The sequence below is a fragment of the Bradyrhizobium sp. RDM12 genome, assembly GCF_051917485.1.
Taxonomy (GTDB): Bacteria; Pseudomonadota; Alphaproteobacteria; order Rhizobiales; family Xanthobacteraceae; genus Bradyrhizobium.
The window spans coordinates 5553753-5609711 of the sequence record NZ_CM133064.1; the positions used below are offsets into that span (position 1 = coordinate 5553753).

Sequence of the window (55959 nt, forward strand, 5' to 3'; positions counted from 1 at the left end):
GCGCTGGCGCGCATCCACATCATCCAGAGCGGGTACCCGCTCCAGGTGATGCACGGCTATTCGATTTCGGCAGCCGAAGCGCTCGACTTTTCGCGTCGTCTGCGTCGTCTTGCAGCCGCCAACATGCTCGCCGACATCGAGGTCGTCGCAGACGCGCGGCGTCCTCTCCTCACCTATGCCGCGCTGGTGCTCGAGCATATCATCCGGGTGGCGAAGCCCAAGACAATCGTGTTTTCGACCTTCGGCGTGCGCGAAGGTCTGCTGCACGAGAAGCTCTCGGAGAGCGAGCGCAACAAGGACGGGCTGATCTGCGCGGCGGAAGAGTTGAACCAGCTGCTGTCACGCTCGGCCAAGCATGCGCGCGAGCTGATCGCCTGGACCGACCGCCTCGCGCGCGTTGTCAAGCTGCGCGAGACCGAGGAGGACCGCCGGCTTCGCCACGCCGCCTGCCTGCTCTCCGACATCGGCTGGCGCGTGCATCCCGACCATCGCGGCGAGCAAACGCTGAGCCTCGTCGTCAACGGCAATTTCGGAGCAATCACGCACATTGAGCGCGCCTTTGTCGGCCTGTCGGTGTTCTATCGCTATGCGGGTCTCAGCGAGGAAAACCAGCCGCCGCTAATGATGCAGGAACTGCTGACACCGGCGCAGCTCGAGCGCGCCCGCCTCCTTGGCGCCGCGTTCCGCGTTGCGCATCTGATCTCGGCGGCGCGTCCTGGCGTGCTGCCCGCCACGCATTTCCGCAGCCAGGGGCGCAATCTGATGCTGGTGTTCGAGCACAGGCTCGGCGATCTCGTCGCCGACCGCGTCGGCAGCCGCTTCAAGCAGCTCGCCCGCCTGATCGGACGGTCCGGCTCGATCGTACGGCGGTAGCGCTTATTCAGCTGACGCTTTTGCGTGCTCGAGCGCGGCTTGACTGAGGCTCCGCCGGCGCCAGATCGAGCCGACGACCAGCACGACCACGACACCGAGCGCGGCGCAGAGATATTCGGCGCCACCGCCGCCATGGGCAAATTGCGGCGGGATGTGCAGGCTGCCGAGCATCTTGTCCAGCGAAGCGCCGAACGGACCTTCGGACAGCGTGTGCAGATTCGGCGCGATACCGGGATCGGTTGCGATCACCTCACCCGCGATCCAGCCGAGCAGCGCCGCACCGGCCCAGACCAGGATCGGCAGCTTCGATAGCAGCGCCATGATCAGCGCCGCACCGGCGACGATCAGGGGCACGCTGATGGCAAGGCCGAGCACCAGCAGCGGCACGCTGCCGTTGGCGGCCGCGGCAACCGCGATGACATTGTCGAGGCTCATGACGATGTCGGCGATAACGACGATCTGCACCGCCTGCCACAGATGCGAGGCCGACTCGACGCCCTCCTCGTCCTCGTTTTCGGGCACGAGCAGCTTTGCCGCGATCACGATCAGCGCGAGGCCGCCGACCAGCTTGAGGTACGGCAACCCCATCAGGCTCGCGACGATCCCGGTGAAGATGATCCGCAGCAGAACCGCGGCGCCCGCGCCGAGCACCATGCCCCACAGCCGATGCCGCGGCTTCAGGCCGCGGCAGGCAAGCGCAATCACAAGCGCGTTGTCGCCGGACAAAAGGATGTTGATCCAGATGATCTTGCCGACCGCAATCCAGAAGGTCGGCTCAGCCATCTCATTGCGGAACTGGGTGAAGAATGCCCCGATCGTGGCGGGATCGAAGATCTGCCAGAGCCAGTTCACAATCAGTCCTTTCGCCCCGTCGACTTAACTTGTCGGCTGAAAGCTCAGCCGACGATCTCGTTGCCCGAGAAGAACTGCGCGATCTCGATCGCGGCGGTCTCCGGGGCGTCCGAGCCGTGGGCGGAGTTCTCGCCGATCGACTTTGCGTAGAGCTTGCGGATGGTGCCGTCGGCCGCCTTGGACGGATCGGTCGCGCCCATCACGTCACGGTACTTGGCGACCGCGCCCTCGCCTTCCAGCACCTGGACGACAACCGGGCCCGAGGTCATGAACTCGACGAGTTCGCCGAAGAACGGACGGGCCTTGTGGACGGCGTAGAAGGTCTCGGCCTGTTCCTTGGTCATGCGGATGCGCTTCTGCGCGACGATGCGCAAGCCCGCCTTCTCGATCACGGCGTTCACGGCACCGGTCAGATTACGCGCCGTCGCGTCGGGCTTGATGATCGAGAAAGTGCGTTCGATGGCCATGATCTTGTCCTTGAAGAGAAAAAGGGTGGTTGGGAGTTGCGGGGCTTATATCGGCGCCTTCGCGATCCGGCAAGCGACCGCCGGAACGAGCGTGCGGTGGATTTGCCGGACCGGATTCCAACATGGATTACAACGATTTCACCCAGATGAACCCAGTCTGAAGGCTCTGTCAGGGTTTGGTTCAGCCTCGCCGATGTAGCGTCAGGTCCATCGAAACCAAAGCCTCCTCGCGAGGCGGACCGTTTCGGCGGCCTTTCCATCGACGCGATAGCCCCGCGCCGGCAGTTTTGAGGAGATCACCATGTTGAGGAAACTTTCGCTCGCAGCAGTTGCCGCGGTCGCGCTGGGTGCCGCGCTGGCTCCCACCTCCGCCTCCGCTCACTGGCATGGCGGCGGCTGGGGCTGGCACGGTGGTGGCGGCTGGCATCACGGCGGCTGGGGCTGGGGCGGACCGCGCTTTTACGCGGCCCCGGTCTCCTACGGCTACGGCGGCTGCTATGTGCGCCGGCTGGTCCCGACCCCCTGGGGACCCCGCTGGCGGCTGATCAACCGCTGCTACTGAGCCCGCAAGCACCTTCCTGAAGCACATTCCTGGAAGACCTTCCCAAGGTACTGTTCCCCCCTGCGGTACCTTCCAAGAGAGGCCCCGGCGTCCCCCGCCGGGGCCTTTTGTTTGGGCAGATACGACGAGGGTTCATACAATTTTTACTAGAATGCCACGCCTGCCCGACACCCGGCGAAACCATTTTGGGGGCAATGACTTGGTACCGTGTCGTTACTTTGCAAACACGGAATCGTGCGATGGCTGGCCTTTCTGCCAATGACAGCGAACAGATCGACCGGCGCACCAGCCGATCGATTTGCGATGCCGTGGGCGAACGGCTGCAGCAGAGCATTCGCCCCGAACCCCGGCTCCCGACCCATCTGGAGCATCTGATGGACGAGTTGAGGAAGCGCGAGCGCGACCCGCACTGACGAACTATTGGCTTGCGAAAAATCGGGTTGCGTTTGATCCCGCCTGCGGTGACAAGGCCGCATGCTCTCCATCACCGACCTCTCGGTCCGCCTCGCCGGACGCCTTTTGATCGATGACAGTTCCGTGCAGATCACGCCCGGCTCGCGGGTCGGCATGGTCGGACGCAACGGCACCGGCAAATCGACGCTGTTCAAGGTGATCCGCGGCGAGCTTGCGGCCGAGCACGGCTTGGTGACGCTGCCGCCCCGCTGGCGAGTGGGCAGCCTGGCGCAGGAAGCGCCGAACGGCCCCGAAAGCCTGATCTCGGTCGTGCTCAAGGCCGACCTGGAGCGCGATGCGTTGCTTCACGAAGCCGAAAGCGCCACCGATCCGCACCGGATCGCCGAGATCCAGACCCGGCTCGTCGATATCGACGCGCATTCGGCGCCTGCACGTGCAGCTGCCATCCTCTCGGGCCTCGGCTTCTCCGCCGCCGACCAGTTGCGGCCGTGCGCCGAATTTTCCGGCGGCTGGCGCATGCGCGTCGCGCTGGCGGCGACGCTGTTTGCGGCCCCCGACCTCCTGCTGCTCGACGAGCCCACCAACTATCTCGACCTCGAGGGCACGCTGTGGCTCGAGGATCACCTGGCGCATTATCCGCGCACGGTGATCGTGATCAGCCATGACCGCGACCTGCTGGAGAGCTCGGTCGACCAGATCCTGCATCTGGAGCGCGGCAAGCTCACGCTCTACAAGGGCACCTACTCGTCCTTCGAGGAGCAGCGCGCCGCGCGCGAGCTGCTCGACGCCAAGGCGGTCAAGCGGCAGGAGGCGGAGCGCGCCCGCCTGCAGGCCTTCGTCGACCGCTTCAAGGCCAAGGCGTCCAAGGCGCGCCAGGCGCAGTCGCGCGTCAAAATGCTGGAGCGGCTGAAGCCGGTCACGGCGCTGGTGACGGAGGACGTGCGCGAGATCACCTTCCCGGCGCCGGACAAAATCCTGTCGCCGCCGATCATCGCCGTCGACAATGCGTCCGTCGGCTACGATCCGGCGGCGCCGGTGCTGAGCCGCGTGACGCTGCGCATCGACAATGACGACCGCATCGCCCTGTTAGGCGCTAACGGCAACGGCAAGTCGACGCTGGTCAAGCTGCTCGCCGCGCGTCTGGCGCCCTTCTCCGGCAAGGTGACGCGCGCCGACAAGCTGTCGATCGCCTATTTCGCCCAGCATCAGCTCGACGAGCTGAACGAGGACGCCTCCGCCTACGACCACGTCCGCAAGCTGATGGGCGATGCGCCCGAAGCCAAGGTGCGGGCCCGCGCCGGCGCGATCGGCTTCTCCGGCAAGGCGGCCGACACCAAGGCCGGCAAACTCTCGGGCGGCGAGAAGGCGCGGCTCCTGCTAGGCCTTGCCACCTTCTTCGGCCCCAACATGATCATCCTCGACGAGCCGACCAACCATCTCGACATCGACAGCCGCGCTGCCCTTGCCGAAGCGATCAACGAGTTTCCCGGCGCGATCATCATGGTCTCGCACGACCGCTATTTGATCGAGGCCTGCGCCGACCAGCTCTGGATCGTCGCCGACCGCACCGTGACCAACTACGACGGCGACCTCGACGAGTACCGCCGCCTGGTGCTGTCGTCGCGCAACAGCGAGCCCGCCCCGCGCGAGCGCAGCACGGCAAGCGAGAAGCCGCAGCGCCCGAAGTCGGACAATCGCGGCCCACTGAAGAAGCGCATTGCGGAAGCCGAAAGCGAGATTGCGCGCGTCAGCGACATTATCGCCAAGATCGACACCGCGCTCGCCCTGCCCGACATTTACACGCGATCCCAAGCAGGCTGCGCAGCTGTCGAAGGCCCGTGCCAACGCCGCCGACGCGCTGGCGCGCGCCGAAGAACAGTGGCTCGAGGCGAGCGCGCAGTTCGACGAGGCTTCGACTTAACGCTCCCGCATGATCTCGTGCCGGTAGCGCTGCAGCGGCGACAGCAGATAGCTCAGAATGGTGCGCGAGCCGGTCCTGATCTCCAGGGTCACGGCCATTCCCGGCGACAGGTTCACGAGTCGATCATCGACCTCCATTTGCGCGCGACCGAGCGAGATGCGGGCGCTGTAGCTGAGCTCCTGCCCGCTGGGCTCGCTGCTGTCGTGCTGCGCGCCCGGCGCGCGGTCGCCGTTACGCTCCGGCGGACGGTCGCGAATGATGGCATCCTGCGAAACGCTCAGCACCCGGCCTTCCAAAAGGCCGTAGCGGGTAAAGTTGAAGGTGTCGATCTTGATCGCGGCACCCTGCCCGGCCTCGACAAAGCCGACGTCGCGGTTGGAGATCATCGCCTCGATCTCGAGCCGAGTGTCTGACGGCACGATCACGAGCAGCGATTGCGCCGGGGTGACCACGCCGCCGACAGTGTGGACTGCAAGCTGCTGCACGACGCCGTCGACCGGTGACGTCAGCAGCTGAAGCCTTGTCCGCTGCTGCGCCTTGATCAGATCGCGCGCGAGGCCATTGGCTTTCTGCTCGCTCTTGGCGAGATCGTCGGACAGGCTTTTGCGATACTCGGCCACCGCCTGGATGCGGGTTTCGCGGATTGCGGCGACGGCTGCCTCGGCTTCATTCAGATGGCTGCGTTGAACACCGAGTTCCTCCTGCTGCTCGATCTGGAGCTGAAGCGTCTCGTAATATGTCAGTTTGGAGCCGATCTCCTTCTCCATCAGTGTCTTCCGGATATCGACGCGCTGCTCGGTCACGGGGAGCAATGCACCCAGCTTGTGGATCGTGGCCGCGATGGTTTGATGCTCGGCGTCCTTCTGCGCCTCCTGGCGTTCAAGGGCCGCGAGCTTGGCGCGGTGCTCGCTGATCTGGTTAGTGAGAAGCTGCTGCTGCGTCGCGACCAGCGATGGATCGGCGTCCGCGGGAGCAACGAGATCGGCGTAGCCGTCTTCGCCGGCACTCAGCACCGCGCGAAGGCGCGCGCTATTGAGCCGTTCGGCCACGAGGTCGTCGTGCAGGTGGTCGCGCTCCGCGGCATTCACGGTCGGATCGAGCTCGATCAACACGTCGCCCGACTTGACCGCCTGCCCGTCCTGCACATGGATGGCGCGCACCACGCCGGTCTCGAACGGCTGCACCACCTTGCTGCGACCGCTCGACACCACCTTGCCGGTCGCGGACGCCACGATGTCGACCGTGCCCCACGCGGACCATGCCAGCGCCGTGCAGACGAGGGCCATCAGCGCAAACGCGATGGCGCGGCCGATCGGCGACGGCGGGTTTTCGGTGATCTCCAGCGCTGCCGGGAGAAAGGCGATTTCCTCGGCGCGCCGGCTCTTCGTGTTGCGGAAGGGAACGACGCTCTGCTCCGGCTTGCGGGCCGGCGCGGTGCTAGCCGACCTCATAAATCCCTCCCTGAAGCCGGTGCAAGGTGGCATAGCGGCCGCCGTTCCTGATCAAGGCGTCATGCGTGCCGTCTTCGACCAGACGGCCGCGCTCCAGCGTGAAGATGCGGTCGGCGCCGCGGACGGCGGAGAGACGATGCGCGATGATCAGGACGGTGCGGCCCTTCGCGATGTCCTTCATGTTGTCATGGACGATCCGCTCGCTTTCATAATCGAGCGCGCTGGTGGCTTCGTCGAAGATCAGGATGCGCGGATTGGTCACGAGTGCGCGGGCGATCGCGATGCGCTGCCGCTGCCCGCCCGAGAGCGTCGAGCCGCGCTCGCCGACGACGGTGTCGTAGCCCTCAGGCAGTTCCAGAATGAAATCATGCGCACCGGCAAGCTTCGCCGCCTCCATGATACGATCCATCGGCAGCGCCGGATCGGCGAGCGCAATGTTGTCGCGCACCGAACGGTTGAACAGCATGTTCTCCTGAAGCACGACGCCGATCTGCCGCCGCAGCCAGGCCGGGTCGGTCATCAAAAGATCCATGCCGTCGATCAGCACGCGGCCGCCCTGCGGCACGTAGAGCCGCTGCACCAGTTTTGCGAAGGTGCTCTTGCCCGAGCCCGACGATCCGACAATGCCGACGGTTTGGCCGGCCGGAATATCGAACGAGACGTCGTGCAGGATTTCCGGCCCGTCGAGCCGGTAGCGAAACGCGACGTGCTCGAAGCGGATATTGCCCCGGAGCGGCGGCAGCCCGGCGCGGCCCGCCGAATAAGCCGGCTCCGCAGCGCTGTTGAGGATGTCGCCGAGCCGGGCGATTGAGAGCCGCGCCTGATGAAAATCCTGCCAGACCTGCGCCAGCCGCAGGACGGGTGCCGAGACACGGCCCGCAAAGATGTTGAACGCCACGAGCTCGCCGACGGTCAGGGCATCGCCGATCACGAGCCGCGCGCCGACATAGAGGATCGCGGCGGTCACGATCTTGCTGACGAATTGCACGAGCTGGCTCGCGATGTTGCCGAGGCTGGTGACGCCAAAACTCGCCGAGACATAGCCGGCGAGTTGCTCTTCCCACCGGCGCTGCATCTGCGGCTCGACCGCCATCGCCTTCAGCGTCTCGATGCCGCTGACGCTCTCGACCAGAAAAGCCTGGTTCTCGGCGCCGCGGCGGAATTTCTCCTCCAGCCTACGGCGGAACAGCGGCGTCGCCACCGCCGAGATCGCAATGTAGAACGGGAACGACCCAAGCACGATGCAGCTCATCAGCGGCGAATAGGCGAACATCACCGCCAAAAACACCGAGGTGAAGACCAGGTCGATGACAAGCGTCAGCGACGAGCTGGTGATGAAATTACGGATGTTCTCGAGCTCGCGGACCCGCGCCACGGAATCGCCGACGCGTCGGGCCTGAAACCAGGCCATCGGCAGCGCCAGCAGATGATGGAACAGGCGTGCCCCCAGCTCGACGTCGATACGGTTGGTCGTGTGCGAGAACAGATAATTGCGCAGGATGCCGAGCACGGTGTCGAATAGCGAGACGACGACGAGGCCGATCACGAGCACGTCGAGCGTGGACAGCGAGCGGTGCACCAGCACCTTGTCGATCACGACCTGGAAGAACAGCGGCGAGACCAGCGCAAATAGCTGGAGGAAGAACGAGGCCGCCAGCACCTCACCGAACAAGCGCCGGTATTTGCCGATCGCGCCGACGAACCAGGTGATATCGAACGGACGTCCTAGGTCGGATAGCCCGGCGCGCCGGGCCATCAGGATCAATCCGCCGTCCCAGATCGCGCACAGCTCGTCGCGCTCCATGAACACCGGCCGCTGCGCCAGCGGCGACTGCACCAGCACCTTGTCGGCGGAGGCTTTTGCGATGACCATGAAACTGCCATCACGCAGCATCGCAATCGCCGGCAGCGGACTGCTGGACAGCCGGCTCCATTGCGTTCGATAGGTTCGTGCCTTCAGTCCGAGAGACCTGGCGCAGCGGATGATGTCCGCTGCGCCAAACTGCCGTGCCCAGCCGATGGCTGAGCTGGTCACGGTCGGCCGCCACGCCTTGCAGGTGAAGCACGGTCAGCAGCGCGTGGAGCCCCGTATCGGTCGAGACCGCGTGCGTCGTCATGGGCGTTCTCCGGGCCGAGCCTGTTCAAGCTCTCCCGCTTGCGGAAGAGGTCGCCGCGTAGCGGCGGGTGAGGGCTTTCTCCTCGTGGGGGTTCTCGATTGCGGAGACACCCCCACCCCAGCCCTCCCCGCAGGCGGGAGAGGGAGCGCACCTCCGTCCTCCCAACAGCAGCTTTCATCAAGCTCAGGCGTGCTGCGGCGGAGCGAGCGTCTGGGCCTGCGCCGTGTGCGGATCGGCCAGCGGCATCGCGCCATGGCCGTCGCCTGCGGGAACGAAGCTCGCCGCCATGGTCTGGTTGAGCAGCATCGCGGCTGCCATCGCCGCCCCGTCCTGGATGAGGACGTTGTTGCCGCTGCCGCCATCGAGGGTGTCTTGGCCCAGGCCGCCGATGAGCACATCGTCACCCGCGCCGCCCGTCAACGTGTCGTTTCCGGAGCCGCCGATCAGCACGTCGTCGCCGTTGCCGCCATTGGCGACGAGCTGGATGCCACCGTGCAGGCCGGAGGCCGTGATGACGTCGTCCCCGTCGAGGCCATTGATGACGACCCTGTCGCCCGCGCCGGCATCGGTGATGTTGATGTCCTGGCCTAGCCCGGACACCGTGATGATGCCGTCGTGCTCGGTCACGGTGATGACGTCACTGCCAGCGGTTCCGTTGATGGTGACGGTATCTGCGGCGCCATCGTTGGCGCCGAGGTCGAGATTGACCTGGTTCACCCCGGTGCCGGAGAGATCATTGACGGTGACGTTGTCGGCGCCGCCGAGCGCGTTGAAGTCGATGTGCTCGACGCCATTGAGGTCCATCGCGATGGCGGCAACGTCGCGGGAAAACAGCACGCTTCCGCCGTTGGCCGAGATGTTGATATTCTCGTTGATGTTGGCGCCGTTGAACAGCAGCGTATCGGTGCCCTTGCCGCCTTCGAAGGTGTCGCTGCCGTCGCCGGGGTTCCAGACGAAGGTGTCGTCGCCGGCGCCGAGATTGGCGACGTCGTTGCCGCGGCCGCCATTCACGATATCGTTCCCGGCGCTACCGGTGATGGCATCGTTACCGTCGCCGCCGTTGATGTTGAGACTGACGAGCTGGCCGGCCTTGACCGCGGATGCATCGATCACATCGTTGCCGGCGCCGCCGTTGACGGCGAGTACGTCGCCCGCATCGGCGTGCGCGATCGTGACCTGCGCCGCCAAGCCGTTGACGATGAGCGATCCGCCGGAGGTGACGACCTTGATGTTGTCGTCGCCGGCGCTGCCATTTACCGTGACGCGGTTTGCCGCGCCGTCGCCGCTCTGGCTGCCGGGACCGCCGCTGAGGTCGATCGCAACCTGAGTGATACCGGTACCGGTGAGGTCGCCGACATTGATGTTGTCGGCGCCGCCGGCGGCGGCGATCTGCACACGCTCGATTCCGTTGAGATCCATGGTGATGGCGCCGACGTCGCGGGTCAAGCGCGCGGCTTCCGTTTGCCGAGATCGACATGTTCTCGGCCGCATTGGAGCCGTTGAACACCAGCGTATCCGTTCCGGTGCCGCCTTCGACGCTGTCGCTGCCATCGCCGGGATTCCACGTGAAGGTGTCGTCGCCTGCACCGAGCAGGGCCACGTCGTTACCGCGGCCGCCGGTGACCTTGTCGTTGCCGTCACCGCCGATCAGGGTGTCGGCACCCTGGCTGCCGGTGATGGTGTCGTTGCCCGCGCCGCCGTCGATGGTCAGACCGATCACCGCAGCGAGCGTGGATGCATCGATAACGTCGTTGCCGCCGAGCGCCTGGATGACCAGCCGATCGCTGGCGGCCTCCGCATTTGCGATTGTCACGACTTCCGGCAGGCCCGTCACCGTGACCGTGGTGCCGACTGCAGTAACCTGGATCTGCTGATTGCCGTTGGTCCCGTTGACGGTCACCGTATCGGCCGCGCCGTCGCCCTGCGTACCGCCGGGAAAGGCACCGAGATCGACCAGGATCTGCTTGACGCCGGTGCCGGTGAGATCGCCGACGGTGACGTTGTCGGCGCCACCGCGCGCATCGAATTCGATCTGCTCGATGCTGTTGAGGTCCATCGTGATGTTGGCGACATCGCGGGTGAAGCGCACCTGCCGCCATCGGCCGTGATATTGATGTTTTCGTTGATATTGGCCCCGTTGAACAGGAGCTTGTCGTTGCCCGATCCGCCTTCCACGGTGTCGCTGCCGTCGCCGGGATTCCAGATGAAGGTGTCGTCGCCGCTCCCGAGCTGGGCGACGTCGTTGCCGCGCCCGCCGTTGACGATATCGTTGCCGGAGCCGCCGATCAGGAGATCGTTGCCGTCGCCGCCGGTGATTGTGTCGTTACCGGCGCCGCCGTCGAGCGTCAACGAAATCAGGCTGCCGAGCCCGTTCCCTGCGGTGATGACATCATCGCCGCCGCCGGCGTGCAGCACGAGATTCTCCGTCGTGCCGATGTCGAGCGAAAATGACGCAGCGCCCGTCCCGTCGAACCGTACGCGGCTGCCGTTCGCCGTGATCGTGAATGTCTCGGAAGCATTGCTTCCGTTGATTTGCGCGGTGTCGTTGCCGTCGCCGCCCTCGACAACGTTGCTGCCGCCGCCGGGATTCCAGATCATAAGGTCGTTGCCGGCTTCCCCGAACAGCTGGTTGTTGCCGCTGCCGCCGTCCAGCGTGTCGTTGCCCGCACCGCCGAACAGCAGATCGTTGCCGCCGCCGCCCTTGATCACATCGTCACCGGCCTGACCGAACAGCAAATCGTTACCCGATCCTCCCGTGATTTTGTCATTGCCGTCACCGCCGAAGATGTTCACCGCGGGCATCGGACCGTGGCCTTCGTCGACGGTGATCGTGTCGTCGCCGCCTTGCCCGAAGATGTCGATCCCGTTGGTGTTGGCAATTGTGGGATCGCCACCGATCGTTTTCACGTGCCCGTTGTTGATGAGAATGCGGCCGGACTGGTCACGGCCGATCACGAGGCCGTTATTGGCGCTGTCGCCGAAAATCGTCAGCTGTCCCGTAACCGGGGAAAAAACAGAGGTAAAAGACATTCCAATATCCTTCAATCGATCTAGCCCCTCCTCTCGATGCCTAGCAGCCGCCAACACAACAATCTTGAAGCGTTGCTTGAGACGCGCGTGATTATTCTGGAGATTTCCTCCAGATTTGCGGCAGGCCGTTTCGGCGATCAGCGGAAGTGACGGCTCGCACATTGCGCGGCGCGGCGGCGGGGCAGCTTTGGACCAGCATGCCGGGCCCAACGAAATTGCCCGTGTGGTCTCGACGCGTTTGGTATTAAGCTCGGCGGCGGAATTGGCGTCCGCCTATCGCAGACGATCCCGTACCAGCGTCGAGAGCGATCCGCATTTCCGGCTCCATGGATATCCACACAAGGAAGATTTGAGGAAGGTCCCACATGTCGTTACCCGAACCGATCAAGTTCACCGACGGCGCGGCTTACGAGCGCTTCATGGCGCCCTGGAGCCGATCGGCCGGGACGCTGTTCCTCGACTGGCTGGCGCCACGCCCGGGACTGGCCTGGGTGGATGTCGGTGCCGGCAATGGCGCGTTCACCGAGCTGCTGCTTGCGAAGTCCGCCCCTCATCCGTTTGCGCGATCGATCCGTCCGACGCGCAGATTGCGACTGCACGCCAGAAGATATCGGCAAAGCAGGTCGAGCTTTCGATTGGCGATGCGATGGCGCTTCCCTACGACGCCGACCGTTTCGACGCCGCAGTGATGGCGCTGGTGCTGTTCTTCGTCCCCGAGCCGCGCAAAGGCGCCTCGGAAATGGTCCGGGTCACCAAGTCCGGCGGCATGGTCGCATCCTACACCCGGGACATCTTGCGGGGCGGCACGCCCACCGAGCCTTTGTGGGAAGAGATGGACGCCGTGGGCAAACCGGCTGCGCGCCCGCCGAGTGCGGACATATCTCGCTTCGAAGCGCTGAAGGCGCTTTGGGCTGAGCTCGGTCTCCGCGACATCGAAACCCGCGAGCTGGTCGTCGAACGGACATTCGCCGACTTCGACGACTACTGGCTGTCCATGGTCGTCAGCAGCCCGAGCGGCGTGCTGGGAAAGCTTTCGGACGCCGAGAGCGCGGAGCTGAAGCGCCGATTACAGGCGCGACTGCCGGCGAGCGCCACCGGTGAAATCACCGTTCATGCGAGCGCGACTGCGATCAAAGGACGAAAGGCCGCTTGATGGTCGGGGCGAGCATCCGCAGCTGGTCGCGTTGAGAGCCGCAACCGGCAACGGCGCGAAGGCCGAGGACGCGTTACGTCGCCGCCTTCTTCTTCGCCTTCGGCTTCAGCGGCTTCGGAGCGACCGGCGGCTCCGGCGTACCCTCGATCGCGGACAGGCGTCCGGACGTAAACGTGTAAATGCCCGCGCGCGGCCCCGTGGTCCAGGTCACCACCGCCACGCGACGGCCGGCGGCATCACTGGAGAGATTGACGGTCGAGGGCGCGCCGATGCCGCGCACCACGTCGCATTCGGTGTGGCCGAGCGCGACCGTGCCGCCCATCGGGGCGGGCGCCGTGGTCGAGGCATTGGCGTCGGCAGGTCCAGGCGGCGCCATGCCGGGGCAAGCACCGTCGGCGCTGACGAGATCCTCAGCGCCAACCGGCTTGTTGGGCGTCAGCGGCGGCGCTTCGATCGAGATATTCTTGATGAACAGGCGGCTCGGCTTGTTGAACCATTCGGCGTCTTTTGCAGAGGCCAGCAGATCGGTCCCGCCCGAGCAGCCCGCGAGCAGCGGCGCGACAGCAGCCAACGCAACTATGAGCGACTTTGGAAGCTTTTGATGTCGCACGATGAACCAAATTCCCCACGTCAAGGAGCACCCCTAAGCGATTGTCCCAACATCACTTTGCGGCACGAAGGTGGCCGAAACCAGTCTGCCCGGGAAACTCCAAATTATCATTAATTGCGAACGGCCGCTAATTCCGCCGCTGCCATCGGCCCCGTTCGTCCGCCTGCCAATAGGTGACCTCAAATCCGCGCGTCTTGCAATCCGTCCAGGTGCTGCGGGCCGCCGCGAGCGCATCCGGATCGTCGCCATTGAACAGCAACACCATGCGCTCATAGGCCTCCGCGTCCTGCGGCAAGGCGGCGCTGTCGACCAGGAAGCGGACATTGGCGCCGTTGGGATTGCCCTCCTCGATCACCAGCACGATCGGCTGCTCGGCCACATCGTTCACGCGCCATGTCGCGTGCGGCAGGAAGGAATCGTCGCGATAGGTCCATAAATGCGCGTCGAGCGCATCGGCGCGCTCCGGCGAGGTCGACTGCACCACGACGCGCCAGCCGCGCTCGATCGATTTCTCGAGAAGCGGCGGCAAGACGTTCTCAACCGTCATGTTTTGCAGATGGTAAAACAGCACTTCCGTCATTTGTGCTCGTAATGATCTGCCACCAGCCGATCGAGCAGCCGGACACCGTAGCCCGAACCCCAGCTCTGGTTGATGTCGGTCTTCGGCGCGCCCATCGCGGTGCCGGCGATGTCGAGATGAGCCCAAGGCGTGCCGTCGACAAAGCGCTGCAGGAACTGCGCCGCGGTGATCGAGCCGCCGTGTCGGCCGCCGGTGTTCTTCATGTCGGCGAACTGGGAATCGATCAGCTTGTCGTATTCGGGGCCGAGCGGCAGGCGCCAGACCTTCTCGCCGCTCTCGATGCCGGCCGCGAGCAGGCGCTCGGCGAGCTCGTCATTGTTCGAGAACATGCCGGCATGATCAGTGCCGAGCGCGACCACGATCGCGCCGGTGAGCGTTGCCAGATCCACCATGAACTTCGGCTTGGTCTTCTTGGCCACGTACCAGAGCACGTCGGCCAGCACGAGGCGGCCCTCCGCGTCGGTGTTGATGATCTCGATGGTCTGGCCCGACATCGAGGTGACGATGTCGCCCGGCCGCTGCGCATTGCCGTCGGGCATGTTCTCGACGAGGCCGATGGCGCCGACCACATTGAGCTTGGCTTTGCGCGCCGCGAGCGCATGCATCAGGCCGACGACGCAGGCCGCACCGCCCATGTCGCCCTTCATGTCCTCCATGCTGCCAGCCGGCTTGATCGAAATGCCGCCGGTGTCGAAGCAGACGCCCTTGCCGACGAAGGCGACGGGCGCCTCGCCCTTTTTGGCCCCGTCCCAGCGCATGATCACGGTACGGCTCGGCCGCGCCGAGCCCTGACCGACGCCGAGCAGCGCGCCCATGCCGAGCTTCTGCATCGCCTTGACGTCGAGCACCTCGATCTTGACGCCGAGCTTGCGCAGCAGCCCTGCGCGGCGCGCGAACTCCTCGGGGAAGAGCACGTTCGGCGGCTCGTTGACGAGATCGCGTGCGATGATGACGCCGTCGACGACCGCGCTGGCCGAGGCAAAGGCCTTCTTCGCCGCGGCCACATCGCCGACAGCCAGCGAGACGTCGGCGCGGAGTTCGCCTTCCTCGCCGTCCTTCTTTTTGGTCTTGTAGCGATCGAACTTGTAGGCGCGCAGCCGCAGGCCGGAGGCGATCGCAACCGCCTGCTCGCTGCTCATGGCGCCCGTCGCGAGTTCCGCCATGATGGTCATGGCAGCGGTTCCCGTCTTGAGCTTGCTGGCGGCCATGCCGCCGAATTTCAGGAAGTCGTTGCCCTTGAGGCCTGATGCCTTACCGGTCCCGATCACGATCAGGCGCTCGGCCTTCAGACCCTCGGGCGCCAGGATGTCCACGGCGGCGCCGGTTTTACCCTTGAATGAGGCAGCGGCGGCCGCCCGCTTCACGAGTTCGAGTGTCGCGCCGAGCGCCTTGGCCGTTGCCGGACCAACCTTCAGAGCGTCGTCACAGAACACGATCAGGATGCCACGGGCGGCACTGGCCAACGGGACGAAGCCGACCTTGATGGCATCGGACATGGGTAACTCCTCGAAAACATGGGGTATCTTGCCATCAAGGGGGCCGGCCGAGAGCCGGATCTGAACGGCGATTCACTCATCTACCGCCACTATGGGCCAGAGCCACGGTCGATGCCAAGCACCGCCCGTGGCGGCCACGCCACAGCGATGGAAATATTAACCATATATTGAGGGCGCCATGGGTCAGCCATTTTGTTGACGGATCAAAGGGATGGTAGTGAGAAAGTGAGCCTCCGGAAGAGCTGCCTGGCCGACCTTGGGGATCCCCAGTCAGGGGATTGGTTGGACAGACGGAATTCCGGCGCGCGCGTTGGGGCTTTGGTGGGATTCGTGCGGTAGCGCATGGGGTCAATCGACAGGTATATTTTCCGCACGACGCTGGCGTCGTTTGCGCTCGTCCTGGTCAGCCTCACCGGCGTGATCTGGATTACGCAGGCGTTGCGCGGCATCGACCTGATGACGAGCCAGGGTCAGACCATCCTGACCTTCCTCGGCATCACCAGCCTCGTGATCCCGGCGCTGATCCTGATCATCTCGCCGATCGCGCTGATGATCGCGATCTCGCACACGCTGAACAAGCTCGCGACCGATTCCGAAATCATCGTGATGAATGCCGCCGGCTTCTCGCCGTTCCGGCTGTTCTATCCGTTCTTCTACGCGACCTGCGTGGTGGCGCTGCTGGTCGCCTTCATCTCGGCCTATCTGGCGCCTGACGGCATGCGGCGGATCAAGCAATGGGATGCCGAGATCACCGCCGACGTGCTCACCAACATCCTGCAGCCCGGCCGCTTTGCCCAGCTCGACAAGAATCTCACGATCCGGATCCGCGAGCGGCAGCCCGGCGGCATTCTCGCCGGCATCTTCATCGACGACCGCCGCGATCCCAATGAGCGCGTCTCAATCGTCGCCGAGCACGGCGAAGTCGTGAAGAACGACAACGGTTCATTCCTGGTGCTCAAGGACGGCAATCTCCAGCGCTTCGAGGCCGGCAAGCGCGATCCGGCGCTGGTGGCCTTCGGCCGCTACGGCTTCGACATGTCGAAGTTCTCCAACCAGGGCCACGACGTCACCCTCGGCATTCGTGAACGCTATCTCTGGGAGCTGTTCTCACCGTCCCAGGACGATCCCGTCTACCAGGCGGTTCCCGGTCAGTTCTGGTCCGAGCTGCATGACCGCCTGATGGCGCCGCTCTATCCGTTCGCGTTTGCGGCGCTGACCTTCGCCTTCCTCGGCGCGCCGCGCACCACGCGCCAAAGCCGCAATTTCTCGATCGGCGGCTCGGTGCTCGCGGTGTTCGGGCTGCGCATGGCCGGATTTGCCTGCTCGGTGATGGCGGTGAAGTCGCCGTTCGCCGCCGCCGTGCAATATGCGATGCTGATCGCTGCGATCGGCGCCGGCATGTGGATGATCGTCGGCGGTGTCGTGGTCGAGCCGCCTGCCGGCCTGATGGAGGCCATCAACAGATCAAACGCGCGTATCGCGCGGTTGTTCAGGCGGCCGGCCGCCGCATGAGCATGCTCACCAACACGCTCGGGCGCTATTTCGCCGGCCGCTTCGTGGTCGCCGCACTCGGCGTGTTCGCGAGCATTTTCCTGCTGCTGGTGCTGGTCGACTATATCGAGATGGTGCGCAAGACCTCAGGGCTGGCGTCGGCGTCCGCGATCATGGTGGCCGAGACCTCGCTGTTCCGGGTGCCGCAGCTGCTGGAGAAGCTGACGCCGTTCTGCATGCTGATCGGCGCCATGACCTGCTATCTCGCGCTCTCCCGCCGGCTCGAACTCGTGGTGGCGCGCGCCGCCGGCATCTCGGCCTGGCAGTTCATCTCGCCCGCGCTCGGCAGCGCGCTCCTGATCGGCGTGATCGCCACCGTCGCCTACAATCCGATGTCGGCGATCTGCGCGAGCTCTCCAAGCGCATGGAAGCGGAGCTGTTCGGCTCGGCACCCGGCGGCGGCATCCAGGACGCCTCGGGCTTCTGGCTCAATCAGGTGACCAGCGACGGCCAGACCATCATCAACGCGGCGCGCAGCGAGCAGCAGGGCGTCCGGCTGACAGGGCTCACGCTGTTCCGGTTTGACACAGAGCAGCACTTCAAGGAGCGAGTGGAGGCGCGCGAGGCGACGCTCGATGCCGGCCATTGGCTGTTCAAGGGCGTGCGCCGCTTCTCGCTCGATGCCCCGCCGGTCGACCAGGCCAGCCTCGAGATTCCGACGACGTTGACCGAAGCACAGGTCCGCAACAGCTTTTCCACACCCGAGACTGTGTCCTTTTGGCAACTACCGAGCTACATCCGCTCATCGGAGAGCTCGGGGTTCGCGACAGCCGGATATCGACTCCAGTATCACAAGCTGCTGGCACAGCCGTTTTTGCTCGCCGCCATGGTGATGCTCGCGGCTTCCGTGTCGCTGCGCTTCTTCCGGATGGGCGGCGTACAGAAGATGGTTTTGAGTGGCGTGGGCGCAGGCTTTCTGCTCTACGTCCTGTCGAAAGTGACTGAAGACTTGAGCAAGGCTGAGTTGATGCATCCGATCGCTGCGGCGTGGTTGCCCGTGGTGGTGGGCGGCCTCACCGGCTTTTTGGCCTTGCTGTATCAGGAGGACGGATAGTGACGGCCGTCCGCCGAGGACACGTATCTGGTTTTGCGTCGCGCACCCCCGTGCGCGCGAAGGGATACGGCTTGTCTGTCCGCAGGCTTCTGCTCGCCCTGATCGCGACCGTGTCGCTCGCCGGCATGATCGATCTTGCCGCGGTGACGCCGTCTGCCGCCCAGAGCTACACCTACAATCCGCGGCCGCCGCGTCCGACCCCGCCCAAGGCCGCCAATGACGGGCAGATGCTCGTGCAGGCGACCGAGGTCGATTACGACTACAACAATTCGCGCGTCTCCGCGGTCGGCAACGTCCAGCTGTTCTACAACGGCACCAGCGTAGAGGCCGACCGGGTCATCTACGACCAGAAGACCAAGCGGCTTCACGCCGAAGGCAACATCCGCATGACGGATGCCGACGGCAAGATCACCTACGCCGAGATCCTGGACCTTTCCGACGATTACCGGGACGGCTTCGTCGATTCGCTGCGCGTGGACACCGCCGACCAGACCCGCATGGCCGCGACCCGCGCCGACCGCTCTAGCGGCAACTACACGGTGTTCGAGAACGGCGTCTACACGGCCTGCGCACCGTGTAAGGACGATCCGAAGAAGCCCCCGCTCTGGCAGGTCAAGGGTGCCCGCATCATCCACGACCAGCAGGAGAAGATGCTGTATTTCGAGACGGCGCAGCTCGAATTTTTCGGCGTGCCGCTCGCCTATATGCCCTATTTCTCGACGCCCGACCCGACCGTGAAGCGCAAGACCGGTTTCCTGATGCCGGGCTTCACCTCCTACACGGCGTTCGGCTACGGCGTCGAAGTCCCGTTCTACTGGGCGATTGCACCCGACATGGACGCGACCTTCAGCCCGCGCATCACCTCCAAGCAGGGCGTGCTGTTCCAGGCCGAGTTCCGCCAGCGCCTGATGGACGGCGCCTACCAGGTCCGCGTCTACGGCATCGACCAGCTCAACCCCGGCAATTTCGCCGGCCAGCCGGGCGACCGTCAGTTCCGCGGCGGCATCGAGACCAAGGGCCAGTTCGCGCTCAACGACAAATGGGTCTGGGGCTGGGACGGCGTCCTGCTCTCCGATTATTATTTCATGTCGGACTATCGCCTGTCGGCCTACCGCGATCCGCTCGGCTCGTTCCTGAACCTGCCGACGGATGCGCTGTCGCAGCTCTATCTGACCGGCGTCGGCAACCGCAGCTTCTTCGACGCGCGGACGATGTACTGGACGAGCTTCTCGGGTAACCAGCAGCAGGTCCCGGTCGTCTATCCCGTGATCGACTACTCGAACGTGATCAACTATCCGATCTTCGGCGGCGAGGTCTCCTACAAGACCAACTTCGTCAATCTGACGCGTAACGACGCGGTGTTCGATCCGATCACGACGGCGGCCAACACCAACGGCCTGTGCACGACCACCTCGGCCGATCCGCTCGCGCGCACGCCGTCGCAGTGCCTGCTGCGCGGCTTCCCCGGCACCTACACCCGCCTGACGGCGGAGGCGCAGTGGCGCAAGTCCTTCACCGATCCGTTCGGCGAGATCTGGACGCCGTTCGCGATCCTGCGCGCCGACGCGATCAATTCAGACGTCTCCAACCAGCCGGGCGTGTCGAACTACCTGCCCGTCGGCGACACCCAGGCGTTCCGCCTGATGCCGACCGTCGGCCTCGAATATCGCTATCCCTTCATCAACGTTCAGCCCTGGGGCTCGACCACCATCGAGCCGATCGCGCAGATCATCATCCGCCCGAATGAGACCTATGCCGGCAAGCTTCCGAACGAGGATGCCCAGAGCATGGTGTTCGACACCTCGAACCTGTTCAGCGTCGACAAGTTCTCCGGCTACGACCGGGTCGAAGGCGGCGGCCGCGCCAATGTCGGCGTGCAGGCGACCACGCAGTTCGACAAGGGCGGCGCCGTCAAGGTGCTGTTCGGCCAGTCCTACCAACTGTTCGGCATGAACTCCTACGCGGTGCAGGACTCCATCAATACCGGCATCAATTCCGGCCTCGACAAGCCGCGTTCGGATTACGTGGCGAGCGCCGCTTATTCGCCGAACAGCACCTATACGTTCAGCGTCCGCTCCCGTATGGACGAGCAGACCTGGAACATCCAGCGCTTCGAGGCGGAAGGCCGCGCCAACTTCAATCGCTGGGCGGTCAGCGTGATGTACGGCAATTACGCGGCGCAGCCGGAACTCGGTTACCTGACCCGCCGCGAGGGCATCCTGACGACCGGCTCGATCAAGGTCGCGACCAATTGGGTGGTGACGGGTTCGGCGCGCTGGGATCTCGAGGCCAACAAGATCAACCAATATGTGCTCGGCGCCGGCTATGTCGACGATTGCTTCGTGCTGGCGGCGAACTATGTAACTTCGTATAGCTACTCCGCGGGCACAACACCGCCCGTGCTGAGTCACGCGTTCATGTTCCAGATCGGCCTGCGCACACTAGCGACCTCGACCGGGTCCAGCAGTTCCGCCGGTTACCAGTGAACCCGTCCAAAATGCCGGCCGCCTGTTCCCTATCGCGGAATCATTGCGGCTGACATGCGAGCGACAACCATGACGACCCGATGATGACCACCCGATTGCCTGTCTTCCGCCTCCCCCTCATCGCGCTGGGCGCCGTGCTGGCCTCCCTACTGGTTCTCGCCGGCGCACCTGCGCGCGCGCAGAACATCGTCGTCATGGTCAACGGCGATCCCATCACCGATTTCGACGTCGAGCAGCGCTCTAAGCTCGACCAGCTGACGACGCAGAAGACCCCGAGCCGGCAGGATGTCATCAACACCCTCATCGACGACAAGATCAAGCTCAAGGAAGGCAAGAAATACGGCGTCGATCCCGGCGTCTCCGACATCAACCAGTCCTACGAGGGCATGGCGCAGCGCATGCGCATCTCGCCCGATCAGCTCACCAAGTCGCTCGAGAGCAAGGGCGTGCGCCCCGAAACTCTCAAGAACCGCATGAGGTCCGAGATGGTCTGGACCAGCCTCGTTCGCGGCCGTTTCAAGGAGAAGCTGATGGTCGGTGAGAAGGATGTCGCCGACAAGGTGCGCGAAGGCGGCGACGAGAAGCTTCAGATCGAGGGGACCGAATACAAGATGCAGCCGATCGTGCTGATCGTGCCGCGCGGCTCCTCCCCGGCTTTCCAGGAGACGCGGATGAAGGAAGCCGAGCAATATCGCTCGCGTATCGGAAGCTGCGATGAAGCCAATTCGCTGTTCCGTTCGACGCCGAACGCCACCATCCGCGACAGCGTCACCAAGACCACCGCCGACCTGCCGGAGGCGCTGCGCAAGGTGCTCGACGACACCCCGATCGGCCACCTCACGGCACCCGAAGTGACCAGGTCCGGCATCGAGATGGTCGTGCTTTGCTCGCGCAAGCCGACCACGATCGATACGCCCAAAAAGCGCGAGATCCGCGAGAAGATGTATACGGAGAAGTACGAGAAGACCCAGAAGGCCTATCTCGACGAGCTCCGCAAAGCGGCGATGATCGAATATCGCAACCGCTGATGGCCGCTCCCGCAAAGCCCCTTGCACTGACGCTCGGAGAGCCCGCCGGCATCGGCCCCGACATCACCATTGCAGCCTGGCTCAGGCGCCGCGAGCTGGGCCTGCCCGCCTTCTATCTGCTCGGCGACGACGCGCTGATCGCGCAGCGCGCCAAAGCACTGGGCGCCGAGATCAGGATCGCCGCGGTGAGCCCAGGCGAAGCCGGGTCCGCCTTTGCCGACGCCCTGCCCGTGGTTGCGACCGGCGAGCGTGCGACCGCTGCGCCGGGCAAGCCCGACACGTCGAGTGCACCGGCCGCCCTTGCCTCGATTCGCCAGGCCGTCAGCGATATCCGTGCCGACCGCGCCAGCGCCGTCGTCACCAACCCGATCGCCAAGAGCGTGCTCTACCGCTCGGGCTTCCGTCATCCCGGCCACACCGAATTCCTCGCCGAGCTCGCAGCGACCGATACCGGCGTGCCGCAGCCGGTGATGATGCTGTGGTCGCCGCGGCTCGCCGTGGTGCCGGTGACGATCCATGTTTCCTTGCGGGAGGCCCTCACCCAGCTCACGAGCGAACTCATCGTCTCGACCGTGCGCATCGTCGCAACCGAGCTCACATCCCGCTTCGGCATTGCGCGGCCGCGGATCGCGATCTCCGGCCTCAATCCGCATGCCGGCGAGGACGGCTCGCTCGGCCATGAGGAGCAGACCGTGATCGCGCCGGCGCTCAAGGCGCTGCGCAATGACGGTATCGACGCCCGGGGACCGCTCCCCGCCGACACCATGTTCCACGAGGCCGCGCGAGACAGCTATGACTGCGCGGTCTGCATGTATCACGACCAGGCGCTGATCCCGATCAAGACGGTGGCGTTCGACGACGCCGTCAACGTCACGCTCGGGCTGCCCTTCATCCGCACCTCGCCCGATCACGGCACCGCCTTCGACATCGCCGGCACCGGCAAGGCCAATCCGGCGAGCCTGATCGCGGCGCTCAAGCTTGCCAGCCGCATGGCGGCTGCAAACAGCTGATGAGCGCGATCGACGACCTCCCTCCGCTTCGCGAGGTCATTCGCCAGCACGCTCTGTCGGCCCGCAAATCGCTCGGCCAGAACTTTCTGCTCGATCTCAATCTCACCGCGCGCATCGCGCGGGCGGCAGCGCCACTGGAAGACAGCACCATCGTCGAGATCGGCCCGGGCCCGGGCGGACTGACACGCGCGTTGCTCGCCCTCGGGGCCAAACGCGTCATCGCGATCGAGCATGACGAGCGCGCGATCCCGGCGCTGAATGATATTTCCGCGCGCTATCCCGGACGGCTCGAGATCGTGCATGGTGATGCCATGACCTTCGATCTGCGTCCGCTGCTTGGCGGAGAGGCCGCGAAGATCGTCGCCAATCTGCCCTACAACATCGCGACCCAGCTCCTGATCAACTGGCTCACCACCGAGCCCTGGCCGCCCTGGTACGACATGATGGTGCTGATGTTTCAGCGTGAGGTCGGCGAGCGCATCGTGGCGCGCGAGGACGAGGAGGCCTATGGCCGGCTCGGCGTGCTGGCCAACTGGCGCTGCGAGACGAAAATCCTGTTCGACATATCACCATCCGCCTTCGTGCCGCCGCCAAAGGTCACCTCCTCGATCGTGCGCCTGGTGCCGCGCGCGGAGCCTCTGCCGTGCGATCGCAAGATGCTCGAACAGGTCGCGGCCGCGGCCTTCGGCCAGCGCCGGAAAATGCTGCGCCAGAGCCTGAAATCGCTTCAACGGATCCTGCGCGGCTTGCGCTGGCGGCCGGCGTCGATGCGACGCGGCGTGCCGAGACCATTCCCATCTCCGGCTTTGTTGCCATGGCACGTGAATTGGCCGATATACGAGCCGAAACGTAAGAATGGAAATTCCGGAGGAAAGAAAATGGCGTTGATGCGTCGGCATTCGCTGGTCAAGTTCGATGCGCCCTTGTGCGAGACCATCGTCGATACGCCCAAGCCGCAGGGACGTGAGGTGCTGGTGCGCATCGAGCGCTGCGGCCTCTGCCATTCCGACCTGCACATCCAGGACGGTTATGCCGATCTCGGCGGCGGCAAGAAGCTCGATACCACGCGCGGCATGACGCTGCCCTTCACCCTCGGCCACGAGATCGCCGGCGTCGTCGACGAAGTCGGCCCCGACGTGCCGGCGGGTCTCGCCGGTTCGAAGAAGGCGGTGTTTCCCTGGATCGGCTGCGGCCAATGCCGCGACTGCAAGAACGGCGACGAGAACCTCTGCGCCAGGCAGCGCTTCCTCGGCGTGTCCATCGACGGCGGCTTCGCCACCCACGTGCTGGTGCCCGACGCAAAGTATCTGCTCGACTACGATCCGCTGCCCGTCAACCAGGCCGCGACGCTCATGTGCTCCGGCGTCACCGCCTATGGCGCGCTCAAGCGCCTGGTCGACCGTCCGCGTCAGCGCAATCTGCTGCTGATCGGTCTCGGAGGCGTCGGCATGATGGGCCTGTCGTTCGCGCAAGCCATGTTCAAGCAGCCGATCACGGTCGCCGATCTCTCGCCGGCCGCACGCGAGACCGCGCTGAAGAACGGCGCTGCCAATGCCTACGATCCCTCCGAACCCGACGTGATCAAGCGCATTCTGAAGGAGACCGACGGCGGCTTTGACGAGGTCGTCGATTTCGCCGGCAACGAGAAGTCGATGGCATTCGCGGTCGCAGTTGCCGCGCGAGGCGGCAAGGTCGTGGTCTCCGGCCTGATGGGCGGCCAGTTCACGCTGCCCATGGTGCAATGGGTCTACAAGCGGCTTACGGTCGAGGGTTTCATGGTCGGCACGCTTGCCGAGGCGCATGAACTGATGGCACTCGCCCGCGCCGGCAAGATCAAGCCGACGCCGATGCGCGAAGAGCCGATGGGCGATGTCCAGAAATGGATTGACGAGCTGCGCGCAGGCCACGTGGTTGGCCGCATCGTGCTGACGAACTGAGTGTCGATGCCGGCGGGAAACGCGCGCCTTCTCAGGAAGGCCGGCGCGTGGAACGGCTGCGGCTACACCGCGTTGGCAGCGCATGTCCATTCGCTGCATCGTTGAGAGCGCATTCTTCATCGCCTGGAGCTTCCTCGAGAAGAGCGGCGAGCTTGGCCTGCCCGACACGTCCGCGAACATCATTCTCGATGCGATCGAAACGCAGCTCAAAGCCGGCGAGCGCCGGCCGTTGATGCTCGCCAACCGCGCGATCGACACTTATCGCCACCAGATGGCCTTCAACCGCCTGTCGGCGGCGCGCGAAGCCCGCCGCGGCTAACTAGACCAGCGGCGTCAGGCGACGCCCTCGGACCCGCCGGCCTGGCGGCCGTGCGAGGGTGAAGGCCGGCGGTCCGTCGGGCAGAGCGCACGGGGCGCGCACCTTGCAGTGGCGTCGATAATCCAGTTCGTCCCCGCCTATGTTCACTCCTGGACAGAGCGCCCACTCGTTTTCGGAATTCCGCAGGTCTCCGGCCACGAACAGAGTTCGAGGGCATGGCGCCCCGCGTGCAACGCAGCACCCCTGCGCATTTGGAGCCAATTTTTCGATTTCCCGGAACCCCTTGTGTGCACTTTGGAACCGTCGGTTCCTGCAAGGAAACGTAGGGTCGCTCCGGTGCCGATTCCCGGCAGGTAAGAGAACGCGTGTGACCGGCCGGCCCAAGAACGAACTCCTTCAGAGGCTCAACGCCCACGATTTCGACCTGCTTGCTCCTCATTTGCAATCGGTCGATCTCACTGCGAACCACATCCTGCATCATGCCGGCGACAGTATCGCTGTCGTCCACTTCCCCTGCGGTCCCGCCTTCGTCTCGTTCGCGGTGCCGGTCGAGGACGATCGCGAGGTCGAAAGTCTGTTGGTTGGCCGCGAAGGTGCGGTCGGCGTTGCCGCCGAACGCGGCCCGTCGTTGGCCTATGCGCGGATCATCGTGAAGGTCGGCGGCACGGTGCTCCGCCTGCCGCTGCGTGCGCTCGAACAGGCGCAGCAGAGATCGACGAGCCTACAGGATCTATTTGCGCGCTACGCCGCCTGCCAGATCGCGCAACTGCTGCAGACTGCCGCCTGCAACGCCGCACATTCGATAGAGCAGCGCGCAGCAAAATGGATCATCGCGGCGCAGGAGCACATCGGCGGCGACGAGATCCCTCTCACGCACGAGCAACTCGCGGGCATGCTCGGCGTCTCCCGCAGCTATGCCAGCCGCGTCATCCAGATGCTAAAGGCAAGGCGCATCCTCGCAACGCGGCGCGGTGCCCTCCTGATCCTCGACGGACCGGCGCTTCAGGCCAGCGCCTGCGCCTGCAATGCTGCAGTGAAGAAACATTTTCGCGAAGTGCTGGGACCGCCCTGACGGCGCGGCCGATCCGCGGCCCGGCAACCCGCCAATGCGGAAGGCGACGAGCGATCACTCGATACGAGCGTGGGAGGGCTCTGCGCCCGCGAGACTCGGACGTTGGCCGATAGCTCGTCATCCGGCGAGCGGGACGGCTCGAAACAGTAGAGCCACGTCCTCCCATCACTTCGCTCTAGAACTTGGAACGCCGCGAACCAGCCGCGCGTTGGCCTCTCGTCAAGGCAACGATGGAGTCTGAATCGCATGACGAAGCCGCTGACAAAGGCGGTGCAGCCAGTTCCGGACGAGAACTCGAGCCACAAGGGCGCCGGTAGCGCGCCGACCGTTCCCGTCGACACGACAAAAGGCCACCGCGACGACGAAAAGCAGAACATTCGTGAGCAGGCAGCCCACGGCAATCTCCTCAGAACACCAGCAACCGGCGCATGGGATAGGCGCGGAAATCAGGGGGATCAAACGGGAGACACGAACTTGGTCACTCCAGGCAAATGGTACGATCCGATCTCAGAGCGATGGATCGCGCCGCGCGAACAACACTCCGCAGCACCATCCCCACATCCCAGCGAGAACCACGTCCTCGAGCTTGAGAGGAACGTCGAACTCCAGCGTATCTGGCGCGCGCTGGTCGATTGCTGCGCAAGCAAGTGATGCGCGGCCGCGGAACGCACCGCTCTCCGCGCCGTTATCGGCGCGCATGACCGATCCCACATCATCAGCCAGGCCCGTCGCAACCGCGCTGCGCTATCTTGCGATCCTCGCCGGCTGCGCCTGCCTGCTGCTCGCCGCAATCTGCTTCGCCATCGGGTGCCAGGTCTTCATCCAGACCGGAGTGTTCGCGCGATCCTACGCAACGGTGGGATTGATCAGCGGCGTGCTCGGACTTCTGGCGCTGAAGCTCGGGAGCGTGTGGAAGTAGCCGCTCCAGCTGTCGCTGCGAACCCAGCGAGGCAATCCAGAATCTTTCCGCGGCGGCAACACGCAATGACGCTCGGGAACCTGGATCGCGCGAAAGAAATAGCGCCGGCAAAAAGCCTGCATTCGCGGTGGAACGAACGCCGCGCAGGCCGATTCAAGCCACATCCTCTCCGGATTTGCGGCTCATTGCCACCTAAGTCTTTGTTGAGAAAGGGAAGGTAACGAGTTGCATGATGCGTAACCGGGAGACCAGAATGGGAAACCGCACGGCAAAGTTTGTATCCGCGCTGATCGGCAGTGTCATTGCCGGCGTGCCGTTGGCCGCTGTCTCGCAGAACGCGCCGAGCGCCCCCAGCGCGGCGAGCACGGCCAATGCCGCGAGCGACTGTCTCGCCTCCCCCAAGGGTGTCGCGCCGCAGGGTCAGCACTGGTTCTATCGGCTCGAGCGCGGGACCAAGCGGCAGTGCTGGTATTTGCGCGCCGAAGGCGCCAAGGCGACACAAAGCGCGCAGACGACGCAGAGCGCGCAGACGACGCAGAGCGCGCAGGCGGCGGCCGATACGCCGAATGCAGCTCCAGCCGCGCGGCAATCGGTGCAGAATGCGCATGCTGAATACGTCGCGCCGCAGACCGGTGCTGGAGCGAGCGCGCCGGCGCCGACCGCAGCCTCAACGCCGCAGGCTCCCGGCACCACCGATGCCAATACAGCGCAGCCCGCCGTCGCCACGCGTTGGCCCGATGCCACGCCCGCTTCGCCCGCGCCGCAGCCATCACCTGCAACGGCTGCCGAACCGGCAGCGGCATCCGCGCAACCGAGCACGACGCCGGCTGCGTCCCCGGTCCCGGTGAGGCCCGCTGCGGCAGACGCGCTCGCCGACAAGCCCACCGGATCGCTGCAGATGCTGCTGCTCGTCGTCGGCGGCGCGCTGGCGCTCGCCGGCCTCCTTGCCAGCCTGATTTATCGCTTCGCCGGTGGACGCGTGCGCGTCCCGACAGCCGATCGCCGCGTGAACTGGGATCATCGGCAGGATGACGACGGCAGCCGCGCGCCCTGGCATAGCGAGCCGGCGCCGCGCGTCGAACGGCCGCTTCCGGTGGACTTCGACGCCATGCGCGTGGAAGCGCCACAGATCGCCGCATTCTCCGACGCTATCGGCCGGATCGCTGCGCAGGGCCGCTCCGTTGGGGTGGCGACAGCAGAGCCTGACCGGACCGAAATCGACTATTTCGACGGCGAGTTCGAGATCGAGCCCCCGGCGCCTCAGCTTGCGGCCGACGACATCCACCAAGATAAGCCTGCCGAGCACGACGCGGACGCGCAAGACGAGCATGCGCGTGACCAAAATGGCGTCGAGATCGACATCATCACGGCGATGCTGGAGCGGCTGGTCAGCGAAGGGCCGCGGCTGACGCAGCCTGGCCCTGGAGCTGACCTTGCTAGCCTTGAAGCTGACCTTGCAGCCCTCGCACGAAGCTCACGAGGCCGGTCCGGCGCTCGCGCTTGAGGCGCTCGGCCTTCAAGATCGACTGCACCTCGGCGAAGGCGTCGTCAATATTGTGGTTGATGACGATGTAGTCGTATTCGGCCCAGTGGCTCATCTCGTGGCTGGCGCGGCTCATCCGCTTGCGGATCACCTCGTCGGAATCCTGCGCGCGCGAATGCAGCCGCTTCTCGAGATCGGTGGCCGACGGCGGCAGGATGAAGACGCTGACGACGTCCGCGCGCGCCTTTTCGCGCAGCTGCTGCGTGCCTTGCCAGTCGATGTCGAACAGCACGTCCTGCCCGGCCGATAGCGCGGCCTCGACGGGCGCACGTGGCGTGCCGTAGCTGTTGTCGAACACGGTGGCCCATTCCAGCAGCTCGTCGCCCTTCACCATGGCGTCGAACCTGGGCTTGTCGACGAACAAATAGTCGCGGCCATCGACCTCGCCGGGCCGCATCGACCGCGTCGTCGCCGACACCGACATCCGCAGGCCGGGCATGCGGTCGATCAGGAGACGCGACAGCGTCGTCTTGCCCGCGCCCGATGGCGAGGACAGCACGAACATCAGCCCGCGCCGCTCGACACCGTCAGTTCCGTGACCGCCCGTCGTCATCGATCACTCCAGATTCTGGACCTGCTCGCGGAATTGCTCGACCACGTTCTTCATGGCGAGCCCGGTGTTGGTCAGCTCGATGTCGTTCGACTTCGAGCAGCAGGTGTTGACCTCGCGGTGAAACTCCTGCGCCAGGAAATCGAGCTTGCGCCCGACCGGGCCGCCCTTGCCGATCAGCTCGCGCGCCTGAGCGATGTGGGAGGCGATGCGGTCGAGCTCCTCGCGGATGTCGGCCCTGGTCGCGATCAGGATCGCCTCCTGCATCAGACGGTCGGAATCGAAACGGTCTGACGTGTCCAGCAGCGCGGCGATCTGCTCGGCGAGCTTCGCCTTGATCGCCTCCGGCTTGCGCCCCGGCGCGGCTTCCGCCTTCTTCGCGAGTTGCTCGACCTCGTCGACCCGCTGGGTCAGGATCTGCCCGAGCGAGGTGCCCTCGCGCTTGCGCATCGTCACGAGGTCATCGAGCGCCTTGTCGAAGGCATCCGCCGCGGCGGCCCGCGCGGCCTTGTCCTCCTCCTCGTCGCCCTCGGGCTCGGCGACCTCAATGACACCCTTGATGGCCAGAAGTCCGTCAACGCTCGGCGCGACCGCGTCGACCTTGCCGGCGATGACGGCGGCGGCCTTCAGCACGGCGTTGAGCACGTCCTCATTGACCCGGACGGAGGCAGCGGCATTGGCGCGCTTGACGGTGAGATTGGCGTAAACCGTGCCGCGCGACAACAGCTCGCCGGCGCGCTTCTTGGCGTAGGCTTCGAGCTTGTCGAATCCCTGCGGCAGCCGCACCCGCAAGTCAAAGCCCTTGGCGTTGACCGACTTCAATTCCCATTCGAACGTATACGGCCCGCTTGCGCCGTGGCTTCGGGCAAAGCCGGTCATGGACGACAGCGCCATCAGGTCAAATTCTCCGGAGACATAGGATTCGCGAGGCCATCAGGCCACGCGAATCTTAAGACTATTTTGCAGGAAAGTGGAATCCGCAAAGTCCCGTGGGCAGGTCTGCGCAGGCGCCGGCGCCGGACCAAGGCCTAGCGCTGGATCACCGGCGGCGACGGCTGCACCGCGCCCTGCCGGGCGGGCGCCGGATTGGCGGGCCGCGCCGGCGGCTTCTTCTGCTGGGTCGGCTTGGGCGTGGTCGCGGTCGGCGCCGTATCGGCAGCCGCCGGCGCCGTGGCGGCCGGCGCCTGTACGTCATCGGCCGGCTCGACCGTGTCGTTCTGGATCTGCTTCTCCATCGCGCGCAGCTTGGCGACATTCTTCTGGTGCGCGTCGTAGGTCTCGGTGAAGGCATGCCCGCCCGAGCCGTCCGCCACGAAAAAGAGGTCGCGGGTACGGGCCGGATTAGCCGCAGCCTCAAGCGAGGCGCGGCCGGGATTGGCGATCGGGCCCGGCGGCAGGCCCTCGATCACATAGGTGTTGTAGGGCGAGGGCTGCGTGATCTCGCTGCGCTTGATCGGGCGTCCCAGCGTGCCCTTGCCGCCAACGAGGCCATAGATGATGGTCGGATCGGACTGCAGCTTGATCTTCTGCTTGAGGCGATTGACGAACACGGCAGCGACCCGGCTGCGCTCGTCCGGCTTGCCGGTCTCCTTCTCGACGATCGAGGCGAGCGTCTCCAGCTGCTCCGGGTCTTGACCGGAAGGTCCGGGCTGCGGCGCTCCCAGATCTCCGCGAGCACGCGCTTGTGCGCCTGTTGCATGCGCTGGATCACCTGGTCGCGCGGGGTCCCGCGCGGGAACTTGTAGGTCTCGGGCAGCAGCGTGCCTTCACGCGGCAATTCGCGCACGCTGCCGGTGAAGATGTCGTTGTCGGACAGCCGCGCCACGATCTGCTCGGAGGTCAGGCCTTCCGGAATCGTGACGGAATGCTGCACCACCTTGCCCTCGACGATGGTGGCGATGACGTCGCGCAGCGATGCGTTCTTCTGGAATGAATATTCCCCCGGCTTCAGGTCCGAGCTCGCCTTCAGCGCAGCCACCGCGGCGATGAACACCCACGGATTGACATCGGTCACGCTTTCCTTGTTCAGGGTCTCGGCGATGTCACGCTTGCCGGCGCGCTGCGGGATGTTGACGATCTTGTCTTCCTTCAGCGGCCCCGGGGCCTCGAGCACCTGCCGGCCGTAATAATAGGCGCCGCCGGCGCCGAGCATCGCAATCAGCAGCAGAGTGATGATGGCGTTGCCGACCACGACAAAGGGATTGCGCGCCCGCTCCGAACGCTTCGGCGGCGGCGGGACCTGCTCGGGCTCGAGCGCTGCCCGGGGACTCCGGGGCGAAATGGGCGGCCTTTCACTCATCGAAGCAACCTGAATCCTGCCGGTTCAATCGCAGCCTGACAATCGCTTGCCGAGCCAAATGCACGCGCCCACAGACATGACTATCGCCGAATACGGCAAAACGGTGGATTCGTCGCAAACACAAACTAATGGGTCAGGCGCCGGACGATGACCGAGGCATTGGTACCGCCGAAACCAAAAGAATTCGACAACGCGACGTTCACCTCACGCTGTTTCGCCCTATGCGGCACGAGATCAATCGCGGTCTCCACCGACGGGTTGTCCAGGTTGATGGTCGGCGGGACGACATTATCGCGAATCGCGAGGATGGCGAAGATCGCCTCGATCGCGCCGGCCGCACCGAGCAGATGGCCGGTAGACGATTTGGTCGAGGACATCGCGACCTTGGACGCGGCGTTGCCGAGCAGCCGCTCTACCGCGGCGAGCTCGATCTCGTCGCCGAGCGGCGTCGAAGTGCCGTGCGCGTTAATGTAATCGAGGTCGGATGCCGTGAGGCCGGCGCGCTTGAGCGCGGCGGACATGCTGCGGAAACCGCCATTGCCATCGGGCGACGGCGACGTGATGTGATAGGCGTCACCCGACAGGCCGTAGCCGATCACTTCGGCGTAGATCCTGGCGCCGCGGCGCTGGGCGTGCTCGAGCTCCTCCAGGACGAGGACGCCGGCGCCCTCCCCCATGACGAAACCGTCGCGGTCCTTGTCGTAGGGGCGCGAGGCCTTCTCGGGTGTCTCGTTGAAGCCGGTCGAAAGCGCGCGTGCGGCGTTGAAGCCCGCGATGCCGATACGGCTGATCGGCGACTCCGCGCCACCGGCAACCATGACGTCGGCGTCGCCCAGCGCAATCAGGCGCGCGGCGTCGCCGACCGCATGGGCGCCGGTCGAGCAGGCCGTGACCACCGAATGGTTCGGTCCCTTCAGCCCGTGCTTGATCGAGACATAGCCGGAGGCGAGATTGATCAGGCGGCCAGGAATGAAGAACGGAGACACCCGGCGCGGGCCGCGCTCCTTCAGCAGGATCGCGGTATCGGCAATACCGTTGAGGCCACCGATGCCCGAGCCGATCATGGTGCCGGTCGCGCATTGGTCCTCTTCGGACTCGGGATGCCAGTTGGCATCGTCGAGCGCCTGGCCGGCCGCGGCCATGCCGAAGATGATGAAGTCGTCGACTTTGCGCTGGTCCTTCGGCTCCATCCAGATATCGGGATTGAAGCTATCGTTCGACCCGTCGCCGCGCACGACGGTGCAGGCGTATTTGGTCTGCAGATCGGAGACATCGAAGCTCTCGATCCTGCGCGCACCGCTTTCGCCATTGAGGATGCGTTTCCAGGTCGGCTCGACGCCGCAGCCGAGTGGCGACACCATGCCGAGACCCGTGACGACAACCCGCCTCATATCCGAAAACTCCGCATCGAAAGATTCACGGCCAATAACAAGAAACCGGCTGACCGCTGCGAAGCGGCCCGTCCGGTTTCAATGTTGTCCCCGCGAAAATGAAGAGCCTTAGCTCTTCGCGTTCTTCTCGAGAAACTTCGTAGCGTCGCCGACGGTGAGAATCGTCTCCGCGGCGTCGTCCGGAATCTCGCACCCGAATTCCTCTTCGAACGCCATCACCAGTTCGACGGTGTCCAGACTGTCGGCGCCGAGGTCGTCGATGAAGCTCGCTGCGTCGACAACCTTCTCGGGTTCAACACCAAGGTGTTCGACCACGATCTTCTTAACCCGTTCGCCAATGTCACTCATTGCATAACCTCGTGTTGTTCCCTGTAGACCCGACCCCCCGGGACGATACGAGCCGTCGTGGTCGTTGACTGCCTTCGCTTACGAACTTTGATTTGGCCCCACCTTAACCGATGGAGGGCCCGGCGAACGACGGCCAAGGCTCCGCATCGCCAATATACAGGGTTTCAAAAACCTGCAATGGCGTTCTTTGCCCATCCGTTGAAGGCCCGGTTATCATACTTCAACTGCCTTGACTACATGCCTCGATTCGCTCCGGAAACGGCCGTTTGCCGCATCCTGCCCCGCCCATGTGGGCAGTGCCGAACGAATTGTCAGATCATGGCCATGCCGCCGTTGACATGGATGGTCTGGCCGGTGACGTAGGCTGCTTCGTTCGAGCTCAGGTAGACCGCGGCCGCCGCAATGTCCTCGGGCGTCCCCAGGCGGTTGGCCGGAACCTTGGTCAGAATCGTCTCGCGCTGCTTGTCGTTGAGCGCATCCGTCATCGGCGTCTTGATGAAGCCGGGCGCGATGCAGTTCGCGGTCACGCCGCGCTTGGCGTATTCGGCGCCGAGCGTCTTGATCATGCCGATCAGACCGGCCTTCGACGCGGTGTAATTGCCCTGCCCCGGATTGCCGGTGACGCCGACCACCGAGGTGATGGCGATGATGCGGCCGAAGCGCTTGCGCATCATCAATTTGGTCGCGGCACGCGCCAGGCGGAAGGTCGCAGTCAGATTGACGTTAATGACCTCGTCCCAATCCTCATCGCGAAGCTGAACGAACAGATTGTCACGCGTAATGCCGGCGTTGGCGACGAGAATGTCGACCTGGCCCATCGCGGCTTCCGCGGCTGGCACCAGCGCCTCGACCTCGTCGGCCTTGGAGAGATTGCAAGGCAGCACGAGGGCGCGCTCGCCAAGCTTGCCTGCGAGATCGTCCAGCACTTCCTTGCGCGTTCCCGAGATCGCAATGGTGGCGCCCTGCGCGTGCAGGGCCTGCGCGATCGCGCCGCCGATGCCGCCGGTCGCGCCGGTGACGAGCGCCTTTTTCCCAGTCAGATCGAACATCGCGTACTCCTCTAGCCCTGCTTCGCAGCGGCCAATGCATCCTTGGCGGCGGCAATGTCGTTCGGACCGCCCACGGCAACACCGACGGCGCCGTCAGCGATGCGTTTGACGAGCCCCGTCAGGACCTTGCCCGCGCCGATCTCGAAGAAACGGGTGACGCCCTGCCCCGCCATGTAGGCAACCGACTCGCGCCAGCGCACTGTGCCGGTGACCTGCTCGACCAGGCGGCGGCGGATCTCGTCGGGATCGGTGATGGCGCTTGCCAGCACGTTTGACACCAGCGGCGCAGCCGGCGCCTTGATCGTGACCCTGGACAGCGCCTCGGCCATAGCGTCGGCGGCAGGCTGCATCAGCTTGCAATGAAACGGCGCGGACACCGCCAGCAACATGGCGCGCTTGGCGCCCTTGGTCTTGGCGATCTCGACGGCGCGATCGACCGCGGCCTTGTCGCCGGAGACGACCACCTGCCCGCCGCCATTGTCATTGGCCGCCTGGCAGATCTGGCCCTGAGCCGCCTCCTTGGCGACCTCCACGGCCGCGTCGTAATCGAGGCCGAGCAACGCGGCCATCGCGCCCGCACCAACCGGCACTGCTCTTTGCATTGCGAGACCGCGGGTGCGAAGCAGCCGCGCGGTGTCCGAGATCGTCAGACTGCCGGCGGCCGCCAGCGCCGAATACTCGCCGAGCGAGTGGCCGGCAACGAACGCCGCATCCCGCCCCACGGAAAATCCGGCTTCAGCCTCCAGCACGCGCAGAGTGGCAACAGACATCGCCATCAGCGCCGGCTGGGCGTTCTCGGTGAGTTGAAGCGCTTCGGCCGGCCCGTCCCAGATCGTGGCCGTCAGCTTCTCTCCAAGCGCGGCATCGACCTCGTCGAACACGGCGCGCGCCGCCGGAAAGGCTTCGGCCAAGGCCTTGCCCATGCCAACAGCCTGGGAACCCTGCCCCGGAAATGTGAATGCTGCAGTCATCGGCGCTCCCTGGATCGCTCGAGCCGCGTGCATCGAGAACCCGGCAGCCGATGACGTCCGGCCCTAGCCTTGGTTCCCGACCATGCTCCGAAAGGGGCCGTAGACACTGTCCGGGGCTGGAATGTCAAGCCAAGATAGGAACTTCGGCCTGCTCTCGACTGGGGATGCAGCCGCTAGAATCCACCATTGGTCTGGTTGGAGTCGACCGCCGCCCCTGCCTGCGCGCGGCGCGCATTGTTGACCAATTGCCCCGGTCGGTCGTCGCGGTCCGGCTTTGCGGTGGCGAGCCGCAGCACTGCCGCGTAGTTCGGCTGCACCTCCATCCGCTCGGCGTGCCGGCTCTCGCTCAACAGGCGATGCACCTTCGGCAGATTGTAGCAGGGCACGTAGAACAGCAGATGATGCTCGAGGTGGTAGTTCACGTAGTACGGCGCGATGAACAGGCGCTCGAGAAAATTCGCATGCGTGGTGCGGGTGTTGCGCAGGGGATCGTTGCTGTCGGGCACCACAGCATGCTCGGCGATGTTACGGATGCGGGTGATGACCATCATCCAGGTCAGTAGCGGCACCAGCCATAGCAGTGGATAGGCCCACCACACGCCGGCCGCCGCGAGCGCTGCGAACATCGCGGCGTTGACCAGGCATTGCGGGCCGAGCTTGTCCCGGAAATGCGCGGCGCGCTGCCGCCATTGCCAGTCGTTCGGACCGAGCGCGTTGAGCAATTGCGCCTTGCGCTGCTGGTACCCGGTCTGCCCGGTGATGTCGCGAATGAACTTGCGGCGATAGCTCAGCTCGGTGATCGGGAACGGCGCCGACAGCACGAGATCGGGATCGTCCTCCTGCTGGGTGCGTGCATGATGCTGCAGGTGATAACGCCGATAGCTGCGTGTCTCGGCAAAGAGCGGATAGGCGCAGAGCCATTGGCTCAGGGCCAGATTGGTTTTCTCGTCAGGAGACAGGCAACCATGCGCACCGTCATGCATCAGGATCGCGAGCCCAAGCTGGCGCGAGCCGATGATGGCGACGGCGAGAACATAGGTGATCGGATTGGGCCACCACGCGACCAAGGCGATCGCGGCAATGATGAGCGCCCAGGCGTGTGCGATCATCGCGACGCCCTTCCAGGTCACGCGCTGGCGCACGTCGGCCAGTTGATCGTCGGTCAGGAAATCGCGGGCACGCATGCGAAGCGCGGTCATGACCTACCCTCCTCGTTCGAATGGCTTGAAGTGTCGCGCTCGTCGACGAGACGCAGGCGCGCTGCATCACCGGTGGATTTCGCCTGCTCGCCGAGGACGCGCAGCATTTCCTCGCAGAGTGCCTCGGGTGGGCGGCCCATGGCGTAGCCCTCGAGAATGACGCCGATGGCGACCGCCCAGAACCGTCGCGAGCTTTCGTCGGGCGCGCGCAGCGAGCGCCAGCCATGGCGGGCCACCTGGCCCGCATAAGCGCGCGCACCTTCGCTGTGAAGGCGTTCGATGGTGCGCTCGACCAGCGGCGCCAGGTCCTGTCGCCGCCGCGTCAGCGTCAACGCCTCGGCAAAGAAGGCGATCGAATCGCTCGCCGTCACGGTCTCGGCCAGCGCGTGGGTGTACTCCCGCGGTGAGCGCGCCTTCAGCGCCGCCTGCTCGGTCGCGCGTGCCAGATACAGCAGATCGCGGCAGGCGCATTCGACGAACAGCGCCTCCTTGGTGCGGAAATAATACGTGATTTGGCTCGGGAACGCGTCCGCTGCGGCTGCGATGTCGGTGATTGCGGTGCCTGACAGCCCCCGCCCCCGAAACAGCGGGCTGGCGGCATCCAGCAGCAGGGAACGCATCTTGCGCCCGGCCGAGCGCGTCGCCCGCGCGGCGTGCTTGGGGTCGCCAGCCGCCTCAAACGGCTCCTGGGCTGACTTTTCCACCATCGGATCCTCTTTCTCCATATTTGTATGATATACAAACAAAGAAATCAACCCGGATGTGGTGTAGGAGGACCGGCCCCGCTCCCCGCATCGGGACGATCCGAGCCGAAAACACGGCCGCAAACCTTGCCAAGCCGGTCAAAATCCGTATAACGCGCGCATCCGCAGACCCCGGCCGGGAGCTGAACGGACGGTCTCAGCAAATCATTCGTGATTTTGATGTGGCAGGGCCAGTCGGCCCGTCGTCCCGTGTTTCCGCCTTCTGAGCTTAATCCCAGAGTCCTTTCCGAAGGTCTCTTAAGGGCTTGACGCCGGGCAATGCGCTAACACGAGGAAAGGACGACTATGGCTCTCTATGAGCATGTTTTTCTCGCGCGCCAAGACGCGAGCACGCAGCAGGTCGAAGAGCTGACTGCGCAAATGACCGGCATCGTCGAGGGTCTCGGCGGCAAGGTCACCAAGACCGAGAATTGGGGCGTTCGCTCCCTCACCTACCGCATGAACAAGAACCGCAAGGCGCATTTCGTGCTGCTCAACATCGACGCGCCCTCCGCGGCGATCGCCGAGATCGAGCGCCAGGAGCGGATCAGCGAAGACGTGATCCGCTATCTCAGCGTCCGCGTCGAAGAGCTCGAGGAAGGCCCGTCCGCGATGATGCGCAAGGCTGACCGCGATCGCGAGCGCGACGACCGTGGCGGCGGCTTCCGCGGCGATCGTGAAGGCGGCGGCTTCCGTGGCGACCGCGAAGGCGGTTTCCGTGGTGGCGATCGTGATGGTGGCGGCTTCCGCGGCGATCGGGGCCCGCGCCGTCCGCGCGACGAAGCTGAAACCACCACGACGGATGGGGAGTAAGACCAATGGCTGAAGCTGGTGCACGCCGTCCGTTTTTCCGTCGCCGCAAGAGCTGCCCGTTCACGGGAGCCAATGCGCCGAAAATCGACTACAAGGACTCCAAGCTGCTGATGCGTTACGTCTCCGAGCGCGGCAAGATCGTGCCGAGCCGCATCACCGCGGTATCCGCGAAGAAGCAGCGTGAGCTCGCCCGCGCCATCAAGCGCGCGCGGTTCCTGGGCCTGCTGCCCTACGTCATTCGCTAAGACGAATTCGACCGGCGGCGATCACGCCGCCGGTCGTGACTTTCTGAACTCATAAGGCTTCCGGGTCGTCCGGTCGCCGATGGTTGGGGCAACGCGCCTCTAACCGCTCGAAGGGAGCGGGACAGCTGATGATGGTATTTGGACTGATAGCCTTGATCGCCGGCGCTGCGTCGGCCCTGATGTTCGCCTCGATCGTGTCGGGCGCGCTGATCTCGCTTGTCCTGGTTTACCTCGCTCCGCTGCCGCTCATGCTCGCCGCGATTGCCTGGGGACCGCTCTGCGGCGCACTTGGCGGCCTCGTCGCGACGCTCATCATCGCCGGTGCGCTCAGCCCGCCCCTCGCCCTCGGTTACGGTTTCGCGTTCGCGCTGCCGGCCTGGTGGCTTGGCCATCTCGCCATGCTGGGAAGACCCGTGACGCTGGGAAGACCGGCGAGCGGCATCGCGGGCTCGGATCCTGCTTCGCCCCAGGTCGAATGGTATCCGCTTGGGCGTATCCTGCTCTGGATTGCGGCGCTGGCGACGCTGCTGACCGCGGGATCGCTGTATTCGATGGGGAGCGATGCTTCGGCCATCAGCGATATAATGCGTCGGGGCTTCGCCAAAATCCTTTCAATGGTGAGCGAGACGACCGTTACCGAGAGTGATCCTCGCGTCGGCCTGATGGTCGCGGTAATTCCGGTTCTGGTCGCCGCATCGCAAATGGCGACGCTGACATTGAATCTCTGGCTTGCCGCCAAGGTCGCGGCCGTTTCAGGTCGGCTGCATCGGCCCTGGCCGGACCTCAGCAGCACAAGCTTGCCGCCGATGACGCTGGTGGCGCTCTGTGTCGCGCTTGCCTTCAGCTTAGTCAGCGGGATGCCCGGCATTCTCGCCGTCGTGGTCACGACCGTCTTGATGATGGCCTATGCGCTGGTCGGCCTTGCCGTTCTGCACACCATCACGCGCGACCTCGCCAATCGCGGATTTTGGCTCGCCTCCGCCTACGCCATCGTCTTGATGTTCAGCGTGAGCCTCATCCTGCTGACTGCCCTCGGGCTTGCGGACGCCGTATTCGGTTTCCGCGAGCGCTTCCTGCGCAACCGGCAACCGCCGCCATTGCCGACAACCTAAGTCCAACCCGAAAACTGAAAACCCAGAGCACTTCAAAGGAGAACGAATATGGAAGTCATTTTGCTGGAACGCGTGAGCAAGCTCGGCCAGATGGGCGAAGTCGTGAAGGTTCGCGACGGCTATGCCCGCAATTTCCTGCTCAAGCGCGGCAAGGCGCTGCGCGCCACCGCCGACAACCGCGCCAAGTACGACGGCATGAAGGCCGATCTCGAGGCTCGCAACCTTGCCTCGAAGGGCGAGGCATCCAAGATTGCCGAGAAGATCCAGGGCAAGAACATCATCGTCCTGCGTCAGGCGTCCGAAGCCGGCCAGCTATTCGGCTCGGTCACGGTGCGTGACGTCGTCATGGCGTTCGAAGCGGATGGCGTTTCGCTCGACCGTCCGCAGGTGCAGCTCGACGCGCCGATCAAGACCATCGGCAAGCACACCATCACCGTCGCCGTTCATCCCGAGGTCGAGGTTGAGGTTTCCGTCACGGTTGCGCGCAGCCAGGACGAGGCTGAACGCATCAACCGCGGCGAGGACATCTCGACCCGCAACGAGGACCGCGATGCGGCCGCCGAAGCGATCGCCGCCGCCGGCGAATTCTTCGATCCGGAAGCCCAGCAGGACGGCGCCGAGCCGGCCCCGGCTGCGGAAGAGACCGAGAAGTAAGCTTCGCGTTCGCGCAAGCTTACGAAGCCCGGTTGCCTCAGGCAGCCGGGCTTTTCGTTTTGGGCGCGACATCCTCACTCAGCATCGCGATCGATGCGAGTGCCGTTGCCGTATGCTTCTCGACACCGTTACTGACGCAGAACACGTCGGCCGCGACTACGGAGACCTGACGGCCCGGTTTGATCACCCTGGCACGGCAGATCAGTTTTTCACCGACCGCCGGCGACAGCAGGTTGAGCTTGTATTCCGCTGTCAGGGCCGCCTGCCCACGCGAGGTCGCGGCCGCGATCGTCGTGGCGTTGTCGACCAGGAACGCAGTGACGCCGCCGTGAAAGAAGCCGTGCTGCTGCAACAACTCCGGCCGACGTTCGACCACAATCGTGCAGGTACCCCGCGATAATTCCGACAGTTCGGCGCCGACCAGGCTCATGAAGCCCTGCCGGCCGACATTGGCGTGGATGCGCTCGGCAATCGGAGTAAACTCGGGATCGGCTGCGTTGCTCATGTCGCCACTCCTTGCTTGGTGTTGACGCGCCCGGGCGGCACCAGCGCACGGATGGCGCAGGCGATCAGCGTGTCGGCCTCACCGCGCGGATCGGCGCGGTCGCGTCCGGAGAGAAAGGCTCGGCAGAAGATCTGTGCCGGGCCGATCAGCTGACTGACGAACATCACCGGTGTCATCGGCAGAAGCTCGCCGCTTGCGACCAGCGGCGCACGCCAGCGCCCGATTCCTTCCGCGAGCCATGCATTCTGCGCGCGCTGGGCGTCGCGGACGTCCTCATCCCACTCGTTGCGCGAGATCTCGAAGAGATAGCGCGCCTCGCGGCGGCTCAGCACCACCCAGTCGAGATGGGCGCGGATCAGACGATCGATACCCTGCTCCGCATCGGCGCCTTGATCGAGCGCCGCAAGCAGCGCGGCGTGATAGTGCCGCAGCACCTCCAGGAACAGCGCGCCAGCGAGCTCGTTCTTCGAGCCGAAGACATGAAAGAAGCTGCCGTTGGAGGCACGGGCCTTGGCGCGGATCGCGGCCACCGTCGCGCCTTCGAAGCCCCAACGATCGAACACCGCGAGCCCCGCAGCCAATAGATCTTCGCGAACGCAGGATGGCATCGTCACCTCCTAGAGCAATACTCTAGATTAGTACTCCAATCTCGGTCAAGACGACGCAGAGGCCGCGCCGGGCGCGGCTCTGCAGATCGGCGGGACGATTGGCTATCGCGAGATCGGCGGCGCCGGCGGACCAGAGGACTCGGTGGGTGCAGGTGACGGCGCCGCGGCGGGCGCAGGTGATGCCGGCTCTTTCGGCTGCGCCGCCGGTTCGGAGCTGGGCGGGGACTCGGCCGGCTTGGAGACGGCCGCTTCCTCAGGCTTTGCCGCAGCCGGTTCAGCCGACTTGGCGGCCGTCGACGGGGCCGGCGTCACCTGCGGCACCGGATCGGGGCGCAAAGCCGGCGTCTCGCTGGCGCGCGGCTCGATCTTGGCGCTCTCCGGCTTGGCCTCTGCCGGCTTCTCGGCCGGTTTCTCTGCCGGCTCGGTGCTGTCGGGCTTGGCGTCACGACCCGGATCGACCTTGGCGCTCTCGCTCTTTGGTTCAGTCTGGGGTTCGGTCTTGGATTCCGTCTTGGGCTCGGTCTTGGGCTCAGTTCTGGAATCGAGCTTCGGCGTGGCTGCGTCGTCCATCTGCGGCTTGCCGCGCCTGCCCATGTGCTTGCCTTTCCGGCCTTCGGGCGGTTGTCCGATGGTCGCCTCGGGCTTGCCACCTTCCTTGACACCCTCCTCGCTCGGCCGCGCCGCGCGCTTCTGACGGCCCTCAGGCGCAGGGCTAGTGCCCTCGCCCTCCGGCTTGGCGGCCTCCTGCGAGCGCTGGCGGCGGCCCTGACGATTGGGCGCTTCGGCCGGGTTGGTATTGGCGTCCTTCTCCCTGGCGCCGTCCTTCTTATCCTTACCGCCATCCTTGGATTGGTAACGGGCGTCGGTCGCACCGTTGGAGACGAGATAGGAGGCCAGCACACCGGCCATGTCGGGGCTGGTCGTGTAGTGCTGACGCAGGAAACCAGGCAGCGAGCCCGGCGAAACCGTCTTCAACAGGCCCCTCGGGCTCTTGTGGCAGGCATTGCAGGTCTGCGTGAAGATCTGGGATGGGGCCTTGCCGGCCTCGAGGTTCGTCGCCTGCGCCAGGACGGCATCGGACGCACCGAAGCCGATCAGAAACAGCACCGTGGCGAGGCTGAGCGCTCGGCTCGACATTCCCATCATCTCCATTGAAATCCGACAGATACGGCCGGCGTGCAGGCGCCGCGGCGGTCACCTTTAGCCGATTGCGCTGCGAATGGAAGCGCGCTCGTCAAGCATGTGATTACGCGTTTTTCGAATATCGGGCTTGAACACAACGCATTAGTCGGGCGGTCGCAGGCTGCATAGTTTTACATGCGAACGCATTGGAACCCCGCGGGGTCCTAAGCGTCAGTACGGATGCCGGGCTAGTCGCATCTTGTCGGGTTCGCTCGAGAGGTGGGTGTTGATGGACCGCTTGTTGTGTAGAATCTTGTCTCAGTTCATCCGCCGCGGGTCGATGACGGTGACCACGGCCGGGGGATGAAGTTCAGCGTCGGCGACGGCTCCGGCGAGCCGGTCGAAGTCCGCTTCGTCACTGCCGACGCACAAAGGAAAGTCCTCATCAATCCCGAGCTCGGGCTTGGCGAGGCCTTTATGAACGGTGAGTTCGTCGTCGAGCGCGGCAGCATAGCGGATGCCCTCGCGATCCTGCTCGGTCAAGCCGACCTGTTGCCGCACTGGGCAAAACCCTGGTGGCACCTGCGCTATCTCGTCCGGCACCTGAGACAGTTCAATGCGCGGGCACGCGCGCGCCGGAATGTCGCGCATCACTATGATCTCGATGCGCGGCTCTATTCGCTCTTCCTCGACGCCGACAAGCAATATAGCTGCGCCTATTTCGAGACGCCGGACGCCACGCTCGACGACGCACAGCTTGCCAAGAAGCGGCACGTCACCGCCAAGCTGCTGGTCAGTCCCGGCCAGCGCGTGCTCGACATCGGCTCTGGTTGGGGCGGACTTGGCCTCTACCTTGCCGAGATCGCAGGCGCCGATGTGACGGGCGTGACGCTATCGACGGAGCAGTTGCAGATCGCGAACACGCGCGCTGCCGAAAAAGGTCTGACGCGACAGGCGCGCTTCCGGCTTCAGGACTATCGCGACATCGATGGGCCATTCGACCGCATCGTCTCGGTCGGCATGTTCGAACATGTCGGAGCAAGATTCTACGACACGTATTTCCGGCGCTGCGCCGAGCTGCTCAGCGAGGACGGCATCATGCTGTTGCACTCGATCGGCCGTTCGCAAGGGCCGGATCTGACCAATCCCTGGATCGCCAAATACATCTTCCCGGGCGGCTACATCCCGTCGCTCTCGGAAGTGGTGCCCGCTATCGAGGACGCCGGGCTCCTGGTCTGCGACATCGAGATCCTGCGCCTGCATTACGCCGAGACACTGAAGGCCTGGCGGGAACGTTTCATGGCGCGGCGCGAGGAAGCCGTGCAGCTCTATGACGAGCGCTTCGCGCTGATGTGGAGTTTTATCTCGCCGCCTCCGAGATGACGTTCCGCAAGCAGGGCATGATGAACTTCCAGATTCAACTTACCAAGCGGCAGGGCGTGGTGCCGATGACCCGCGACTACATCGCACGCGAGGAAGACCGGCTGCGGGCCCTCGAGGGCGGCGCCAAGCCAAGGCTGAAGCTTGCCGGTGAATAGATTCTAGTGCCGCAGGGTCGAAATCGGGGGAGCCGCAAAGACGCCGGTAGCCCCAGCTGCGCGTACAATGCCGCGAGAGTTTCGGGTGCGACCGGCAGGCGCCGCTGGTCCGGCTGAACGGCACGCTCCATGGCGGCGATGAGCCCGGACAGCCAGAGCCGGCTACCTGCCTCGCTTCGCCAAACCTGTAGCTGCCGTTCTGGCCGCATCGCTTGCCTCGTCTCCCTGATGGCCGGTTCCGGGAGACAATCCCTATCCGCCAGTCCTGTTCCGGAGGTACCCCGAAAGAATCCGGGGAGATGTGATCTGCTTCACATAAGTTCGGCCGGTCCTGGCTTAGATCGTCGCCATGAGCAAAGAGACCCAAACCTCATTCGACGTGCAGGACGACCTCCGCACCGATTACGCCCTGATCGCCACCGGCGTCGGTGCGGCCCTGGTGGCGCTGGTCTACCTCCTGCTGGTCTGAACCTGTGCCGAAGGCCGGCCAGCGCGCCATTTCGCGCGCTCTGACATACGTCTGCAGTTCAATTCATTAGGTTCACCGCATCCGGATTCTTCCGTGCCGCGATCGCGGTCACTTCCGGTTCGACCTGAGTTCCGCAAAAATACGTCAAGCGCGGTGCATGCTGCGGCTGCCAATCATCCACCGCTTTTAAGATCGGTTGATAGCGACGAGCTTTTGCTTCCGCTTTGGCTTGAGGCGGCGCTTTATCCCGGCCCCGCATCCGCCGCAGAAAATTGCTATCGCTCGATCATGGCCCTGACTGATCTGAACGTTCTCAAACTCGCGCCCGAACCCGGAACGCCCGCTTATCGGAGTGCGCCGCATAATATTGAGGCGGAACAGAGCCTTCTCGGTGCTATCCTGGTCAACAACGATGCCTTCTATCGGGTCTCCGACTTCCTGGAGCCGAAGCACTATTTCGAGCCGCTGCACCAGACCATCTTCGAGACCGCCGGCAGCCTGATCCGGATGGGCAAGATCGCCACGCCCGTGACGCTGAAGACGTTCCTGCCCGCCGACACCGATGTCGGCGGCATGACCATCGGCCAATACCTGGCGCGGCTCGCGGCTGAGGCGACCACCATCATCAACGCCCAGGACTATGGCCGCACCATCTACGATCTTGCGCTGCGTCGTGACCTCATCGGCATCGGCGAAGACATGGTCAATGTCGCCTATGACGCGCCGGTCGATTTCGCGCCGCGGGCGCAGATCGAGGACGCCGAGCGGCGGCTCTACGAGCTCGCCGAGTCCGGCCGGTATGACGGCGGCTTCCAGAAATTCTCGCAGGCGTTGGCGGTCGCGGTCGATCTCGCGGCAAAGGCGTTCCAGCGCGACGGGAAGCTGTCCGGCATCTCGACGGGAATGCGCGACCTCGACACCAAGATGGGCGGCCTGCAGCACTCCGACCTCATCATCGTGGCCGGACGCCCTGGCATGGGCAAGACGTCGCTGGCGACCAACATCGCCTACAATGTCGCCAAGGCCTATGTCGGCGAGCTCCAGGCCGACGGCACCATGAAGGCCGCCAATGGCGGCGTGATCGGCTTCTTCTCCTGCGAAATGTCGGCCGATCAGCTCGCCACGCGTATCGTGGCCGAGCGCACCGGCATTCCCTCCTCCCACATCCGCCGCGGCGGCATCTCGGAAGCCGATTTCGACAAGATCCGCGAGGTCTCGATCGAGCTGCAGTCGCTGCCATTCTATGTCGACGCAACCGGCGGCCTGTCGATCGCGCAGCTGATGGCGCGCGCGCGCCGGCTGAAGCGCCAAAAGGGCCTCGATCTGCTCGTGATCGACTACATCCAGCTGCTCTCCGGCTCAGGCAAGCGCGCCAGCGACAGCCGCGTGCAGGAAATCACGGAGATCACGACCAGCCTGAAGGCGTTGGCGAAGGAACTTAATGTCCCCGTGATCGCGCTGTCGCAGCTATCGCGTCAGGTCGAATCCCGCGACGACAAACGGCCGCAGCTCTCCGACTTGCGTGAATCCGGATCAATCGAGCAGGACGCCGACGTCGTGCTGTTCGTTTACCGCGAGGAATATTACCTCGCGATGAAGGAGCCACGCCCGGGGACGCCCGAACACGAGAAATGGCGCCTGGACATGGACCTTGCGCACGGCAAGGCCGAAGTCATCATCGGCAAGCAGCGCCACGGCCCGACAGGCACCGTCGATCTGGCGTTCGAAGCCTCGGTCACGCGGTTCGGCGACCTCGCGCCGGACAGTCAGATGCCGGCTCGCAGCGGCAACGATTACTGAGTTCCTTGAACCGGACCTGCCTCTTGCGTAAAACGGCGCCATGATAATGGCGTCCGACCCGAACATGATCCCGCAATCCGGCCTGCTCTCCGCGGAAGCCAATCAGGTTGCCGCGCTCGCTGCCTTCGGCGGCGTGCTCACCGTCGATCTCGACGCCATCATCGCCAATTGGCGCAAGCTCGAGAAGACGGCCGTGCCGGCCGAGTGCTCGGCGGTGATCAAGGCCGACGCTTACGGCTGCGGCACCGCGCAGGTCGCGCAGGCGCTGAACAAGGCCGGCTGCAAGACCTTCTTCGTGGCCACCATCGAGGAGGCGCGCACGGCGCGCGCGGCGGTACCGGACGCCACGGTATATGTGCTCGGCGGCTATTTCCAGAACACCGGCGAGCACTACGCCAAGATCAACTGCCGTCCCGTGATCGGCGACCTCAACGAGCTCGCCGAATGGGACGTGTTCTGCCGCCGCACCGGCTGGTCCGGCGGCGCCGCAATCCACATCGACACCGGCATGAACCGGCTCGGGCTGACGCTTGCGGAGGCGCAGGCCATCATCCCCCGCATCAATGCCGGCGATCATGGCATCACGCTGGTGATGAGCCATCTGGTCTCGGCCGAGCAGCTCAACAGCCCCGTCAATGCCAAGCAGCTCGCGGCCTTCCGCGGCATCGCCAGCGAATTCTCGGGCGTGCCGGCGGCGCTTGCGAATTCGTCAGGCATTTTCCTCGGGGCGCCCTTCCAGTTCGACCTGGTTCGACCGGGCGCCGCGCTCTACGGCGTTAATCCGACGCCGGAGGCCGACAATCCGATGCAGCCGGTGATCGACCTCAAGGCGCGCATCGTGCAGATCCGCACTATCGAGCGCGGCGAAACCGTCGGCTATGGCGGCACCTGGACCGCGCGACGGCCGACCAAGCTCGCGATCATTGCGGTCGGCTATGCCGACGGCTATTTCCGCGCGGCCAGCTCCAACGACGGCACCCGCGGCGCCGAGGTGATCGTGGCCGGCAAGCGCTGCCCGGTGGCCGGCCGCATCTCGATGGACCTGATCGCGATCGACATCACCGACCTGCCGCCGAACGCGGCACGTCGCGGCCACATGGTGACGCTGCTCGGCGACGGCATCACCGTCGACGAGCTCGCCCATCATTTCGGCACGATCGGCTATGAGGTGCTGACGAGCCTCGGCCGCCGTTACGCCCGCGTCTACAAGGGCGGCAATGTCGTGGAGCCGCTGGCAAAGCCGGAGCCCGCGCAGGCGGCCGAGCAGCCGCCCTCCCCGCCGCCGGCCGAGCGGCCGGCCAGCCCGCCGCCGCTGCCGAGCTGAGCTGTCGCCGCTTACTTCTTCTTCCTGCTGTCCAGCGCCGCCTTGCAGGTCGTGCTGAGCTGATCGCGCTTGCCATTGAGGCAGGCGACGATGCCGCCGCCGGGCGCGATACCGGCGCAGAATTTGTCGTAGTCCGCCTTGCATGCGCCGCGCGGATCGGCCGATTGTGCGGAAGTGGCCCCGGAGAGTGCGACGGCGAATGCAATAGCGGCAAAGCTCAACTTGGACATTGTATCTCCGGTGTCGGGACGTGCGAGGCGATCAGCTCTACATGAAGATTGCGACATTCAACATCAACAACATCAACCGCCACCTGCCCAATCTGCTCGCATGGATGCGCGAGGCGAAGCCGGATGTCGTTGCACTCCAGGAGTTGAAGGCAAGTGATGGCGAATTTCCGGCAGCGGCAATCGAAAAGGCCGGCTACGGCGCAGTCTGGCGCGGACAGAAGACCTGGAACGGCGTCGCCATCCTCGCCCGCAACGCCGAGCCGGTGCTGACGCGCGACCGGCTGCCGGGAGGGCCCGACGACCACGAGGCGCGTTACATCGAGGCCGCCGTCCGCGGCATCATCGTCACCAGCATCTATCTGCCGAACGGCAATCCGCAGCCCGGGCCGAAGTTCGATTACAAGCTGGACTGGCTTGCGCGGCTGAAACGCCACGCCAGGACCTTTATCAAGCAGGGCCTGCCCGTCGTGCTCGCCGGCGACTTCAACGTCGCGCCTACGGAGATCGACATCTATCCGACGCGGTCATGGGACAAGGATGCGCTGATCCAGCCGAAAAGCCGTGCGGCGTTCGCCTCGCTTGTCGCGCAAGGCTGGTGCGACGCAATCCGCGAGCTGCATGGAGACAGCCGCATCTACACTTTCTGGGACTATAAGCGGAATCGCTGGCCGCGCGATGCGGGCCTCAGGCTCGACCATCTGCTGCTCAGCCCTGCCCTCGTCTCACGCTTGGCCAAGGCCGGCGTTGACAAGAAGGTTCGTGGCGAGGATGGCGCCAGCGATCACGCGCCGGCGTGGGTGGTCCTACGGTGACAACGCTCACCACAGGCTCTTGCCGTCGATCACATTTACCGGCACCGCTTCCAGATCGAAATCGTCGAACAGGCGCGCATTGACGCCGACTTTGGGATTGTCGAAATCGGGCTTGCCCGTCGACCAGTCCGGCGATTCAGAGTAGGTGCCGCAGCCGCATCTCGCACAGAAATGATGTTTGACCGTGCGCGTGCCCCATTGATAGGAGGCGACGTTCTCCGGCGGCGACAGCAGGCGAAACTGCGCGGGCGTGTAATAAGCCCACAATGCGCCGCGCTTGGCGCAGAGCGAACAGGTGCAGCGCGTCACGCTCGCAGGCGCCTCGGTGACTTCGAACACAGTCTCACCGCAATGACAGCTTGCCTCGACCGGCATGACCCGCTCTCCTTTTTGTCAGGAGATGGTCATAGCCGGCCGCTGCTGCCAACATGCTGTCAGCAGCGGGACGACTGGGCTTGCTCACTTCCGGTTCGCAGTCGCACGAACCGACAGTTGAACGGCGGCGGGCTGTTGGTGTTGGTGATCACAATTCCGCCATCCCCCGCCGCCGTGATCTCGCTCTCCACCTCCAACGTGACAAAGCCGCTGATATCGCCGTGCGACCTCTTGGAGGTGCTGGATATGGCTGCGGTGGATGTCGATCTGGACTCGGTGACCGTGATGAACGAACTGGAGCCGGCGCCGGCATCCCCATTCGCGCTTCCCCCTCCTCCGGCTAAACTCGACCGATTCCCGGAGTCCTGCCCTTGGCCTTTCTCTTCGTTCTCAGCGTCGGCCTCGTCGCCGGCACCATCTCAGGCATCGTCGGCACGGGCTCGTCGATCGTGCTGATGCCGGTGCTGGTGTATGCCTATGGGCCGAAGGAGGCCGTGCCGATCATGGCAGTCGCTTCCGTGATGGCAAACTTTTCGCGCATTCTGGCGTGGTGGCGCGAGGTCGACTGGCGGGCCTGCGCGGCCTATTCGGTCACGGGCATTCCGGCTGCGGTGCTGGGCGCACGGACGCTCCTGGCCCTGCCCTCGCATGCCGTCGATCTCGCCATCGGCATGTTCCTGATCGCGATGGTGCCGGTGCGGCACTGGCTGGCGCGGCACGACCTCAAGGCCAATCTCTGGCATCTTACGATTGGCGGCGCTATCATCGGCTATCTCACCGGCATCGTGGTCTCGACCGGTCCGCTCAGCGTCCCACTGTTTCTGTTCTACGGCCTTTCCAAAGGCGCATTTCTCGCGACCGAGGCTGCCGCCTCGCTCGGCATCTATTTCGCCAAATCAGTGACGTTCGAACGCTTCGGCGCGCTGACGCAGGAGGTCTTCATCAAGGGCCTCGTCGCGGGCTCGTCACTGATGGCCGGCGCCTTCATCGCAAAACGCTTCGTGCTGCATTTGAAGCCGGAAATGTTCCGCCTGGTAATGGACGCGATCATGATCGCGGCGGGGCTGTCCATGCTCTGGACCGCTATTCAAACGTGACGGTCACGCACGAGCTTCCCCTGCCGGAACGAACCGTTGAGATTGCGCGTTCCTGCGAGGAAACCGCGAGGGTGGACGTGCCGCGCTATCATTTCGATCTGGTGGATTCCAGGACCGTGACCGACGAAGGGGGCTCAGAGCTGCCGGACGACATTCAGGCTTTGGACGTTGCCGAAGTCATTGCCAGGCGACTTCTGGCGGAGCGACCCGAGCTCAAGGGCCGCAACTTCTCCATTCTCGTCACAAACCAGGACGGCGAGGAGATCGGGAAGGTGCCACTGGATGTGCTGCACTGAAGTCTCGCAGCCGAATCTCGCCGTAGAACCTTACAGTACGGCATCGCCCTGGAGTTCGCCGAGATGTCGTTGAGGATCGGAGTGATCTCAGACACGCACGGTCTCTTGAGGCCGGAGGTCGAACAATGCCTTGCCGGAGTGTCACACATCATCCACGCCGGCGACATCGGCGCGCCGGACGTTCTGGAACGGCTCCGGCCAATTGCGCCCGTCACCGCGATCAGAGGAAATGTCGATGTCGGCGATTGGGCGAGACACTATCCCGAAACCGAAACGCTCCACCTCGGCGGCCGCTGCTTCTATCTCCTGCACGATCTCAAGGCTCTCCAGATCGACCCGGCGAGTTCTAAGATTGATGCCATCATCTCCGGTCACTCGCATCGGGTGCAGATCAACACGATCAAGGGAGTCCTGTTCTTGAATCCCGGCAGCGCTGGCCCGAGGCGCTTCAAACTGCCGATAACACTTGCAACGCTCGAACTGGATGAGGCGGGCCCCCTGCGGCCCATCATTCATGACCTCGACAGTTGAGAGCAAACACGCATGTCGGGAAATGACTGATAAGCCTAGTGCTTCAACCTGCCCAATGCGCGCCGCCCACTGACATAAACCAATATTGCTGGAATCACGGCGGTTAGGGCAAAGAGGAACCACTGTCGGAAGTAGAAGAAACCCCAACGATCTGGATGAAAGCCAAATATCGGCTCTCCGCTTTGGTCAGATCGAACACAAGAAAAAATGCTGCAAACGGAACAAGCAAGATGAATTGCCCGATCTCTTTAGGCGACACCGGAAGAACTTGCCTCTTCTCCTGCAAATGCGCTCGAACAAAACCTAACGCGCACGCGAACGGCCAAATCCAAAGTGTCGCACAAAGAAAGGCATAGCTCGAAGCGTGCCCCGGACCGAGACCGCGCAGAACAACCTCATATTGCGTTGGCAATACAGGCCAAATCGGAGCAATGATGCTCATCAGCCATTGCGTCTTCCCGAGAAAGCCCGCCAACACACCGGTTGAACCTAAGACCGCAAACAGCAGCGGTGCAGCCGCCCCAGTAGACGGTCCGCATAAAGACACGCTCCACCAGATTGCGCGTTGAGATCGTTACTTCGACCTGAGCGTCGGGCAGAGCTTGTGACGACGATCCCACTGACGTTGCTGCAGCCGCTACATCCGTGTCTCGCATTTTTGTACCACGACAAGAGAAGCTAGTTGAATTTCGAAGGCGATTTATGACCAATACGCTCGATCTACTTTCGGTTGCGGCGTCACCATGCTACACGTCTGCGGTCTTGACAATCCATCCAGTTGGACAAGCTCGAATCCAATTCGGCTTGCTCAGAACAGGCCGAATGATCTCCTCAGACCCTGGCGGAGTATTACCGGCTGAAATGCGGCGGCGGAGCGAGAATCGGATTGCAAAGCTTCCCCACTTTTGAGGTCCGTCGCGCAAATGGTGATGCGCAGGTCGCCAGCCTTCAGGCGTTCGAAGTCGATCAGCTGTTGCAGGCGGTCCAGCGTTGGGCGCCAAGCCCAATGCCGCCGGAGAAGACAATCGCCGTCAGAGATTGGTCGTCGGCCGTATTCGCCCCTGATCCCGTTCCGTGCTATCAGCAGCCCCGACATCCTCGACTCACCAATCCCATGGCCAAGAACACGCTTTCCTTCGTCTGCCAGAACTGCGGCGCGGCCTATAACCGCTGGCAGGGCAAGTGCGAGTCCTGCGGCGAGTGGAATACGCTGGCCGAGGAAGACGCGACCGGCAGCGTGCCGGTCTCGATCCGCTCCAAACGCAAGGGCCGTACCTTTGCGCTGGAGAGCCTCGCGGGAAAAAGCCCTGACGCGCCGCGCCTGTCCTCGGGCATGACCGAGCTCGACCGCGTGACCGGTGGCGGCTTCGTTCGCGGCTCGGTGCTCCTCGTTGGCGGCGATCCGGGATCGGCAAGTCGACGTTGCTGACACAGGCGACCAGTCTGATGGCGCGCGCCGGCCACCGCATCGTCTACATCTCCGGCGAAGAAGCCATCGCCCAGGTGCGTCTGCGCGCCGAACGGCTCGGGCTGTCGGACGCGCCGGTGCAGCTCGCGGCCGAGACCTCGGTCGAGGACATCGTCTCGACATTGTCGGAAGGCGCGGTCCCCCGGCTGATCGTGATCGACTCGATCCAGACCATGTGGACCGACACGGTGGAATCGGCGCCCGGCACGGTGACGCAGGTACGCGCGTCGGCGCAGGCGCTCATTCGTTTCGCCAAAAAGACCGGTGCGGCCATCATCCTGGTCGGCCACGTCACCAAGGACGGCCAGATCGCCGGCCCCCGGGTCGTCGAGCACATGGTCGATGCCGTGATGTCCTTCGAAGGCGAAGGCTCGCAGCAGTTCCGAATCCTACGCGCCGTCAAAAACCGGTTCGGCCCGACCGACGAGATCGGCGTGTTCGAGATGACCGGCCTCGGCCTGCGCGAGGTCACCAACCCCTCCGAGCTGTTCCTGTCCGAGCGCGATCTCGGCACGCCAGGCACCGCAGTCTTCGCGGGCATCGAGGGCACGCGGCCCGTTCTGGTCGAATTGCAGGCGCTGGTGGCCCCAACCTCGCTCGGCACCCCGCGCCGCGCTGTGGTCGGCTGGGATCAGAGCCGGCTCTCGATGGTGCTGGCGGTGCTGGAAGCCCATTGCGGGGTTAAGCTGTCCGGCCACGACGTCTATCTGAACGTCGCAGGCGGCCTACGCATCCACGAGCCGGCGGCGGATATGGCCGCTGCGGCGGCGCTGGTTTCCTCCCTGGTTAATGCGCAGTTACCCACCGATGCCGTTTATTTCGGCGAGATTTCACTTTCCGGCGTCATCCGCCCGGTGGCACAGACCCCGGCCCGGCTCAAGGAAGCGGTCAAACTCGGCTTCAAACGCGCCGTACTGCCCGAATCGGCCCGGGGCGCCGAGGCCAGCGGTGACACCGGCTTGACTCTGAACGCGGTCAACACCCTGACCACACTGGTCGCCGAAATCGCCGCCAAGGGCTCCCGCCGCGGCGACTCGAGCCCGCCGGCGGAGAAAAATGCCACACCGGCAAGATTCCGCCGCGGAGAGGGGTAGCTGGAGGTGACGTCAAGCGCCCCCACAGCTATACAGCCGTCACAAAAGCAGCATGGGATTGCGTGGTTGCGGCCTTGCCGGGCGTGCCGTCTGCCCCTCTTTTAGGGCGGCGGCCAAGCACCGATTCGCTGAGCACCCTTTGAGAGTACGAGCGGACCAGACCAGCCGATGCCAGTTACACTCCTCGACCTGATCCTGCTCGGTGTGATGCTGATCTCGGGCCTGCTCGCGATGGTTCGCGGCTTCATGCGCGAAATCCTCTCGATTGCGGCCTGGGGCACGGCGGCGATCGTGACGCTGTACTCCTTCTCCAAGCTGCTGCCGACCGCCAAGACCTATTTCAACAACGACACCGTCGCGAGCGTGGTCGTGGTCGCCGGCGTGTTCGTCGGTACCCTGGTCGTGGTCTCCGTGATCACGGTCCGGATCTCCGACATGATCCTGGATTCGCGCATTGGCGCGCTGGATCGCACCCTCGGCTTCCTGTTCGGCCTGGCGCGCGGCCTCTTGATCGTCGTGGTCGCGTTCCTGTTCTTCACCTGGCTGGTGCCGGACAAGCAGCGCCCGGACTGGGTCACGGGGGCCAAGTCCCGCGTGGTGCTCCAGGGAACCGGGGATTGGCTGATGTCCCTCTTGCCGGATGACCCCGAGAACACCATCTTGAAGAGATTCAAGAAAAACAAACCAGATGATGATCAAGCTGATACCGAGCAGCAGCCTTCGGGCAGTGGCGACGGATACAGTAAACCTGCTCGTGACAGCCTGAAGAAGCTGATCGAGAAACCTGCGGCGCGTTGATTGAGCCAACAGAGAGGCGCGGACGAGATGCGACACCCCGACCAGGACGCCCAACTTGATCTCGATACCGGCCCGGCCGCGCTAGAGCTTCAGGACGACCTGGAGGGAGATACGCTGCGCGAGGAATGCGGGGTCTTCGGCATCTACGGACACCCGGACGCCGCCGCCATCACCGCCCTCGGCCTGCACGCCCTCCAGCACCGCGGCCAGGAAGCCGCCGGCATCGTCTCCTACGACGGCAGCCGCTTTCACTCGGAACGCCGCCTCGGCCTCGTCGGCGACACCTTCTCCCGCCGCGAGGTGATCGACCGCCTGCCCGGCAACATGGCGGTCGGCCATGTCCGCTATTCCACGACGGGCGCAACCATCCTGCGCAACGTGCAGCCGCTGTTCGCCGAACTCAATGCCGGCGGCCTCGCGGTCGCCCACAACGGCAATCTCACCAACGGCCTGACGCTGCGCCGCGATCTCGTGAAGCACGGCGCGATGATGCAGTCGACCACCGATACCGAGGTGATCCTGCACCTGGTCGCTCGCTCCAGGCGCGCGCGTTTCATCGAGCGCTATATCGACGCGCTGCGCGAAATCGAAGGTGCCTACGCGCTGGTCTCGCTCACCAACAAGAAGCTGGTCGGCGCGCGCGACCCGCGCGGCATCCGCCCGCTGGTGCTTGGCGATCTCGACGGCTGCCCGATCCTGACGTCCGAGACCTGCGCCCTCGACATCATCGGCGCACGCTTTGTCCGCGACATCGAACCCGGCGAAGTCATCGTGTTCGACGAGAACGGCCAGGACGTCCACAAGCCGTTCCCGCCGATCGCACCGCGGCCCTGCATCTTCGAATACATCTATTTCTCGCGCCCGGATTCCATCGTCCACGGCCGCTCGGTCTATGAGGTTCGCAAGGCCTTTGGCGCGCAGCTCGCGCGCGAAAGCCATGTGCCGATCGACGTCGTGGTGCCGGTGCCGGATTCCGGCGTGCCCGCCGCGATTGGCTACAGCCAGCATTCCGGCGTGCCGTTCGAGCTCGGCATCATCCGCAACCATTATGTCGGCCGCACCTTCATCCAGCCGACGCAGGCGATCCGCGAATCCGGCGTGCGCATGAAGCATTCGGCCAACCGCGCCGCGATCGAAGGCAAGCGCATCATCCTGATCGACGACTCGCTGGTGCGCGGGACCACGTCGAAGAAGATCGTACGCATGATGCGCGACGCCGGCGCCAAGGAGGTGCATTTCCGCCTCGCCTCGCCGCCGATCCTCTACCCCGACTATTACGGCATCGACCTGCCGGATCGCGGCGGCCTTTTGGCCGCGACGCATTCGCTGGAAGAAATGCGCGAGATCATCGGAGCCGACTCGCTCGCGTTCCTGTCGATCGACGGCATGTACCGCGCCATGGGCGAGCCCGGCCGCGACCCCGCCAATCCGAAATTCTCCGATCACTGCTTTACCGGCGCCTATCCGACCCACCTCACCGACCAGACCCAGACCGAGCCGCAACCGCGCCAGCTGTCGTTGCTGGCGGAGGCGAGCTAACGGCCCAGCCGTCATCCCGGGGCGATGCGCAGCATCGTACCATGGTGCGCAATTGTGCACCTGAGTATCTCGAGATTCCGGGTTCGGTCCTGCGGACCGCCCCGGAATGACAGTTCGCGGGGGCTTGTCCCAACCAGCCACGCCTGTAAAACGCCGCCATGACCAAGCCCCTCGCTGACCGCATCGCTCTCGTCACCGGCGCCTCGCGCGGCATCGGTTTTGCCACGGCACTCGCGCTGGCGAAGGCCGGTGCGCATATCGTTGCGACTGCACGCACGCAGGGCGGGCTCGAGGAGCTCGACGACGAGATCCGTAGAGCAGGCGGCAACGGCGCCACGCTGGTCCCGCTCAACCTCACCGATTCCGACGGCATCGCGCGGCTTGGGGCAGGCCTGCACGAGCGTTATGGCAAGCTCGACATCCTCATCGGCAATGCCGGCGTGCTCGGCCCCTCCTCGCCGGTCGGGCATATCGAGCTCAAGACGTTCAACGACGTGATGGCCGTCAACGTCTCCGCAAATTTCCAGCTGATCC

The 55959-nt window shown here is 64.7% G+C and carries 48 protein-coding genes and 8 pseudogenes (2 of these 56 running past the window's edge); 33 read left to right on the plus strand and 23 right to left on the minus strand.

What is annotated here, in order from left to right; translation table 11 throughout:
• On the plus strand, positions 1-873 hold the 3' portion of the coding sequence (gene ppx / locus ACTGJ9_RS27320) for an exopolyphosphatase (protein WP_456673612.1). It extends 630 nt beyond the left edge of the window; only the last 873 of its 1503 coding nucleotides appear in the window; the start codon falls outside the window, past its left edge; the stop codon is at positions 871-873.
• Between the two features lie 3 nt (positions 874-876).
• Here the strand turns inward: ppx and ACTGJ9_RS27325 are convergent, their stop codons facing one another.
• Both ACTGJ9_RS27325 and ndk read right to left on the minus strand, forming a co-directional pair.
• A complete protein-coding gene (locus ACTGJ9_RS27325) occupies positions 877-1725 on the minus strand; it encodes a TerC family protein (RefSeq protein ID WP_456673613.1) in 849 nt (282 codons plus the stop codon).
• Between the two features lie 44 nt (positions 1726-1769).
• Positions 1770-2192, minus strand: coding sequence for a nucleoside-diphosphate kinase (ndk, locus tag ACTGJ9_RS27330; RefSeq protein ID WP_018456271.1), 423 nt, complete (start codon positions 2190-2192; stop codon positions 1770-1772).
• Between the two features lie 301 nt (positions 2193-2493).
• Here ndk and ACTGJ9_RS27335 point away from each other — a divergent pair, with 301 nt between their 5' ends.
• From ACTGJ9_RS27335 to ACTGJ9_RS27345, 3 genes and pseudogenes are all read left to right on the plus strand, one after another.
• Positions 2494-2754 carry a sulfur globule protein precursor gene (locus ACTGJ9_RS27335; RefSeq protein WP_148752965.1) on the plus strand — a complete coding sequence of 87 codons (261 nt, stop codon included), beginning with the start codon at positions 2494-2496 and terminating at the stop codon, positions 2752-2754.
• A 239-nt stretch (positions 2755-2993) separates the two neighbouring features.
• Positions 2994-3167, plus strand: coding sequence for a hypothetical protein (locus tag ACTGJ9_RS27340; protein WP_456673614.1), 174 nt, complete (start codon positions 2994-2996; stop codon positions 3165-3167).
• Between the two features lie 61 nt (positions 3168-3228).
• Positions 3229-5089: pseudogene (locus ACTGJ9_RS27345) on the plus strand (ABC-F family ATP-binding cassette domain-containing protein).
• On the opposite strand, the gene ACTGJ9_RS27350 reads toward ACTGJ9_RS27345, so the two are convergent.
• From ACTGJ9_RS27350 to ACTGJ9_RS27360, 3 genes and pseudogenes are all read right to left on the minus strand, one after another.
• Entirely contained in the window at positions 5086-6540 is a 1455-nt protein-coding gene (locus tag ACTGJ9_RS27350; RefSeq protein WP_456673615.1) for an HlyD family type I secretion periplasmic adaptor subunit, read from the minus strand. The pseudogene ACTGJ9_RS27345 and the gene ACTGJ9_RS27350 sit on opposite strands and share 4 nt — an antisense overlap.
• Positions 6527-8657, minus strand: a pseudogene (locus ACTGJ9_RS27355) (type I secretion system permease/ATPase). The gene ACTGJ9_RS27350 and the pseudogene ACTGJ9_RS27355 overlap by 14 nt, the downstream one beginning before the upstream one ends.
• Positions 8658-8840: 183 nt before the next feature.
• Positions 8841-11687: pseudogene (locus ACTGJ9_RS27360) on the minus strand (beta strand repeat-containing protein).
• A gap of 365 nt (positions 11688-12052) precedes the next feature.
• On the opposite strand from ACTGJ9_RS27360, the gene ACTGJ9_RS27365 reads away from it, so the two are divergent.
• On the plus strand, positions 12053-12376 hold the full coding sequence (locus ACTGJ9_RS27365; RefSeq protein WP_456678778.1) for a hypothetical protein: 324 nt from the start codon (positions 12053-12055) through the stop codon (positions 12374-12376).
• Positions 12274-12840, plus strand: coding sequence for a class I SAM-dependent methyltransferase (locus ACTGJ9_RS27370; RefSeq protein ID WP_456678644.1), 567 nt, complete (start codon positions 12274-12276; stop codon positions 12838-12840). Before ACTGJ9_RS27365 ends, ACTGJ9_RS27370 begins: the two co-directional genes overlap by 103 nt.
• A gap of 73 nt (positions 12841-12913) precedes the next feature.
• Here the strand turns inward: ACTGJ9_RS27370 and ACTGJ9_RS27375 are convergent, their stop codons facing one another.
• From ACTGJ9_RS27375 to ACTGJ9_RS27385, 3 genes are all read right to left on the minus strand, one after another.
• Positions 12914-13411: a hypothetical protein gene (locus ACTGJ9_RS27375; protein ID WP_456678645.1), complete on the minus strand. Its 498-nt coding sequence runs from the start codon at positions 13409-13411 to the stop codon at positions 12914-12916.
• A 166-nt stretch (positions 13412-13577) separates the two neighbouring features.
• Positions 13578-14030 (minus strand): DNA polymerase III subunit chi, encoded by a 453-nt coding sequence (locus ACTGJ9_RS27380; protein WP_456673616.1) that lies wholly within the window; start codon positions 14028-14030, stop codon positions 13578-13580.
• Positions 14027-15526, minus strand: coding sequence for a leucyl aminopeptidase (locus ACTGJ9_RS27385; protein ID WP_456673617.1), 1500 nt, complete (start codon positions 15524-15526; stop codon positions 14027-14029). The genes ACTGJ9_RS27380 and ACTGJ9_RS27385 overlap by 4 nt, the downstream gene beginning before the upstream one ends.
• Positions 15527-15868: 342 nt before the next feature.
• On the opposite strand from ACTGJ9_RS27385, the gene lptF reads away from it, so the two are divergent.
• The 12 genes and pseudogenes from lptF (at position 15869) to ACTGJ9_RS27445 (ending at position 28406) form a co-directional block, all read left to right on the plus strand.
• Positions 15869-17038, plus strand: a complete 1170-nt coding sequence (gene lptF / locus ACTGJ9_RS27390; RefSeq protein WP_456673618.1) for an LPS export ABC transporter permease LptF — start codon at positions 15869-15871, stop codon at positions 17036-17038.
• Positions 17035-18131 (plus strand): annotated as a pseudogene (gene lptG, locus ACTGJ9_RS27395) (LPS export ABC transporter permease LptG). Before lptF ends, lptG begins: the two are co-directional and overlap by 4 nt.
• Positions 18131-20617 carry an LPS-assembly protein LptD gene (locus ACTGJ9_RS27400; RefSeq protein ID WP_456673619.1) on the plus strand — a complete coding sequence of 829 codons (2487 nt, stop codon included), beginning with the start codon at positions 18131-18133 and terminating at the stop codon, positions 20615-20617. The pseudogene lptG and the gene ACTGJ9_RS27400 overlap by 1 nt, the downstream one beginning before the upstream one ends.
• A gap of 83 nt (positions 20618-20700) precedes the next feature.
• Complete coding sequence (locus ACTGJ9_RS27405) at positions 20701-21645, plus strand: SurA N-terminal domain-containing protein (RefSeq protein WP_456678646.1); 945 nt, start codon at positions 20701-20703, stop codon at positions 21643-21645.
• Positions 21645-22655 (plus strand): 4-hydroxythreonine-4-phosphate dehydrogenase PdxA, encoded by a 1011-nt coding sequence (gene pdxA / locus ACTGJ9_RS27410; protein ID WP_456673620.1) that lies wholly within the window; start codon positions 21645-21647, stop codon positions 22653-22655. The genes ACTGJ9_RS27405 and pdxA overlap by 1 nt, the downstream gene beginning before the upstream one ends.
• Positions 22655-23508 (plus strand): annotated as a pseudogene (rsmA, locus tag ACTGJ9_RS27415) (16S rRNA (adenine(1518)-N(6)/adenine(1519)-N(6))-dimethyltransferase RsmA). Before pdxA ends, rsmA begins: the two are co-directional and overlap by 1 nt.
• Positions 23509-23533: 25 nt before the next feature.
• Entirely contained in the window at positions 23534-24592 is a 1059-nt protein-coding gene (locus ACTGJ9_RS27420) for an alcohol dehydrogenase (protein WP_456673621.1), read from the plus strand.
• An 82-nt stretch (positions 24593-24674) separates the two neighbouring features.
• Complete coding sequence (locus ACTGJ9_RS27425) at positions 24675-24911, plus strand: hypothetical protein (protein ID WP_456673622.1); 237 nt, start codon at positions 24675-24677, stop codon at positions 24909-24911.
• 367 nt (positions 24912-25278) lie between these two features.
• A complete protein-coding gene (locus ACTGJ9_RS27430; RefSeq protein ID WP_456673623.1) occupies positions 25279-25983 on the plus strand; it encodes a Crp/Fnr family transcriptional regulator in 705 nt (234 codons plus the stop codon).
• Between the two features lie 246 nt (positions 25984-26229).
• Positions 26230-26634 carry a hypothetical protein gene (locus ACTGJ9_RS27435; protein ID WP_456673624.1) on the plus strand — a complete coding sequence of 135 codons (405 nt, stop codon included), beginning with the start codon at positions 26230-26232 and terminating at the stop codon, positions 26632-26634.
• A gap of 46 nt (positions 26635-26680) precedes the next feature.
• A complete protein-coding gene (locus tag ACTGJ9_RS27440) occupies positions 26681-26902 on the plus strand; it encodes a hypothetical protein (RefSeq protein WP_456673625.1) in 222 nt (73 codons plus the stop codon).
• A gap of 253 nt (positions 26903-27155) precedes the next feature.
• A complete protein-coding gene (locus ACTGJ9_RS27445; RefSeq protein ID WP_456673626.1) occupies positions 27156-28406 on the plus strand; it encodes a hypothetical protein in 1251 nt (416 codons plus the stop codon).
• On the opposite strand, the gene gmk is transcribed toward ACTGJ9_RS27445, so the two are convergent.
• The 9 genes and pseudogenes from gmk to ACTGJ9_RS27490 form a co-directional block, all read right to left on the minus strand.
• A complete protein-coding gene (gene gmk / locus ACTGJ9_RS27450) occupies positions 28339-28998 on the minus strand; it encodes a guanylate kinase (protein WP_456673627.1) in 660 nt (219 codons plus the stop codon). The two genes, ACTGJ9_RS27445 and gmk, sit on opposite strands and share 68 nt — an antisense overlap.
• A gap of 3 nt (positions 28999-29001) precedes the next feature.
• Positions 29002-29889 carry a YicC/YloC family endoribonuclease gene (locus ACTGJ9_RS27455; RefSeq protein WP_456673628.1) on the minus strand — a complete coding sequence of 296 codons (888 nt, stop codon included), beginning with the start codon at positions 29887-29889 and terminating at the stop codon, positions 29002-29004.
• A gap of 134 nt (positions 29890-30023) precedes the next feature.
• Positions 30024-31294 (minus strand): annotated as a pseudogene (mltG, locus tag ACTGJ9_RS27460) (endolytic transglycosylase MltG).
• Positions 31295-31419: 125 nt separating this feature from the next.
• Positions 31420-32685 (minus strand): beta-ketoacyl-ACP synthase II, encoded by a 1266-nt coding sequence (gene fabF, locus ACTGJ9_RS27465; RefSeq protein WP_456673629.1) that lies wholly within the window; start codon positions 32683-32685, stop codon positions 31420-31422.
• A gap of 108 nt (positions 32686-32793) precedes the next feature.
• Entirely contained in the window at positions 32794-33033 is a 240-nt protein-coding gene (locus tag ACTGJ9_RS27470; RefSeq protein WP_008130699.1) for an acyl carrier protein, read from the minus strand.
• A gap of 311 nt (positions 33034-33344) precedes the next feature.
• Positions 33345-34082 (minus strand): 3-oxoacyl-[acyl-carrier-protein] reductase, encoded by a 738-nt coding sequence (gene fabG / locus ACTGJ9_RS27475; protein WP_456673630.1) that lies wholly within the window; start codon positions 34080-34082, stop codon positions 33345-33347.
• An 11-nt stretch (positions 34083-34093) separates the two neighbouring features.
• A complete protein-coding gene (fabD, locus tag ACTGJ9_RS27480; protein ID WP_456673631.1) occupies positions 34094-35053 on the minus strand; it encodes an ACP S-malonyltransferase in 960 nt (319 codons plus the stop codon).
• A gap of 173 nt (positions 35054-35226) precedes the next feature.
• Positions 35227-36252, minus strand: a complete 1026-nt coding sequence (locus ACTGJ9_RS27485; protein WP_456673632.1) for a fatty acid desaturase family protein — start codon at positions 36250-36252, stop codon at positions 35227-35229.
• Positions 36249-36959, minus strand: coding sequence for a TetR/AcrR family transcriptional regulator C-terminal domain-containing protein (locus ACTGJ9_RS27490; RefSeq protein WP_456673633.1), 711 nt, complete (start codon positions 36957-36959; stop codon positions 36249-36251). Before ACTGJ9_RS27490 ends, ACTGJ9_RS27485 begins: the two co-directional genes overlap by 4 nt.
• A 342-nt stretch (positions 36960-37301) precedes the next feature.
• Between ACTGJ9_RS27490 and rpsF the strand changes: the two genes are divergently transcribed.
• The 4 genes from rpsF (at position 37302) to rplI (ending at position 39819) form a co-directional block, all read left to right on the plus strand.
• Entirely contained in the window at positions 37302-37808 is a 507-nt protein-coding gene (gene rpsF, locus ACTGJ9_RS27495) for a 30S ribosomal protein S6 (protein ID WP_456673634.1), read from the plus strand.
• A 5-nt stretch (positions 37809-37813) separates the two neighbouring features.
• A complete protein-coding gene (gene rpsR, locus ACTGJ9_RS27500; protein WP_007592020.1) occupies positions 37814-38053 on the plus strand; it encodes a 30S ribosomal protein S18 in 240 nt (79 codons plus the stop codon).
• A 128-nt stretch (positions 38054-38181) separates the two neighbouring features.
• Positions 38182-39165: a DUF2232 domain-containing protein gene (locus tag ACTGJ9_RS27505; protein ID WP_456673635.1), complete on the plus strand. Its 984-nt coding sequence runs from the start codon at positions 38182-38184 to the stop codon at positions 39163-39165.
• A 48-nt stretch (positions 39166-39213) separates the two neighbouring features.
• On the plus strand, positions 39214-39819 hold the full coding sequence (gene rplI / locus ACTGJ9_RS27510) for a 50S ribosomal protein L9 (RefSeq protein ID WP_456673636.1): 606 nt from the start codon (positions 39214-39216) through the stop codon (positions 39817-39819).
• A 37-nt stretch (positions 39820-39856) separates the two neighbouring features.
• Here the strand turns inward: rplI and ACTGJ9_RS27515 are convergent, their stop codons facing one another.
• The 3 genes from ACTGJ9_RS27515 to ACTGJ9_RS27525 all read right to left on the minus strand — a co-directional run bounded on the left by ACTGJ9_RS27515 (position 39857) and on the right by ACTGJ9_RS27525 (position 42069).
• The gene (locus ACTGJ9_RS27515) at positions 39857-40324 is read right to left on the minus strand and encodes a PaaI family thioesterase (RefSeq protein WP_456673637.1); all 468 of its coding nucleotides are present in this window, start codon (positions 40322-40324) and stop codon (positions 39857-39859) included.
• On the minus strand, positions 40321-40932 hold the full coding sequence (locus ACTGJ9_RS27520) for a TetR/AcrR family transcriptional regulator (protein WP_456673638.1): 612 nt from the start codon (positions 40930-40932) through the stop codon (positions 40321-40323). Before ACTGJ9_RS27520 ends, ACTGJ9_RS27515 begins: the two co-directional genes overlap by 4 nt.
• 102 nt (positions 40933-41034) lie before the next feature.
• Positions 41035-42069, minus strand: coding sequence for a hypothetical protein (locus ACTGJ9_RS27525; RefSeq protein WP_456673639.1), 1035 nt, complete (start codon positions 42067-42069; stop codon positions 41035-41037).
• Positions 42070-42343: 274 nt separating this feature from the next.
• Between ACTGJ9_RS27525 and ACTGJ9_RS27530 the strand changes: the two are divergent.
• The 3 genes and pseudogenes from ACTGJ9_RS27530 (at position 42344) to alr (ending at position 47185) form a co-directional block, all read left to right on the plus strand.
• Positions 42344-43592 (plus strand): annotated as a pseudogene (locus ACTGJ9_RS27530) (class I SAM-dependent methyltransferase).
• Between the two features lie 757 nt (positions 43593-44349).
• Complete coding sequence (locus tag ACTGJ9_RS27535) at positions 44350-45861, plus strand: replicative DNA helicase (protein ID WP_456673640.1); 1512 nt, start codon at positions 44350-44352, stop codon at positions 45859-45861.
• 46 nt (positions 45862-45907) lie between these two features.
• Complete coding sequence (alr, locus tag ACTGJ9_RS27540) at positions 45908-47185, plus strand: alanine racemase (RefSeq protein ID WP_456673641.1); 1278 nt, start codon at positions 45908-45910, stop codon at positions 47183-47185.
• A gap of 11 nt (positions 47186-47196) precedes the next feature.
• Here the strand turns inward: alr and ACTGJ9_RS27545 are convergent, their stop codons facing one another.
• Positions 47197-47415 (minus strand): cysteine rich repeat-containing protein, encoded by a 219-nt coding sequence (locus tag ACTGJ9_RS27545; RefSeq protein ID WP_456673642.1) that lies wholly within the window; start codon positions 47413-47415, stop codon positions 47197-47199.
• A gap of 41 nt (positions 47416-47456) precedes the next feature.
• Between ACTGJ9_RS27545 and ACTGJ9_RS27550 the strand changes: the two genes are divergently transcribed.
• Positions 47457-48227 (plus strand): exodeoxyribonuclease III, encoded by a 771-nt coding sequence (locus ACTGJ9_RS27550; RefSeq protein ID WP_456673643.1) that lies wholly within the window; start codon positions 47457-47459, stop codon positions 48225-48227.
• 6 nt (positions 48228-48233) lie between these two features.
• Here ACTGJ9_RS27550 and ACTGJ9_RS27555 read toward each other — a convergent pair whose 3' ends face one another.
• On the minus strand, positions 48234-48602 hold the full coding sequence (locus tag ACTGJ9_RS27555) for a GFA family protein (protein WP_456673644.1): 369 nt from the start codon (positions 48600-48602) through the stop codon (positions 48234-48236).
• A gap of 371 nt (positions 48603-48973) precedes the next feature.
• On the opposite strand from ACTGJ9_RS27555, the gene ACTGJ9_RS27560 reads away from it, so the two are divergent.
• The 3 genes from ACTGJ9_RS27560 (at position 48974) to ACTGJ9_RS27570 (ending at position 50526) form a co-directional block, all read left to right on the plus strand.
• Complete coding sequence (locus tag ACTGJ9_RS27560) at positions 48974-49699, plus strand: sulfite exporter TauE/SafE family protein (protein ID WP_456673645.1); 726 nt, start codon at positions 48974-48976, stop codon at positions 49697-49699.
• Complete coding sequence (locus ACTGJ9_RS27565) at positions 49696-49995, plus strand: DUF6894 family protein (RefSeq protein ID WP_456673646.1); 300 nt, start codon at positions 49696-49698, stop codon at positions 49993-49995. The genes ACTGJ9_RS27560 and ACTGJ9_RS27565 overlap by 4 nt, the downstream gene beginning before the upstream one ends.
• Before the next feature lie 63 nt (positions 49996-50058).
• Positions 50059-50526: a metallophosphoesterase family protein gene (locus tag ACTGJ9_RS27570; protein WP_456673647.1), complete on the plus strand. Its 468-nt coding sequence runs from the start codon at positions 50059-50061 to the stop codon at positions 50524-50526.
• A 103-nt stretch (positions 50527-50629) separates the two neighbouring features.
• On the opposite strand, the gene ACTGJ9_RS27575 is transcribed toward ACTGJ9_RS27570, so the two are convergent.
• The gene (locus ACTGJ9_RS27575; RefSeq protein ID WP_456673648.1) at positions 50630-50968 is read right to left on the minus strand and encodes a hypothetical protein; all 339 of its coding nucleotides are present in this window, start codon (positions 50966-50968) and stop codon (positions 50630-50632) included.
• A 672-nt stretch (positions 50969-51640) separates the two neighbouring features.
• Here ACTGJ9_RS27575 and radA point away from each other — a divergent pair.
• The 4 genes and pseudogenes from radA to ACTGJ9_RS27595 form a co-directional block, all read left to right on the plus strand.
• Positions 51641-53088 (plus strand): annotated as a pseudogene (radA, locus tag ACTGJ9_RS27580) (DNA repair protein RadA).
• Positions 53089-53256: 168 nt separating this feature from the next.
• Positions 53257-53886: a CvpA family protein gene (locus ACTGJ9_RS27585; RefSeq protein ID WP_027535210.1), complete on the plus strand. Its 630-nt coding sequence runs from the start codon at positions 53257-53259 to the stop codon at positions 53884-53886.
• Between the two features lie 27 nt (positions 53887-53913).
• A complete protein-coding gene (purF, locus tag ACTGJ9_RS27590) occupies positions 53914-55425 on the plus strand; it encodes an amidophosphoribosyltransferase (RefSeq protein WP_456673649.1) in 1512 nt (503 codons plus the stop codon).
• Positions 55426-55583: 158 nt separating this feature from the next.
• Positions 55584-55959, plus strand: the 5' portion of a protein-coding gene (locus tag ACTGJ9_RS27595; protein WP_456673650.1) for an SDR family NAD(P)-dependent oxidoreductase. It continues 368 nt past the right edge of the window; 376 of the gene's 744 nt are visible here — the first part of the coding sequence; it begins with the start codon at positions 55584-55586; its stop codon lies beyond the right edge, outside the window.

Excerpts from the sequence above, each read along its gene's own strand:
- ndk (WP_018456271.1), bottom strand. The coding sequence starts at position 2,192 with ATGGCCATCGAACGCACTTTCTCGATCATCAAGCCCGACGCGACGGCG.
- ACTGJ9_RS27335 (WP_148752965.1), top strand. The coding sequence starts at position 2,494 with ATGTTGAGGAAACTTTCGCTCGCAGCAGTTGCCGCGGTCGCGCTGGGT.
- ACTGJ9_RS27340 (WP_456673614.1), top strand. The coding sequence starts at position 2,994 with ATGGCTGGCCTTTCTGCCAATGACAGCGAACAGATCGACCGGCGCACC.
- ACTGJ9_RS27350 (WP_456673615.1), bottom strand. The coding sequence starts at position 6,540 with ATGAGGTCGGCTAGCACCGCGCCGGCCCGCAAGCCGGAGCAGAGCGTC.
- ACTGJ9_RS27365 (WP_456678778.1), top strand. The coding sequence starts at position 12,053 with ATGTCGTTACCCGAACCGATCAAGTTCACCGACGGCGCGGCTTACGAG.
- ACTGJ9_RS27380 (WP_456673616.1), bottom strand. The coding sequence starts at position 14,030 with ATGACGGAAGTGCTGTTTTACCATCTGCAAAACATGACGGTTGAGAAC.
- ACTGJ9_RS27385 (WP_456673617.1), bottom strand. The coding sequence starts at position 15,526 with ATGTCCGATGCCATCAAGGTCGGCTTCGTCCCGTTGGCCAGTGCCGCC.
- lptF (WP_456673618.1), top strand. The coding sequence starts at position 15,869 with ATGGGGTCAATCGACAGGTATATTTTCCGCACGACGCTGGCGTCGTTT.
- ACTGJ9_RS27405 (WP_456678646.1), top strand. The coding sequence starts at position 20,701 with ATGACCACCCGATTGCCTGTCTTCCGCCTCCCCCTCATCGCGCTGGGC.
- pdxA (WP_456673620.1), top strand. The coding sequence starts at position 21,645 with ATGGCCGCTCCCGCAAAGCCCCTTGCACTGACGCTCGGAGAGCCCGCC.
- ACTGJ9_RS27420 (WP_456673621.1), top strand. The coding sequence starts at position 23,534 with ATGGCGTTGATGCGTCGGCATTCGCTGGTCAAGTTCGATGCGCCCTTG.
- ACTGJ9_RS27425 (WP_456673622.1), top strand. The coding sequence starts at position 24,675 with ATGTCCATTCGCTGCATCGTTGAGAGCGCATTCTTCATCGCCTGGAGC.
- ACTGJ9_RS27435 (WP_456673624.1), top strand. The coding sequence starts at position 26,230 with ATGACGAAGCCGCTGACAAAGGCGGTGCAGCCAGTTCCGGACGAGAAC.
- ACTGJ9_RS27440 (WP_456673625.1), top strand. The coding sequence starts at position 26,681 with ATGACCGATCCCACATCATCAGCCAGGCCCGTCGCAACCGCGCTGCGC.
- ACTGJ9_RS27445 (WP_456673626.1), top strand. The coding sequence starts at position 27,156 with ATGGGAAACCGCACGGCAAAGTTTGTATCCGCGCTGATCGGCAGTGTC.
- gmk (WP_456673627.1), bottom strand. The coding sequence starts at position 28,998 with ATGACGACGGGCGGTCACGGAACTGACGGTGTCGAGCGGCGCGGGCTG.
- ACTGJ9_RS27455 (WP_456673628.1), bottom strand. The coding sequence starts at position 29,889 with ATGGCGCTGTCGTCCATGACCGGCTTTGCCCGAAGCCACGGCGCAAGC.
- fabF (WP_456673629.1), bottom strand. The coding sequence starts at position 32,685 with ATGAGGCGGGTTGTCGTCACGGGTCTCGGCATGGTGTCGCCACTCGGC.
- ACTGJ9_RS27470 (WP_008130699.1), bottom strand. The coding sequence starts at position 33,033 with ATGAGTGACATTGGCGAACGGGTTAAGAAGATCGTGGTCGAACACCTT.
- fabG (WP_456673630.1), bottom strand. The coding sequence starts at position 34,082 with ATGTTCGATCTGACTGGGAAAAAGGCGCTCGTCACCGGCGCGACCGGC.
- fabD (WP_456673631.1), bottom strand. The coding sequence starts at position 35,053 with ATGACTGCAGCATTCACATTTCCGGGGCAGGGTTCCCAGGCTGTTGGC.
- ACTGJ9_RS27485 (WP_456673632.1), bottom strand. The coding sequence starts at position 36,252 with ATGACCGCGCTTCGCATGCGTGCCCGCGATTTCCTGACCGACGATCAA.
- ACTGJ9_RS27490 (WP_456673633.1), bottom strand. The coding sequence starts at position 36,959 with ATGGTGGAAAAGTCAGCCCAGGAGCCGTTTGAGGCGGCTGGCGACCCC.
- rpsF (WP_456673634.1), top strand. The coding sequence starts at position 37,302 with ATGGCTCTCTATGAGCATGTTTTTCTCGCGCGCCAAGACGCGAGCACG.
- rpsR (WP_007592020.1), top strand. The coding sequence starts at position 37,814 with ATGGCTGAAGCTGGTGCACGCCGTCCGTTTTTCCGTCGCCGCAAGAGC.
- ACTGJ9_RS27505 (WP_456673635.1), top strand. The coding sequence starts at position 38,182 with ATGATGGTATTTGGACTGATAGCCTTGATCGCCGGCGCTGCGTCGGCC.
- rplI (WP_456673636.1), top strand. The coding sequence starts at position 39,214 with ATGGAAGTCATTTTGCTGGAACGCGTGAGCAAGCTCGGCCAGATGGGC.
- ACTGJ9_RS27515 (WP_456673637.1), bottom strand. The coding sequence starts at position 40,324 with ATGAGCAACGCAGCCGATCCCGAGTTTACTCCGATTGCCGAGCGCATC.
- ACTGJ9_RS27520 (WP_456673638.1), bottom strand. The coding sequence starts at position 40,932 with ATGCCATCCTGCGTTCGCGAAGATCTATTGGCTGCGGGGCTCGCGGTG.
- ACTGJ9_RS27525 (WP_456673639.1), bottom strand. The coding sequence starts at position 42,069 with ATGTCGAGCCGAGCGCTCAGCCTCGCCACGGTGCTGTTTCTGATCGGC.
- ACTGJ9_RS27535 (WP_456673640.1), top strand. The coding sequence starts at position 44,350 with ATGGCCCTGACTGATCTGAACGTTCTCAAACTCGCGCCCGAACCCGGA.
- alr (WP_456673641.1), top strand. The coding sequence starts at position 45,908 with ATGGCGTCCGACCCGAACATGATCCCGCAATCCGGCCTGCTCTCCGCG.
- ACTGJ9_RS27545 (WP_456673642.1), bottom strand. The coding sequence starts at position 47,415 with ATGTCCAAGTTGAGCTTTGCCGCTATTGCATTCGCCGTCGCACTCTCC.
- ACTGJ9_RS27550 (WP_456673643.1), top strand. The coding sequence starts at position 47,457 with ATGAAGATTGCGACATTCAACATCAACAACATCAACCGCCACCTGCCC.
- ACTGJ9_RS27555 (WP_456673644.1), bottom strand. The coding sequence starts at position 48,602 with ATGCCGGTCGAGGCAAGCTGTCATTGCGGTGAGACTGTGTTCGAAGTC.
- ACTGJ9_RS27570 (WP_456673647.1), top strand. The coding sequence starts at position 50,059 with ATGTCGTTGAGGATCGGAGTGATCTCAGACACGCACGGTCTCTTGAGG.
- ACTGJ9_RS27575 (WP_456673648.1), bottom strand. The coding sequence starts at position 50,968 with ATGAGCATCATTGCTCCGATTTGGCCTGTATTGCCAACGCAATATGAG.
- ACTGJ9_RS27585 (WP_027535210.1), top strand. The coding sequence starts at position 53,257 with ATGCCAGTTACACTCCTCGACCTGATCCTGCTCGGTGTGATGCTGATC.
- purF (WP_456673649.1), top strand. The coding sequence starts at position 53,914 with ATGCGACACCCCGACCAGGACGCCCAACTTGATCTCGATACCGGCCCG.